The organism is Nostoc sp., from assembly GCF_036917635.1.
Lineage (GTDB): Bacteria > Cyanobacteriota > Cyanobacteriia > Cyanobacteriales > Nostocaceae > Nostoc.
Window position 1 is genome coordinate 1 of the sequence record NZ_JBALCW010000067.1, and the last position, 57,671, is coordinate 57,671.

The 57,671-nt window shown below is 43.0% G+C and carries 32 protein-coding genes (1 of these 32 running past the window's edge); 14 read left to right on the forward strand and 18 right to left on the reverse strand.

Annotation, left to right across the window (positions count from 1 at the left end):
* Nucleotides 1-82 precede the first annotated feature (82 nt).
* Complete coding sequence (locus V7K32_RS16535) at nt 83-751, forward strand: alpha/beta fold hydrolase (protein WP_334994919.1); 669 nt, start codon at nt 83-85, stop codon at nt 749-751.
* Between the two features lie 224 nt (nt 752-975).
* Here V7K32_RS16535 and V7K32_RS16540 read toward each other — a convergent pair whose 3' ends face one another.
* Nucleotides 976-1,917, reverse strand: a complete 942-nt coding sequence (locus V7K32_RS16540; RefSeq protein ID WP_334994920.1) for an N-acetylmuramoyl-L-alanine amidase — start codon at nt 1,915-1,917, stop codon at nt 976-978.
* Nucleotides 1,918-2,588: 671 nt separating this feature from the next.
* Here V7K32_RS16540 and bchH point away from each other — a divergent pair.
* Nucleotides 2,589-6,320 (forward strand): magnesium chelatase subunit H, encoded by a 3,732-nt coding sequence (gene bchH / locus V7K32_RS16545; RefSeq protein ID WP_334994921.1) that lies wholly within the window; start codon nt 2,589-2,591, stop codon nt 6,318-6,320.
* A 163-nt stretch (nt 6,321-6,483) separates the two neighbouring features.
* Here bchH and V7K32_RS16550 read toward each other — a convergent pair whose 3' ends face one another.
* Nucleotides 6,484-7,995, reverse strand: coding sequence for a glycosyltransferase family 39 protein (locus tag V7K32_RS16550; protein ID WP_334994922.1), 1,512 nt, complete (start codon nt 7,993-7,995; stop codon nt 6,484-6,486).
* A 746-nt stretch (nt 7,996-8,741) separates the two neighbouring features.
* On the opposite strand from V7K32_RS16550, the gene V7K32_RS16555 reads away from it, so the two are divergent.
* From V7K32_RS16555 to V7K32_RS16565, 3 genes are all read left to right on the forward strand, one after another.
* Nucleotides 8,742-15,380 carry a hybrid sensor histidine kinase/response regulator gene (locus V7K32_RS16555; protein ID WP_334994923.1) on the forward strand — a complete coding sequence of 2,213 codons (6,639 nt, stop codon included), beginning with the start codon at nt 8,742-8,744 and terminating at the stop codon, nt 15,378-15,380.
* A 47-nt stretch (nt 15,381-15,427) separates the two neighbouring features.
* Nucleotides 15,428-16,405, forward strand: coding sequence for an SDR family NAD(P)-dependent oxidoreductase (locus V7K32_RS16560; RefSeq protein WP_334994924.1), 978 nt, complete (start codon nt 15,428-15,430; stop codon nt 16,403-16,405).
* A 581-nt stretch (nt 16,406-16,986) separates the two neighbouring features.
* Nucleotides 16,987-19,326 (forward strand): cation:proton antiporter domain-containing protein, encoded by a 2,340-nt coding sequence (locus tag V7K32_RS16565; RefSeq protein WP_334994925.1) that lies wholly within the window; start codon nt 16,987-16,989, stop codon nt 19,324-19,326.
* Nucleotides 19,327-19,369: 43 nt separating this feature from the next.
* On the opposite strand, the gene V7K32_RS16570 is transcribed toward V7K32_RS16565, so the two are convergent.
* A complete protein-coding gene (locus tag V7K32_RS16570) occupies nt 19,370-21,151 on the reverse strand; it encodes a diguanylate cyclase domain-containing protein (RefSeq protein WP_334994926.1) in 1,782 nt (593 codons plus the stop codon).
* Nucleotides 21,152-21,160: 9 nt separating this feature from the next.
* Nucleotides 21,161-22,141, reverse strand: a complete 981-nt coding sequence (locus V7K32_RS16575) for an ABC transporter substrate-binding protein (protein ID WP_334994927.1) — start codon at nt 22,139-22,141, stop codon at nt 21,161-21,163.
* A gap of 289 nt (nt 22,142-22,430) precedes the next feature.
* Between V7K32_RS16575 and V7K32_RS16580 the strand changes: the two genes are divergently transcribed.
* Nucleotides 22,431-22,616: a hypothetical protein gene (locus V7K32_RS16580; RefSeq protein WP_334994928.1), complete on the forward strand. Its 186-nt coding sequence runs from the start codon at nt 22,431-22,433 to the stop codon at nt 22,614-22,616.
* Between the two features lie 45 nt (nt 22,617-22,661).
* Here V7K32_RS16580 and V7K32_RS16585 read toward each other — a convergent pair whose 3' ends face one another.
* The gene (locus tag V7K32_RS16585; RefSeq protein WP_334882707.1) at nt 22,662-22,877 is read right to left on the reverse strand and encodes an Hfq-related RNA-binding protein; all 216 of its coding nucleotides are present in this window, start codon (nt 22,875-22,877) and stop codon (nt 22,662-22,664) included.
* Between the two features lie 69 nt (nt 22,878-22,946).
* Here V7K32_RS16585 and dapF point away from each other — a divergent pair, with 69 nt between their 5' ends.
* Nucleotides 22,947-23,786, forward strand: a complete 840-nt coding sequence (gene dapF / locus V7K32_RS16590) for a diaminopimelate epimerase (protein WP_334994929.1) — start codon at nt 22,947-22,949, stop codon at nt 23,784-23,786.
* A gap of 215 nt (nt 23,787-24,001) precedes the next feature.
* Here the strand turns inward: dapF and V7K32_RS16595 are convergent, their stop codons facing one another.
* From V7K32_RS16595 to V7K32_RS16605, 3 genes are all read right to left on the reverse strand, one after another.
* Nucleotides 24,002-24,634 (reverse strand): DNA-3-methyladenine glycosylase family protein, encoded by a 633-nt coding sequence (locus V7K32_RS16595; RefSeq protein ID WP_334994930.1) that lies wholly within the window; start codon nt 24,632-24,634, stop codon nt 24,002-24,004.
* A gap of 34 nt (nt 24,635-24,668) precedes the next feature.
* On the reverse strand, nt 24,669-25,745 hold the full coding sequence (gene ada, locus V7K32_RS16600) for a bifunctional DNA-binding transcriptional regulator/O6-methylguanine-DNA methyltransferase Ada (RefSeq protein WP_334994931.1): 1,077 nt from the start codon (nt 25,743-25,745) through the stop codon (nt 24,669-24,671).
* A 487-nt stretch (nt 25,746-26,232) separates the two neighbouring features.
* On the reverse strand, nt 26,233-26,886 hold the full coding sequence (locus V7K32_RS16605) for a Coq4 family protein (protein ID WP_334994932.1): 654 nt from the start codon (nt 26,884-26,886) through the stop codon (nt 26,233-26,235).
* A gap of 418 nt (nt 26,887-27,304) precedes the next feature.
* Between V7K32_RS16605 and V7K32_RS16610 the strand changes: the two genes are divergently transcribed.
* From V7K32_RS16610 to V7K32_RS16625, 4 genes are all read left to right on the forward strand, one after another.
* On the forward strand, nt 27,305-29,899 hold the full coding sequence (locus V7K32_RS16610) for a sensor histidine kinase (RefSeq protein ID WP_334994933.1): 2,595 nt from the start codon (nt 27,305-27,307) through the stop codon (nt 29,897-29,899).
* Nucleotides 29,900-29,962: 63 nt separating this feature from the next.
* Nucleotides 29,963-31,723 carry a PAS domain-containing sensor histidine kinase gene (locus V7K32_RS16615; protein WP_334994934.1) on the forward strand — a complete coding sequence of 587 codons (1,761 nt, stop codon included), beginning with the start codon at nt 29,963-29,965 and terminating at the stop codon, nt 31,721-31,723.
* 490 nt (nt 31,724-32,213) lie between these two features.
* Nucleotides 32,214-32,486, forward strand: a complete 273-nt coding sequence (locus tag V7K32_RS16620) for a hypothetical protein (protein WP_334994935.1) — start codon at nt 32,214-32,216, stop codon at nt 32,484-32,486.
* A 208-nt stretch (nt 32,487-32,694) separates the two neighbouring features.
* Nucleotides 32,695-32,889 (forward strand): hypothetical protein, encoded by a 195-nt coding sequence (locus tag V7K32_RS16625; protein ID WP_334994936.1) that lies wholly within the window; start codon nt 32,695-32,697, stop codon nt 32,887-32,889.
* Nucleotides 32,890-32,909: 20 nt separating this feature from the next.
* Here the strand turns inward: V7K32_RS16625 and V7K32_RS16630 are convergent, their stop codons facing one another.
* Nucleotides 32,910-33,974, reverse strand: a complete 1,065-nt coding sequence (locus V7K32_RS16630; RefSeq protein ID WP_334994937.1) for an AI-2E family transporter — start codon at nt 33,972-33,974, stop codon at nt 32,910-32,912.
* Between the two features lie 631 nt (nt 33,975-34,605).
* Here V7K32_RS16630 and V7K32_RS16635 point away from each other — a divergent pair.
* The 3 genes from V7K32_RS16635 to miaB all read left to right on the forward strand — a co-directional run bounded on the left by V7K32_RS16635 (nt 34,606) and on the right by miaB (nt 37,135).
* On the forward strand, nt 34,606-34,800 hold the full coding sequence (locus V7K32_RS16635; RefSeq protein ID WP_334994938.1) for a hypothetical protein: 195 nt from the start codon (nt 34,606-34,608) through the stop codon (nt 34,798-34,800).
* Nucleotides 34,801-35,038: 238 nt separating this feature from the next.
* Nucleotides 35,039-35,296, forward strand: a complete 258-nt coding sequence (locus tag V7K32_RS16640) for a hypothetical protein (protein ID WP_334994939.1) — start codon at nt 35,039-35,041, stop codon at nt 35,294-35,296.
* Nucleotides 35,297-35,770: 474 nt separating this feature from the next.
* A complete protein-coding gene (gene miaB / locus V7K32_RS16645) occupies nt 35,771-37,135 on the forward strand; it encodes a tRNA (N6-isopentenyl adenosine(37)-C2)-methylthiotransferase MiaB (RefSeq protein ID WP_334994940.1) in 1,365 nt (454 codons plus the stop codon).
* Nucleotides 37,136-37,345: 210 nt separating this feature from the next.
* Here the strand turns inward: miaB and V7K32_RS16650 are convergent, their stop codons facing one another.
* The 9 genes from V7K32_RS16650 to V7K32_RS16690 form a co-directional block, all read right to left on the reverse strand.
* Complete coding sequence (locus V7K32_RS16650; RefSeq protein ID WP_334994941.1) at nt 37,346-39,883, reverse strand: hypothetical protein; 2,538 nt, start codon at nt 39,881-39,883, stop codon at nt 37,346-37,348.
* Between the two features lie 99 nt (nt 39,884-39,982).
* The gene (locus V7K32_RS16655; RefSeq protein ID WP_334994942.1) at nt 39,983-42,118 is read right to left on the reverse strand and encodes a hypothetical protein; all 2,136 of its coding nucleotides are present in this window, start codon (nt 42,116-42,118) and stop codon (nt 39,983-39,985) included.
* Between the two features lie 100 nt (nt 42,119-42,218).
* Nucleotides 42,219-44,954: a beta strand repeat-containing protein gene (locus V7K32_RS16660; RefSeq protein WP_334994943.1), complete on the reverse strand. Its 2,736-nt coding sequence runs from the start codon at nt 44,952-44,954 to the stop codon at nt 42,219-42,221.
* A gap of 104 nt (nt 44,955-45,058) precedes the next feature.
* Nucleotides 45,059-49,801: a DUF4347 domain-containing protein gene (locus V7K32_RS16665; RefSeq protein WP_334994944.1), complete on the reverse strand. Its 4,743-nt coding sequence runs from the start codon at nt 49,799-49,801 to the stop codon at nt 45,059-45,061.
* Nucleotides 49,802-50,095: 294 nt separating this feature from the next.
* Nucleotides 50,096-50,428, reverse strand: a complete 333-nt coding sequence (locus tag V7K32_RS16670) for a hypothetical protein (protein ID WP_334994945.1) — start codon at nt 50,426-50,428, stop codon at nt 50,096-50,098.
* A gap of 145 nt (nt 50,429-50,573) precedes the next feature.
* Nucleotides 50,574-54,656 (reverse strand): TonB-dependent receptor, encoded by a 4,083-nt coding sequence (locus tag V7K32_RS16675; protein WP_334994946.1) that lies wholly within the window; start codon nt 54,654-54,656, stop codon nt 50,574-50,576.
* Nucleotides 54,653-56,206, reverse strand: a complete 1,554-nt coding sequence (locus tag V7K32_RS16680; protein ID WP_334994947.1) for a hypothetical protein — start codon at nt 56,204-56,206, stop codon at nt 54,653-54,655. The genes V7K32_RS16675 and V7K32_RS16680 overlap by 4 nt, the downstream gene beginning before the upstream one ends.
* Nucleotides 56,207-56,421: 215 nt before the next feature.
* Entirely contained in the window at nt 56,422-56,982 is a 561-nt protein-coding gene (locus V7K32_RS16685; RefSeq protein WP_334994948.1) for a hypothetical protein, read from the reverse strand.
* Nucleotides 56,983-57,196: 214 nt separating this feature from the next.
* Nucleotides 57,197-57,671, reverse strand: partial view of a beta strand repeat-containing protein gene (locus V7K32_RS16690; protein ID WP_334994949.1) — the 3' portion only. Its footprint extends 2,072 nt past the window's final position; the window shows 475 of its 2,547 coding nt (coding positions 2,073-2,547); its start codon lies beyond the right edge, outside the window; its stop codon occupies nt 57,197-57,199.

A 57,671-nucleotide genomic window follows, 5' to 3' on the forward strand; every position in this document is an offset into this window, starting at 1 on the left:
TTCAGGGTTACTTAGGAGTCCAAATTATAATTTGGAATTTTATTTAAATGTAGTTTATTAATACTACTGATTGAAGTGCGGAATGTGGGATATAAGCGTCGCCCAGTGGGAATACCAGCAAACCAAAGATGAAGCCAGTTCTATAGATCAAGCTGTAGAGTTGCTATATGACTTTTTAGAATGGCGCGGCCCCGTGCATTTAGCGGGACATGGGATGGGTGGTGCGATCGCCTTAAGCTATGCGCGGCGATTTCCCGAAAAAGTGCGATCGCTCACCTTGCTAGCTGTAGCAGCTCAACCTGCAAACAATTGGCAGGCTCACTATTACTTTCAACGACAGCTTTTTAGCATCAGCCGTGAGCTAGTTTTAGCAAGCAACGTTCGCAGTCTATTTGGAAATCAACCGCCTCATACCACTAAAAAGTTAGTAGCTGCCTTAGATAAAGATTTAGAACAATCTCCCTCATCACACTCTTTATTTAAGTTGGTTTATTTACCCAAGGGTGGAGTTTCTATGCCAATGATGGTATGTGGTAGCAAGAGCGATCCAGTAGTCAACTCAACTGTATTGCATGATTGGTTGAATTGGTTGAAGCCAGAAGATAAACTTTGGGAATGCCCAGAAGGATATCATTTTTTTCACTACTTCTATCCTCAACAGGTTGGTGAAGAGATTTTGAGTTTTTGGCAACGCCACCATCCGCATCTTGTAGAAGCATCTGCACTATCTTTTAGCAGTTCTACAAATTAGTAATAACCCAAGTTGCGTGTAACTAAGTTGGCGCAATTAAAATTGCTAATTTAGTTTCCGGGTCAAAAAAGTGAATTCTTTTGAGTTAGCGAGTACTAATAATGAAAGAGGTTCTGGAAGTGCGTAGCCCTAGACTCATTTTTTTGATAATAGCCAGTTGGATAAGTTTGTAGTTGGTGCTTTCGCGCTAAAGCGCCAACTACGAACCATGCCTACCCCTGAATCTAACCAATTAATTTCTGCCAACTAGCAGGGCCGACAATCGCATCGGCATTTAAACCATTTTGCTTTTGAAAGTTCTTAACTACAATCTCTGTTTGCGACCCGTAAACGCCATCATTCTCAACACCTAAACGGTATTGCAAGTATCTAACAACTGCACCACCGGCATGGTTGGGTCTGAGAATTCGTTTTGCCAAAATTAGATTTATGGCATTCCATGTAGTTTCGTCAGCAATTCCAGTCGCTTGAAGCCCGACAATAGTCTGAAATTTTTCTACCGCAGATTTGGTGTTAGCCCCGGTGAAGCCATCTTCTCCTAATGCGTTACCATTTTTATCGGTTATTTTTAGTCGATTTAAAGATTTTTGCAGTCTGAGAATACTGGCATCTACATTATCTTCTTCATCTTGTACAGGTTTAACAGAAACACTTGGCACTTTACCAGTTAAGCCTTTAACGATCGCATTAGCCATTGCTTCAGGATTAAAAAGATTCATGTCTTTTTGCGAATCGACGAAGCAACATTCTACCAGAATCGCAGGCATATCTGTATTTTTCAGAACAAATAAGTGGGAACCACTCTTAATGCCGCGATTAAAAAATCCTAACTTGACGATTTCATCTAATACAGGTTTAGCAATTTTTATACCTGTATCGCTAGTTGCAAATACTTCTGTACCGTTAGCTTGTGCGTTAAAGCAGTTAAAATGAATCGAGACGTAAATATCTACTTTACTGGCATTAGCTGTAGCACATCTTTTTGAGAGGGAGTCGCGGACTGTACTAGCACTACTTGGTTTACATACTACGACTTCATTTCCTAAAGCTCTTAATTTGGCAATAACTCTATTACCTACATCTAAAGTTAAATTATCCTCAAATTTAATCCCTCTAGCTCCTGTGTCTGGTGGACAATTATGCCCGCTATCAATTCCAAATTTCATGATTTAATCCTCTTACTTACTTTTTAGACTAATTCAAAACTATTCTAATTTTATAGACAAAGTTTTGTTAATAAATTAGTTTAATTACTTGTTGGCAATATCAGCATTATTACGCTGGTAGACAAAATAATTTATTGTCCGAAATTGAACAGCAAATCTTATGTGGCTAAATCCACTAATTTAAATTTATATCGGAAGAAAAACACAACCCTCATAATTTATCAAAATCGGAAAGAACCAGGTGATTGTTGCAATAAATTGAAATGCAGCAATTAACCCCATTATCCAGATAATAGCGCTTCGTAAAAGTAGAAAGCTATGACAAATGTACTTATTCTGATGCCAAGCCAAAAGCACTGCTTGATGTAAAGTGCGCTTATAAAGCCGTAAACCCTATCCAGGCTTGCTTCTTGGCATTCCTGTTAACCTTGAGCGGCTGAAGACATAAGTGATACAAGACTTACCCTTTCAAGGCAGTGAAAGCCCTAATTTACCGTAGGGGGCAATTCATGAATTGCCCCTACATTTCGTACCTGATGCGTAAGTCCTATGATAGTCAAGTCCTAACTCCTTCAAGGAATTACTAAGCGGAATCTGTGGGTAGATATTTAACAATCAGCCTGTCAGGCAGTCTAAAATTTAAGTAAAGAAATATTTCGTGGCTTACAGGGATGAAACGCATCGTCTTGGTTGCTGGGTTTGAATCGTTTAACGCAAACTTATATAGAAAAGCAGCTTTTTTGGCTAACTCTCGCACTCCTGAGTTGGATATTCGGGTATTTAGCGATCGCGATCTTACCAGCATTCGCACTGAGGTAGAAGCAGCCCTTGATGGCGCTGATGTGTTTTTTGGTAGCCTACTATTTGATTATGACCAGGTTGTGTGGTTGCGCGATCGCATTTCTCAAATTCCCATCCGTCTGGTGTTTGAGTCAGCCTTGGAATTGATGAGTTTAACCAAGCTGGGTGACTTTGCTATTGGTGACAAACCCAAAGGAATGCCCAAACCAATTAAATTCATCCTTGACAAATTTAGCAACGGACGAGAAGAAGACAAACTCGCTGGTTACATCAGCTTCTTAAAAATTGGCCCCAAATTACTCAAATATGTGCCAGTGCAAAAAGTCCAAGACTTACGCAATTGGTTAATTATCTATGGTTATTGGAATGCTGGCGGGCCAGAAAACGTAGCTTCATTATTCTGGACACTAGCAGAAAAATACTTAGGTTTAAAAGTTGGCGACATTCCTCTATTAATTGAAACCCCCAACATCGGATTACTCCATCCTGATTATCAAGGATTTTTTGAATCGCCAAAGGCATACCTAGAATGGTATAAAAACTGTAGAGACGCGAAATTTAGCGTCTCTACAAAACCCGTTGTGGGAATTCTCCTTTACCGAAAACACGTCATCACCAAACAACCTTATATTCCCCAACTAATTCGCAGTTTTGAAAAAGCTGGTTTAATTCCTTTACCTATTTTCATCAACGGCGTAGAAGGACATGTGGCGGTACGAGATTTAATGACAACGGACTATGAAATTCAGCAACGACAACTAGGTAATATCGAGACTCCCTCACTATCAAGTGAAGCAGTAAAAGTAGATGCGATCGTTTCGACAATTGGCTTTCCTCTGGTGGGTGGGCCGGCTGGTTCAATGGAAGCTGGGCGTCAGGTGGAAGTAGCAAAGCGTATTCTCACTGCTAAGAATGTACCTTATATTGTTGCTGCACCATTATTAATTCAAGATATTTCGTCGTGGACGCGCCAAGGTGTGGGCGGATTGCAAAGTGTGGTTTTGTACGCTTTACCAGAATTGGATGGGGCTATTGATACTGTTCCCCTGGGTGGTTTGGTGGGCGAAAATATTTATCTGGTTCCCGAACGGGTGCAGCGATTAATTGGTAGGGTAAAAAGTTGGGTGGCTTTGCGGCAAAAACCTGCTTCGGAACGTAAGATTGCAATTATTTTATATGGGTTTCCGCCTGGTTATGGTGCTGTGGGGACAGCTGCATTATTAAATGTGCCGCGTAGTCTTTTAAAGTTTCTTCATGCACTTAAAGAACAAGGTTACACTGTCGGGGATTTACCAGAAGATGGGGAAGAATTAATCCGTTGGGTGAAAGAAGCGGATGAAGCTAATCCTCTTGTGGGGTGGGCATCTTGCCCGCCATTGTCCGAGGGCGGGCAAGATGCCCACCCCACAAGTAGTGTCAATGTTCGCACTTTAGAAAAATGGTTGGGATATCTGCAAACCTCCCGCATTGAAAAACAATGGAAATCTCTTACAGGGACTGGTATTAAAACTTATGGTGACGATTTTCAGATTGGTGGTGTGCAATTAGGAAATGTTTGGATAGGTGTACAACCACCTTTGGGGATACAAGGCGACCCGATGCGTTTAATGTTTGAACGCGATTTAACGCCACATCCACAATATGCTGCTTATTATAAATGGTTACAAAATGAGTTTGAAGCTGATGCTTTAGTTCACTTTGGAATGCATGGGACGGTGGAATGGTTGCCTGGTTCTCCGTTGGGTAATACGGGTTATTCTTGGTCGGATATTCTGTTAGGAAATTTGCCTAATCTATATATATATGCGGCGAATAATCCGTCTGAATCGATGTTGGCGAAACGTCGCGGTTATGGTGTGTTGATTTCTCATAATGTCCCACCTTATGGTCGCGCAGGTTTGTATAAGGAGTTGGTGGCGTTACGTGATTTAATTTCGGAGTATCGGGAAGACCCACAAAAGAATTATGTTTTGAAGGAAGGGATTTGTAAAAAAATTGTGGACTCTGGGTTGGATGCAGATTGCCCGTTTGAGGATGCGAAAAGGTTGGGGATTGCGTTTAGCCCTGAAAATGTGCGGATGTTTAGCGGTCATGCTTTTGATGTTTATTTGGTGGAGTTGTATGAATATTTGCAGGTTTTAGAAAATCGGTTGTTTTCTTCGGGGTTGCATGTTTTGGGGGAAGCACCGAATGAGGAGGAGTTGGGGTCGTATTTGCAGGCTTATTTTGGGGGAGAGGAGGAAGAAAACGAACCGCAGAGGCGCGAAGGACGCAGAGAGGGGAGAGAGGAGGAGGAAAGGGTAATTAGGGATTTGTTGATGCAATCTACGGATGAGTTAACGAATTTGTTAAGGGGCTTGAATGGGGAGTATATTCCGCCTGCGCCTGGTGGGGATTTGTTGCGGGATGGGGCTGGTGTTTTGCCTACGGGGAGGAATATTCATGCTTTAGATCCTTATCGGATGCCTTCGCCTGCGGCGTATGAACGAGGGCGAGAAATTGCAGGGAAAATTATCGCCCAGCATTTGGATGAATATGGTAAGTATCCTGAAACGGTGGCGGTGATGCTTTGGGGATTGGATGCGATTAAAACTAAGGGTGAATCTTTGGGGATTCTTTTGGAGTTGGTGGGGGCTGAACCTGTTAAGGAAGGAACTGGTAGAGTTGTTCGTTATGAATTAAAGTCGTTGGCGGAGGTTGGACATCCTCGTATTGATGTGTTGGCTAATTTGTCGGGGATTTTTCGGGATAGTTTTGTCAATATTATCGAATTATTAGATGATTTATTTCAACGGGCGGCTGATGCTGATGAACCGGATGATCAGAATTTTATTAGAAGACATGCTTTAGCTTTAAAGGCCGAAGGTGTGCAAAATGTATCGGCGAGATTGTTTTCTAATCCGGCGGGTGATTTTGGTTCTTTGGTGAATGATAGGGTGGTTGATGGAAATTGGGAATCTGGCGAGGAGTTGGGCAATACTTGGCAAAGTCGCAATGTGTTTAGCTATGGGAGAGAAGATAAAGGTCAAGCTAGACCGGAAGTGTTGAATACTTTGTTAAAAACTAGCGATCGCATTGTTCAAGAAATCGATTCTGTAGAATATGGTTTAACTGATATTCAAGAATATTACGCCAATACTGGGGGTTTGAAAAGGGCAGCTGAAAAACAAGGCGGTAAGAAGGTTACAACCAGCTTTGTGGAAAGTTTCTCGAAGGATACTACACCCCGCAATTTAGATGATTTGCTCAGAATGGAGTATCGCACTAAGTTGCTAAATCCCAAATGGGCGCAAGCGATGGCGAATCAAGGTTCTGGTGGTGCTTTTGAAATTTCCCAACGGATGACGGCATTGATTGGTTGGGGTGGTACTGCCGATTTTACCGATGATTGGGTTTACGATCAAGCGGCTGATACTTATGCGTTAGACGCAAAAATGGCGGATAAATTACGCAAGGCAAATCCTGAAGCTTTCCGCAATATCTTAGGGAGAATGTTGGAAGCGCATGGGCGCGGTTTCTGGGACGCTGATGGTGAGAAGTTAGATAAGTTACGTCAGTTGTATGAGTTGACAGATGAAGAGTTGGAGGGGGTGACGGTTTAGAAATGTAAAAGAATCAATTACGAAAAATATAGACAATATATTTTGAGAGGCAAAAATAAATGGATACTTAAGCTATACTATAAATTTTTAGTATAGCTTCTTGCAAAGGAAAGTTTGTTCTGGGATTTATATCTAAGCAACTTAAGAAGGTAACTCTCATGTTCTAGCTTGAGATATACCAAGTACCATAATTAGTTTTAGATAAAATATGATATCTTTTTTCAATCAATTCTATAATTTTGGGAAAACTTTCTTGAATTAAAGTCTTATATTGATTAGTAATAAATATATAAGGAGGCTTGGATGAATCTAACTCTTTTAAAAGTTGTGGCCATTGCTCAGATAAAAATAATTCAAGCGACCATGCATTTAGTGATGTTGCTTGAGTCCGACCAGATAAATAATAAATAGACGGGTCACCAGCAACAAAAATTGCACCAGATAAACTTCCTGGTTGAGACAGAAAGCCAATCTCTGAACGAAGTGATGCATAATCGTCTCTAAATACAGTCTGATATTTAAATCGTGTATCTTCAGTTAAAGCAAAATTATTTTTAACTAGAGCGATAGTCTTAATTTGGAAATTCCATAAAAATGGTGATAAAAACAACAATAACACCAGAATTTTAATTATTGGTGAACTTAATTCTTTGAAACGCTCCCATAATATATCTAAACCTTTAGTTGCTAAAATACCTGTAGGGACAAATAACAGTAAATAATGATAGAGCCAAAGTGACCTAATTTGTATAAAAATAACACCCAGCCCAAAAACAAACCAAACAACTAATAACAAGGTCAATAAGTTTTTATTGTTACGCAATGAGACATTTACTGCAACAAGAGCCATTACAACTAAACTGATAAAATTCTTTAAGAACCATAAGACTCCAGAAAGTAACTTAGATTTATTGAATCTGCCATTAGCAACCACCTGACTTGGATATACAAAAAATGTCTGATATACAATTGATAAACTATCGACCGAGGCAAAGTAGCTGAAAATAATTATAATAGGAAAGATAATTCCTATAAATATTGGCAAGCAAATTTCTAGAATAATTTTTTTAGTTCTTTGATGTTTTGTCAATATAGAATGAAGCAAAACAGTGAGCCAAAAACAAAGTATTATCGGTAAAAATATTAATTTAAATATCAGGACGATTCCACCCATGAAGCCTGAGAGGACAAGTTGAATAAATCTCTGCTTTCCTTCATAGTTAAAAGATTCATAAGTTAGCCAAAGACATAAAAATAAAGGAAACCCAACCAGTCCCTCTACTTGAGTAAATTGCCGATGATCTGAAACAACATAGTAAACCCCAACCGTTAATAAAGGTACTAAACTTGCTACTATCTGATGCCGAAAATAAGTTTTTAAAGTTAGCTGTAATATTATAGAGAAAAGCATCATGTAAATAAGTTCAAAAATATGGATGCCAATCTCATTAAAACCAAATAAAGTTCCTGCTAAGAAATAAAAATAATAAATTCCAGGTTGCTTTAGATCCCAAAAATCCCGATAGAGTACCTTTCCTTGTTGCATCTCCAAAGCACCTATTGTAAATAGTGCTTGATCTCCTGCAAATGGAAAAGGTAAATTTATCAAACCAATTATCAGAACACAAATCAAAACTAAAAAGTCAATTTTAGTTAATTTAGGAAGATTAATCATGAAAATTTCCTCTTATTGAATAAATATAATAAGTAAGTCGGTGAGAATAATTCAAACTATATTAACTAATGTAAAAAATCTTGAGTAGGACTTACGCAAAAACCCTCTCAAACTCTCATTCCTCCGTGACCTCTGCGCCCTCTGCGGTTCGTTTTCCTTTACCCGTGCGTAAGTCCTAAGATTAGTTTGTAGTGAGGACTTTAGTTCTCAAATGATAGCTGGAGCCGCTCACCCAACGGGTTCGTTAGTCGCTCATGGGGGAAACCCCCAAGACCGCGCTAACTCATTACAAACCTTGAATTATTCACGCCCTAGTTACTTGTCAAACCAATTCTATATTCTTGTATCTCACCAGACTGGAAAAGGCTATAAACGCTATATCAGTTAGGATTTCTTGATTTGCTGCTTTCCTCTAATTCCAAAAATCATAAAACGTAATGTTAATTGTCATTGTGTGTGCTACTGTGCGATGCTGTACTCGCCCAGGGTAGACATCGCTGACAATTGATGCTGCATAATAGAGGTCAACTAGCTATCATTAGCTAAATTGAATGCCAGATACATCGACGGCAATACCATTTAGTTAGTAGTCTTTGTGAACTGCTTACACTTGCACCCATAAAAATTAGTTTGATCCACTTTCTATTCCCTGCTCTGTATTATGATACGCATTAGCTAAAAGTACTCTAAGTAAGTACGGGGTGCAAAAAATACAAAAAACCGAAAATACACGTAAGGATGAGGCTATGGCAACCGAACAGTTAACTAGAGACAGTGATAATCTAGATTTAAATCAGCTACTAAGAACGGTGAATGCTGTTAAACAGGGTGACTTCTCGGCTCGGATGCCCATAGACCATACTGGTGTAGCAGGTAAAATAGCTGATACGCTTAATGATATTATTGATCAAAATGAGCGGATGGCGGCCGAACTACAGCGAATTGGTAATGTTGTCGGCAAAGAAGGCAAAATTGCCGATCGCGCCTCTCTCGGAGATGTTCGTGGTTCTTGGTCAGATTGTGTTAATTCTGTCAATACTCTAATTACAGATTTAGTTCAACCAACAGCTGAAACTACGCGGGTAATTCGGTCAGTAGCTAATGGTGACTTATCGCAAACGATCGCTACAGAAATTGATGGCAGACCCCTACAAGGTGAGTTTCTCCAAACTGCTAATATCGTTAACACGATGGTAGATCGGCTTGGTTCTTTTGCATCGGAAGTAACGCGGGTTGCTCGTGAAGTAGGAACCGAAGGTAAGTTGGGTGTCCAAGCCGAAGTGCAAGGTGTTGCTGGCACTTGGAAAAATTTGACTGATAACGTTAACTTGATGGCGGGTAATCTCACCGGACAAGTTCGCAACATTGCCGAAGTTGCCACTGCGATCGCAAATGGTGACTTATCGAAAAAAATCACTGTAAATGTGAAAGGCGAAATTCTAGAGTTGAAAAACACCGTTAACACGATGGTGGATCAACTGAATTCTTTTGCATCGGAAGTAACAAGAGTTGCGCGGGAGGTGGGAACTGAAGGGAAGTTGGGCGTTCAAGCCGAAGTTAAGGGTGTAGCAGGTACTTGGAAAGATTTAACCGACAACGTTAACTTAATGGCAGGGAATTTAACAGCCCAAGTCCGTAATATTGCGGAAGTGACAACGGCAGTTGCGAATGGCGACTTATCGAAAAAAATTACTGTTGATGTCAAAGGCGAAATTTTAGAGTTGAAAAACACCGTCAACATCATGGTGGATCAACTCAATTCCTTTGCATCGGAAGTAACAAGAGTTGCGCGTGAGGTGGGTGCAGAAGGAAAATTAGGTGGTCAAGCAGAAGTTCGCGGGGTAGCGGGTACATGGAAAGACCTTACCGATAGTGTGAATTTCATGGCGGGAAGTTTAACGGCACAGGTGCGGAATATTGCCGAAGTGACAACGGCGGTAGCCAATGGCGACTTATCCAAAAAAATCACTGTCGATGTCAAAGGCGAAATTTTGGAGTTGAAAAATACTATTAACACAATGGTGGATCAATTGAATTCCTTTGCATCAGAAGTGACAAGGGTGGCGCGGGAAGTGGGAACTGAAGGGAAGTTAGGCGTACAAGCGCAAGTACAGGGAGTTGCGGGAACTTGGAAAGATTTAACAGACAACGTTAACTTAATGGCGGGTAATCTCACCGGACAGGTGCGAAATATTGCCGAAGTTGCCACTGCGATCGCAAATGGCGATCTATCTAAAAAAATTACTGTCGATGTTCGAGGCGAAATTCTCGAACTCAAGAATACGATTAATATCATGGTGGATCAACTCAGTTCCTTTGCATCGGAAGTAACGCGGGTGGCGCGGGAAGTGGGGAGTGAAGGTAAACTGGGAGTCCAAGCCGATGTGCGCGGTGTAGCTGGAACTTGGAAAGATTTAACTGATAGTGTAAACTTCATGGCGGGAAGTTTAACGGCACAGGTGCGGAATATTGCCGAGGTAACTACCGCCGTTGCAACAGGCGATTTATCGAAAAAAATCACCGTCGATGTCAAAGGTGAAATTCTGGAACTGAAAAACACTATTAATACAATGGTGGATCAACTTAATTCCTTTGCATCAGAAGTAACGCGGGTTGCGCGTGAGGTGGGAAGTGAGGGTAAATTGGGTGTGCAAGCAGAAGTACGCGGGGTGGCTGGAACTTGGAAAGATTTAACCGATAGCGTAAATTTCATGGCGGGAAGTTTAACGGCACAGGTGCGGAATATTGCCGAAGTCACTACAGCGGTTGCAACAGGCGACTTATCCAAGAAAATCACCGTTGATGTCAAAGGTGAAATTCTGGAACTGAAAAATACTATAAATACAATGGTGGATCAACTCAGTTCCTTTGCAAGTGAAGTGACGCGAGTGGCGCGGGAGGTGGGAACTGAGGGTAAATTGGGTGTACAAGCCGAAGTTAAAGACGTTGCTGGAACTTGGAAGGATTTAACCGACAGCGTGAACTTCATGGCGGGAAGCTTGACGGCACAGGTGCGGAACATTGCCGAAGTGACAACTGCGATCGCAAATGGTGATTTATCCAAAAAAATTACTGTTGCTGTCAAAGGCGAAATCTTAGAACTCAAGAATACTATCAATATAATGGTAGATCAACTCAACTCCTTTGCAAGTGAAGTGACGCGGGTGGCTCGTGAGGTGGGAAGCGAGGGGAAACTGGGTGTACAAGCAGATGTGCGCGGCGTAGCTGGAACTTGGAAAGATTTAACCGATAGCGTAAACTTCATGGCGGGAAGCTTAACGGCACAGGTGCGAAACATTGCCGCCGTCACCACAGCTGTAGCTAATGGCGACTTATCTAAAAAAATCTCCGTTGATGTCAAAGGGGAAATTTTAGAGTTGAAAAACACCGTTAATACAATGGTAGATCAACTCAATTCCTTTGCAAGTGAAGTTACAAGAGTTGCGCGTGAGGTGGGAACTGAAGGTAAACTTGGCGTACAAGCAGAAGTTAAAGGTGTAGCAGGTACTTGGAAAGACTTAACCGACAGCGTGAACTTCATGGCGGGAAGTTTGACAGCACAGGTACGCAATATTGCCGAAGTTACCACAGCTGTAGCTAACGGCGATTTATCGAAAAAAATCACCGTCGATGTCAAAGGGGAAATTCAAGAGCTGAAAAACACTATTAACACAATGGTGGATCAGCTAAATTCTTTTGCATCAGAAGTTACCAGGGTTGCCCGTGAGGTGGGAACGGAAGGTAAATTGGGCGTGCAAGCTTACGTCAGAGGAGTTGCTGGAACTTGGAAAGATTTAACAGATAACGTAAACTCGATGGCGGAGAACCTTACCGGACAAGTTCGCAACATCGCCGAAGTCACAAAAGCGGTAGCGAATGGCGACTTATCTAAAAAAATTACCGTCGATGCCAGAGGGGAAATTTTAGATTTGAAGAACACTACCAATACAATGGTAGATCAACTCAGTTCCTTTGCATCAGAAGTAACGCGGGTGGCGCGAGAAGTCGGAACTGAAGGGAAGTTAGGCGGACAAGCGCAAGTCCAAGGTGTGGCGGGTACTTGGAAAGATTTAACAGATAACGTAAACTCGATGGCGGGGAATTTAACGGCACAAGTGCGCGGTATCGCTAGAGTTGTCACAGCAGTTGCTAACGGTGACTTGAAACGAAAACTGATGTTAGATGCTAAGGGAGAAATTGAAACCTTGGCAGAGACAATCAACGAGATGATTGATACTCTAGCGACATTTGCCAATCAAGTAACCACAGTGGCGCGAGAAGTGGGAATCGAAGGCAAATTGGGCGGACAAGCTAGAGTTCCGGGGGCGGCTGGAACTTGGAAAGATTTGACGGATAATGTAAATGAACTTGCTGCGACACTGACAACTCAATTAAGAGCGATCGCAGAAGTTGCTACAGCTGTAACTAAGGGTGATTTAACTCGTTCAATTGCCGTCGAAGCACTAGGCGAAGTAGCAATACTTAAAGACAACATTAACCAGATGATTGCTAATCTGCGGGAGACAACGCAGAAAAACACCGAACAAGATTGGCTGAAAACAAACCTAGCCAAATTTACCCGAATGTTGCAAGGACAAAGAGACTTAGAAACCGTATCTAAACTAATTCTCTCAGAACTAGCACCCTTAGTCGGAGCGCAACACGGCGTATTCTTCATGATGGACTCTGGGGAAAATACCCCGTGTTTGAAACTAATTAGTAGCTACGCTTACCGCGAACGTAGACATTTGGCTAACCGTTTCCACTTGGGTGAAGGTTTGGTAGGACAATGCGCTTTAGAAAAAGAGCGAATACTGCTAACGGATGTACCAAGTGATTATGTCAGAATTACCTCTGGTTTAGGAGAATCAACTCCACTTAATGCCGTGGTGTTACCTGTACTCTTTGAAGGACAAGTGACAGCAGTCATAGAATTAGCATCCTTCCGCCGCTTTAGCGAAATTCATCTGACATTCTTCGACCAGCTTACCGAAAGTATAGCGATCGTCCTCAACACGATCGCAGCATCCATGCGAACTGAAGAATTACTCAAGCAGTCGCAATCTTTAGCTGAAGAACTCCAAACCCAGCAAAATGAACTCCGGGAAACCAACAAGCGCTTAGAACAACAAGCCCAATCACTCAAAACCTCTGAAGATTTACTCAAAGGACAACAAGAGGAATTGCAACAAACTAATGCCGAATTAGAAGAAAAGGCAGAGTTGTTGGCGATGCAGAAAAAAGAAGTTGAGCGCAAAAATCGGGAAATTGAACAAGCAAGACTCTCTTTGGAAGATAAGGCTGAACAACTCGCCCTTTCTTCAAAATACAAATCAGAATTTCTCGCCAACATGTCCCATGAACTGCGGACACCGTTAAACAGCTTGTTGATTTTGGCGAAGTTGTTGTCAGATAACATCGATAGCAACCTCACCAACAAGCAAGTCGAATACAGCCAGACAATTTACTCAGCAGGTAATGATTTGTTGACGTTAATCAATGACATTCTCGATCTTGCCAAAATTGAATCTGGAACTATGTCGATTGACATAACCCAAATGGCATTGACAGAATTGGGCGATCAGATTGAGCGCACCTTCCGACAAATCGCTCAGAGTAAAGGACTTGGTTTCATAATTGAATTGACTCCCGAATTGCCCACAACCATCTATACAGATGTCAAACGCTTACAACAGGTGTTGAAAAATCTCCTCTCCAACGCTTTTAAATTTACAGAAAAAGGGGAGGTACGCTTACAGATTGCGGTGGCGAAGCAGGGATGGAGCAAAGACCAGGAAACTTTAAATCGCGCCTCAAATGTCATCGCCTTCTCAGTCAGGGATACAGGTATTGGTATTGCCCCCGACAAGCAAAAAGTGATTTTCGAGGCATTTCAGCAAGCCGATGGCTCTACGAGTCGCAGATACGGCGGTACCGGATTGGGCTTATCAATTAGCCGCGAAATCGCCCGTCTCTTTGGCGGCGAAATTAAACTAATCAGTCAACCCGGTCAAGGCAGTACCTTTACATTCTACTTCCCCGAATTGAGTCCTGAGTTCCAATTGCTGAGTACTGAGTCAAAACTAACACAAATTAGCTCTCCCGACTCCTCACTCCTAACTCCTAACTCCTTACTCCTTACTCCTAACTCCCCACTCCTAACTCCCCACTTAGCACTGATTAACGACGATCGCACTACTATTGAAACAGGCGATCGCGTGTTACTAATTGTTGAGGATGACGTTAATTTTGCGCGTATCCTGATAAATATGGCGCAACAGCATGGATTCAAGGCGATCGCTGCCCAAACAGGCACTACAGGTTTGATGCTAGCGCAGCAATTCCAACCTTCAGCCATTTTGCTAGATATCAGGTTGCCAGAAATGGATGGTTGGACTGTATTAGATCGTCTCAAGCATGACCCAAATACGCGTCACATTCCTGTACATATTATGACCGTTGAGGAAGGGAGACAGCGCGGTTTGCAACTAGGAGCGATCGCATATATGCAAAAGCCTTTAACTAGCGACACAATATCTGAAGCGTTGACCAAAATTAAAGGTTTTGTTGAGCGCCAGGTCAAAAATTTGTTAGTAGTCGAAGACGACGAGACTCAACGGCATAGCATTGTCGAGTTGATTGGCAACAGCGATGTTTCTACCACTGCTGTAGGCACTGGTGCAGCAGCTTTAGAAGCTATTCGCGCCCAGCATTTTGATTGCCTGGTTCTCGATTTAGGGCTACCCGACATGACCGGGTTTGAACTGATCGAGCAGATAAAGCTTCTACCTCACGGTAAAACTTTACCAATTATTGTCTACACAGGTAGAGAAATTAGCAAAGCTCAAGAAACAGAACTCAGACGAATTGCCGAAACAATCATCATTAAAGATGTGCGATCGCCCGAACGTCTCCTTGATGAAACAGCATTATTTTTACACCGAGTCCAAGCAAATTTACCAGCACCCAAACGACAGATACTTGAAGAACTGCATTCCATAGACTACTTACTCGTTGGCAAAAAAGCGCTAATTGTAGACGACGATGTACGTAATATCTTCGCGCTGACAAGTATGCTGGAGCGTTATCAAATCCAGGTTTTATATGCCGAAAACGGCAGGGAGGGGATTAGCCTATTGGAAACTACAGCAGACATTGATGTGGTTTTGATGGACGTAATGATGCCAGAAATGGATGGTTACGAAACAACACGCTTAATCCGCCAAAAGGAGCAATTTAAATCTTTGCCGATTATTGCACTGACCGCTAAAGCCATGCAAGGCGATCGCGAGAAGTGTATTGAAGCCGGTGCGTCAGATTACATCACTAAACCCGTAGATACTGAGCAACTGCTTTCACTATTGCGCGTTTGGCTATACCGTTGATGAGAGCAGGGGGAGCAGAGGGAGTAAAGGAGGAGAGAAAAGCGATTATGAAACACCTTGAGGGTAGAGTGGCATTGGTCACAGGTGCTACGCGGGGAATTGGTAGGGGAATTGCTATAGGCTTGGGTGAGGCTGGTGCAACTGTATACGTCACGGGGCGCAGCCTCAACAAATCTTCCAGTGATGGGGTTTTTGGGAGTCTTAGCGAAACCCAATCAGCCATAGAAGAAGCTGGTGGTGTGAGCATTCCTGTGCAAGTAGACCACAGCGACGATGAGCAGGTGCGTTTACTGTTTGAACGCATCCAAGATGAGCAGGATGGACAACTCGACCTAGTGGTGAATAATGCTTACTCAGGAGTTCAGGCATTAAAAGACGCTTATGGGCAACCCTTTTGGGATTGTGAACCAAGTCTTTGGGATGCTAGCAACAACGTTGGTCTTCGTAGCCACTATGTTGCGAGTGTTTTTGCTGCTCGAATGATGACCAAGCGTAACTCTGGACTAATTTGCACCATTTCCTCATGGGGTAGTATGTCTTATATCTTTAATACAGCTTATGGTGCTGGTAAAGCAGCTTGCGATCGCCTAGCAGCTGATATGGCTGTTGAACTCAAACCCCATAATGTCGCTTCTGTTTCAATTTGGCCAGGTATTGTTGGTACTGAGCTTTTTTCCAGTTTTGCTTCTGAAATGAATCAAACCGATGTTACCCAAAAGAATAACTCATTTATGGGCGATCGCTACAACTGGGAGACTCCCTTATTAACCGGACGGGCGATCGCTGCACTTGCTGGTGAGCCAAATCTCATCCGCCGTACAGGACGTGTGCAGATTGTAGCCGAACTAGCCAAGCAATATGGAATTGTCGATGAAAATGGCGAGTGTCCCCCATCGCTACGCTCTTTACGTTTTGTGCTACCGGCTGCATTACCTGTACTGAGAAAGTATTTATGGCTCATACCCGATATTAAAGTGCCGTGGTCACTGCTATTATTGAATGCCCTTAGCTCGCCTAAGATTTGATGGGGATTGGGCAGAAGTTAGAAAACTCGGTTCATCCACCTTTGATACTCGTGAACGAGTCTTTGAACTGGATGAATCCACCTTTGATAAGTAGAGCGGCGTGAATAATTCAAGGTTCGTAGTGAGGGCTTCAGCCCTCAAATGAGGACTAAAGTCCTCACTACGAACTAGTCTCAATATTTTTTACATTACTTAATGTACTTTGATTTATTCTCGCCGACTTACTTACTCGTGAATGATATCATGTCCGCCTGTAATAAAAGAACCCCACCCCCAACCCCTCCCCGCACGCGGGGAGGGGAGCTAAAGCATAGCTTTGGCGGGGTGGGGTTCCGGGTTATTTAACGAACTTTGGGGGTTTAAGTCAAGAGTCTCTAGAGGCAGCGCGAATTGAACGCCTAAATCTAAATCCCCGCTCCCAAAACGTAATTACGAATTACGAATTACGAATTACGAATTATTTTAATTGCCCAATCCCCAATATGCAAATTTTGTCGCCCCTTCACTAAACAAGCTGTTTGAGATCGTAAAACTTTGTATGCTGAATTAATAGGTCTTAATTAATAGTTCTTTTAAAACTGGTGCAAGAAGATTTTAGGCTAATTGTTGATTTAGTGTTAGTTCTAGGCGTTGCCGCCTGTGGTGGACTGTTGGCAGCACTTTTGCGACAACCCGTGTTGCTAGGATATCTCATTGGCGGGATGATCGTTGGCCCGGCCGGACTGGGACTGATTAAAGAACTTATTCAAGTAGAAACTCTGGCACAGTTCGGTGTCGCCTTTTTGTTATTCGCCTTGGGTGTGGAATTTTCCTTGGCGGAACTTAAGAAGGTAAAAGCGATCGCTCTTGGCGGAGGTGGACTCCAGATTGCTCTGACGATTTTGGTCACAGTTGCAGTATGCGGATTAACCGGAGCCTGGGGAACCTTACCTGCTAAGGGCATGTTCTTGGGGTGTATTCTATCCTTGTCTTCCACAGCAGTTGTTCTCAAATGCTTGATGGAGGGGAACGAAACAGAAACGCCTCACGGACAAGTAATGCTAGGAATTTTGGTAGTACAGGACTTGGCACTGGGACTGATGTTAGCAGTCTTACCAGCCCTGAACCAACCAGCAGAAACCATTGGTATCGCCGTGCTGACAGCGCTAGCTTTGATTGCTTTATTCGCTGCTGGGGCAATAGCTGCGGGGATTTGGTTGATACCGCCTTTGTTGCGACTGTTAGCCCGTACCGAAAGCAAAGAACTATTTTTATTAGGCGTTGTAGCTCTATGTTTGGGCATTGCTTTGTTGACAGAGCATTTGGGGCTGTCGATTGAGATGGGGGCATTTGTCGCGGGTTTGATGATTTCTGAGGTGGAATACGCCGATCAAACCCTGACTTATGTCGAACCACTGAGAGATATCTTTGCCAGTTTATTTTTTGCCGCCATTGGGATGTTAATTGACCCAGTGTTTTTGTGGAACAACTTAGAATTGATTTTGGGGTTGGTGGCACTAGTTTTCGTAGGTAAATTTTTGATTATCACGCCTTTAGTAAAGCTGTTTGGCTACCCTTTGAAAACAGCGATAATCGCCGGTTTGGGACTAGCGCAAATTGGGGAATTTTCCTTTGTTCTCGCTAGTGAAGGGCAGTCTTTGGGGCTGGTATCCCGACAGATATACTTATTAATTTTGGGAACCACCGCAGTTACTCTCATGCTTACTCCCTTTGTGCTGCGGTTAGTGCCATTTTTATTTAACTTTGCCGAATCAATGCCTTGGTTGAAACCGTATTTAGAAGAAGATGAGGCGCGGGATGTGTCGGAAGATTTGCCCTTCAAAGACCATCTGGTAGTCTGCGGTTATGGGCGAGTCGGCAAAAATTTAGTGAAGTTGTTGCTGCAACACGACATACCTGTGGTAGTAATCGACCAATCAGAGAGTAGAATTCAGCAGTTGCGTGAGGCTGGGGTATCTTATGTCTATGGCAATTGCGTGAGTTTACATGTTCTAGAAACCGCCGGGGTGAATCATGCCAAAGGAATGGCGATCGCACTTCCAGACCCCATGAGTACCCGTCTTTGCTTGAAACGCGCTTTGGAATTGCGCCCAGAATTAGATTTAGTTGTCCGTGCTACCCAGGATAAAAATATTGAAGTGCTGTATCAATTGGGAGCGAAAGAAGTTGTGCAACCAGAGTTTGAAGCTAGCTTAGAAATGGCAACTCATTTATTAACTAGCTTAGGCTTGTTGTCGCCACCTGTCGTCCAACGCCAAATGCAACAAATTCGCAACGATCATTATTTAGATTTTCGCCCACAGCTTTCTGCTACTGAAGTTGCTCGTGATTTGCGCCAAGCAACTCGCGATCTAAATCAGCGCTGGTATCCTCTACCATCTGATTCGCCTTTAATTGGCATGAGCATAGAAGAAGCAGATATGCGCTACTTAACAGGAGCGAGTTTGATGGCAATTCGCCGCGCTAACGGCGATGAAATCGATTATCCTAATAATCAAACCAAATTGGCAGAAGGCGATCGCTTGCTGATAGTGGGAGCAGATGAAGAATTGGCAGCTTTGGCAGAATTCGCTAAAGGACAAGCTGCTGTTCCTGGAGAAAATAGTGCTTGCCAGTGGATTACAGTTAATGCAGATGCGCCAACGCTTGGTAAAACTCTTGCAGATTTAGATATCGGCAAGCAATATGCAGTACAGGTACAGGCGATTCGGCGCGATGGCAAGTTTATCCGTTATCCTGATGGCGGCATGGACTTGCGAGTTGGCGACCAAGTATTATTATGTGGTAACTTAACAGGTCTAAGTCAACTACAACAGTTATTTGCGATCGCTACTTCAGTACCCCTTTCTATCCCAATGGTGAAAGCTGCCTCAGCAGAAGCGCTCAAAGAGTTTCTCCCTGCCGATAGTGTAACTGATTAACTAATTCGTAATTCGTAATGACGCTCGTTTTGAACCTATATATCTAATAAATACAATAGCGATCGCGCCCTTTTTGTTTGGCCTTGTACAGCGCTTTATCGGCTGAAGCGATTAGTGTATCTGGCTTGATGTCGGAACTGGGTATGACACAAGTAATACCCAAACTAAGGGTAACGATATCCTTGACATCAGACTTTGCATGGGGAATAGCTTGATCGTGGATTGCTTGTTGAATATTTTCTGCGACTTTGATTGATCCGGCTAAGTCAGTATTGGGGAGGAGTACCGAAAATTCTTCTCCACCGTAACGCGCCACGAGATCGGCAGGACGATAAACTGACTGTTGCACTGTTTGCGCTATTCTGATTAGACAATCATCGCCTCCAAGATGGCCATAGTAGTCATTGTAAGATTTGAATTTATCAACATCTAATAAAATTAGTGACAGGGGTTGTTGCTCTCGTGCAAGGCGTTTCCATTCTAGTTGCAGTCGTCCATCGAAGCAGCGACGGTTAGCCACCTGAGTCAAACCATCTAGATTTACCAGTTTTTCTAGTTTCTGATTTGCATCTTCTACTTTTTGTTTAGCAATTACTAACTCTGCTGTTCTCTCCTGTACCCTTTCTTCCAAAGTTTCAAAAGATGTTTGTAACTGAAGTGCCATGTTGTTAAACGATTTTGCCAGTTGACCTATTTCGTCTTTTAAGCTAATTTTGGCGCGGATATCTAAGTTACCCGCGCTAAACTGAAAAACTATATTGGTAAGGTAAATTATTGGCTTTGTTAGCAGTTGCCCAATAGCAAAAGCGATGATTGTCACTACTGCACCGATAAATGTAAATATAAATATTGTGTGATGAATTTGCTTTTCTACAGGTACTAGGGCAAGAGTAAGGGGCTGTGCGAACAACACAGACCAAGGTTTATATTTTAAACGAGCGATCGCAATCAGATTAACCTGATTATCGGTTGCTGGCAAATATGCAATTAAATAGGGATCTTTATTATCCAATGCTTGCTTAAGTTTTGACTCATTAGTTGTCAATGCTTGGACAGGAGCATTAGACAAACGCCCTTCCCGTTGCAGTTGATTTACAACATCGTCAGGCAGAGACACAATTGATTTAAAAAGTAGTTCTGGTGCAGTTCTATGTGCCAAATAAATATAATTTTCATCTAAAAGAATAGCAAATTTTGCCCCAGTCCGTTCAGTTTGTCGAGTTACTAACTGCTGAACAACAGTAGCATTGTATGAAACACGCAATACACCCAATATATCTCCGTTGGCATTGCGAACCGGACTGCTAAAAAAAAGGATAATAAGGTCAGGATTTGTTGGCGATCGCTTCATGCTAGAAACAAAGGATAACCCAGTTTTTAGCGGTTTTTTAAAATAATCTTCACCTGATTCATCTTTGCCAATGTTCGCTGTATTGGTATCCAATACATTTTTCCCGTTTAAGTCGAGCAAAGCGTATGAGAGAATATTCAGCATATCTTTGCGACTAAGACGGATTAATGTTTCTGTTGCCAATTGCATTTCGGGGCTGTCATCTCGCTGTTTTGGAGTGAGACTGAGGTAGCGGGACAAACCTGGTAAAATCGCCTCTACGCGCACGGCATTGAGATTTCCATCAATAAAGGCATCTATTCTGTTAGCGGTTTCGTTAGCCGCCGCAGATAGGGCTTGTTTTGCGTTGGTAGTTAGTGCTTTTTCAGTTATCTGTTTGTTGATAAATGCCAATAACAGCAACGGAACCAAAGCAACAATGAGAAACGAAGCGATCAACTTTGTACGGATGCTGTCCAAAACATAGTGCTGCATGGCTTTAAACTAGGAGGGAGGGTTCAAAAAGGAAGAATTGAACAAACTTTTTACATCAGGAATGCGCGTCACGTTTCCAGAGCGAATAAAAAAGTCTGCATATATCTTGGCAGTTTTGTAGATACAGTTAGGGTTGCTAGATTGAAAGAATTTTTTATTTTCACCTAAATCAGTTAGGTTTACTCCTTCCAAAGAGAGTGTATTGCGAGGAATTTTTAACGCTTTGCTGATGATAGCGTTTCCTTCCTGAATATTTGCTTCCCAGTAGGTCGCGCCTTGCACCCATCCTCGCACAAATGCTCGAATGTCTTCGGGGCGATCGCGGATTGTATCACCGCGAAAGACAATCAAATCTAAAATCAAGCCAGGGGTTTGTTTGCTGGTAAATAGGATATGTCCCCCTAATTTAATCGCTTCAGAAAGATGAGGTTCCCAAGTGTGTCCGGCTTGAATAGCATTATTTTTCAGGCGTTGAGGAATTTCTAAAGCATCTAATTTAACCAAATTTACATTATCGCTGGTTAATTTGGCAGTTTTTAACATCTCAGTCACGAAAACTTCGCTAAAACCGCCTAGATTTGCACCCAGCTTTTTCCCTTTCAAGTCAGCGACGGTTTTAATTTGTGATTGAGTAACTACCGCATCTGCTCCTGTTGATTCATCTATAATGAGTACGCTTTGTATATCTGGATTTGTGGCACTCAAGGTTATAAAACTTCCCAAGGACGATGTTATACCATCATACTTACCCGCACTAAAATTTGCTAGTTCCAATTGGGCATATTCTTTATAAATTAGTTCCACATCTACGCCTAGTGCTTTAAAAAATCCTTTTTCTTTAGCAATTATGCCTGAATGTTCCCCAATAAAAGATGTAAATTCTACTTTCAAGGGAGGACGTTTTAATTTAGTCGGTATCCAAGCATGACAAGCAAATAGCAAACAGGCAATAATCAGAAAAATACTAATGTATCTGATGACTTTAAACATAGAATATTTGATTGATATTTTTTACTCATTTACGATCAAATATTCAACTAAATCAACTATTTGTTCAAATTAAAATTGAAAAGCAGATTTTGTGAAATATTTAATTAAAAAAGGCTCAATTTTTGAAATTTATCTAAGAAATTCTCTAGCAAGATTAGTATTTGCTTCTAAAGCAGCCTCATAGAATTGATTAATCTTTTACTGAAACATTCAAATTAGCTTATCAGATGTTAAAGAATTTTCTTCTGTATATTCAAAATTTGAAGAATTATTTTCAGCAAAAATATATTTGACACTTAGACATTTCAGTGTATTAGATACTATATTATATAAAAAATCACGTAGAAATTCATCACACCCAGATGAAAGAACGATCGCTTTCTGTTCTTCTAAAAAACTCGCCGTTAAAGCGATCGCAGCCTTTGCATTGCCCTTGGTAGTAATTTTATTGGTGAGGATGGAGCTAGATTGCTGAGAGCGATATTAGCGCTACCCAGCAATAAAAGGCAACTTTCATCTGCTAACTTATTTTCGGCTTGATGTAGGCGATCGCTTGTTTCCAAACGGTGTGCTGGCTATTTTCATCAGCAATACAAATACACTGGGGATCTTGCCATAAAACCTTTCCTGCCAGCACATCACCAGTCAGCAGCTTTAACTCTACTGGCGTTGTTTGTTTAATTAGGTTTTGGACAAGTCTAATACTGGGTAAAGTGGTGTCAAATTCGGTAAGCATTTTTAGTAAAGATGAACCAACAAGGCAAAATAAAGAGTAACTAATCCTTGATAATTCATCCTTGAAGAAATGGCAATCGAATTTACTAAGTATCATGGTCTAGGCAACGACTTTATTCTGATTGACAACCGCTCCTCATCTGAGCCTGTAGTGACTCCAGAGCAAGCCATCAAGTTGTGCGATCGCCATTTTGGTATCGGTGCTGATGGTGTAATTTTTGCCCTCCCTGGAGAAAACGGCACTGACTACACCATGCGGATTTTTAATTCTGATGGTTCAGAACCAGAAATGTGTGGTAACGGCATTCGCTGTTTAGCTGGCTTTTTGGCAGATTTAGAAGGGGAATCCCGAAATCAAGACTCATATCGCATTCATACTTTGGGTGGTGTAATGACTCCCCAACTCTTATCTGATGGTCAAGTTAAAGTAGATATGGGTTTACCCAGGTTACTCGCTAGCGAAATTCCGACTAATCTTGCACCCAATGAAGAAAAAGTAATATCTGTGCCATTAGAGGTGGCGGGGCAAACTTGGTTACTCACCTGTGTAAATATGGGAAATCCCCACTGCATTACCTTTGTGGAAGATGTCGTAGCAATTGAATTAGAAACCATTGGCCCGAAATTTGAGCATCACCCAGCTTTTCCGCAACGCATAAATACCGAATTTATTCAAGTGGTACGCCGTGACTATTTGAAAATGCGGGTGTGGGAACGAGGGGCTGGAATTACATTAGCTTGCGGGACTGGCGCTTGTGCTTCTTTGGTAGCTGGAGTGTTAACTGGGAAATGCGATCGCGCCGCCACTATAGAATTACCTGGTGGCCCGTTACAAATTGAATGGTCAGAAGTAGACCAACGAGTTTACATGACAGGCCCGGCTGAACGAGTATTCACGGGTAAACTGTAACGGGAGCATCCCAATTTTGGCTTAAATCTTTTCCCTCACCCTCAATCCCTCTCGGAACTCACGGAGAGGGAAGCCGGAGGCAGGGTGAGGTTTTATATTTAATTATGCACTTTAGGGACTGACAAATAAAAAAATGTTCCAAAACTGACGCAAAAACTCTCTCTATTTCTTCTCTCTGCGTTCTCTGTGGCTTTGTGGTTCGTTTATTGTATGACTTACGCACTTAGGTAATAGTGCCATAGAAGTCTTGCCGCAACTGCTCGCCACGGTTGCCAAATCTGGGCGATCGCTTCTACTTGAACTGGTGTTGGACGCGTCGCCAAGTTTTTGAGTTTTTGTAGAGCGATCGCGATCGCTAAATCGCCTTTGGGAAAGACATTAGGACGTTGCAGCGCCATGAGCAGATAAATATCAACTGTCCAGTCTCCTATCCCTTTGAGGCGCTTTAACTCAGTTCTGATAATAGTTTCGTCCATTGTTTCCAACTTGGTTAGGTCAAGCTGACCAGTTGCGATTGCATTCGCCAATCCACGACAGTATAGAATCTTTTGCCGACTGAATCCAATCGCTCTTAATTGAACATCATCCAATATCAGAAAATTTTCTGGCGTTAAAGTTACAACAACCCCACATAGACGGTTAAATACAGCCCTTGCAGCCGCTACGGAAACTTGCTGTTCCAGAATGATGCACAGAAGCGTTGTAAAACCTGGTTCTCTTTTCCACATCGGTGGAGGCCCCAGTGTTTCTAAAATTCGAGCCAAATCGCTATCAAGATTGGCAAGCACCATTAAACCACGGGTAAGACTTTCTGGAGTCAGCGATTCTAGTTCAGGTGTTTGAGTCATCTTGGAAAAAGTGAGTGGGGAAGAATTCTTTTAATCAATCTTGCACGGTGCGTTCTGATTCTTGTGTAAGCAGTTTTTGTTTGCGCTCAATTCCCCAGCGATAACCACTAAGACTGCCATCACTTTGCAGCACTCGGTGACATGGTACAATCAGCGCGATCGGATTAGCTCCACAAGCATTACCTACAGCACGGACTGCCTGGGGTTTGCCAATATTACGGGCAATATCAGTGTAAGTGCGGGTTTCGCCATAAGGAATTTTTTGTAATGCTTGCCAGACTTGTTTCTGAAATGCTGTCCCACGGATATCAAGTGGTAAATCGAGATGTGCCTCGCTTCCCCCAATAAAGTCAAGAATTGCTTGTATCCATTCCTTGTGTGTGTGGTCATCACGGATGATATGCGCTTGGTGAAATTCCTGGTTCAAAATGTGTTCAAGCTTGTCTGCTTCATTACCTAGTTTAACGGCACAGATACCCTTCTCTGTTGTTGCCACAAGCAAATATCCTAGTAAACATGGAGCGATCGCATAAACAATGCTGATTGTCTTTCCAGCTTGTTGGTAAGTCTTTGGTGTCATTCCTAGTTGTTTGGGTGCTTTCTCGTATAGTTGGCTACTTGAACCATACCCCGTGTCGTAAACTGCATGAGCAATTTCTTCGCCTTTCTGGAGACGCTGTTTTAATCGTTGGCTACGTAGCGCATCTGCATATTGAAAAGGGGATACACCAATTATTTGCTTGAATACCTTTTGCAGATAACTGGGACTCATTTCAACTTCAGAGCATAATTCTGAGAGGGTTGGGATGCGATCGCCTTGTGCTTCAATATATCGACATACTGCTAAAACTTTCGTCTGAGCCGGATTTGGAACTGTTTCAAATTTTGGCTGACAGCGCTTGCAAGCTCGAAAACCTGCGCTTTCAGCCTCTTGTGGCGATTGGAAGAAACAAACTTGATTGCGATTTGGTCTGCGACTAGGGCAAATAGGTCGGCAATAAACCCTTGTAGAGCGAACACCATAGAAAAACTTGCCGTCAATTGTAGCATCTCGACTGAGAACTGCTTCCCAAAGAGTTTCTTCTAAAACTGATACCTGTTGCAATTGCATTTATATCTCCTTGGATGTATTACAAAGTATCCCTACTTTGGAATGTCCATTATTCCTTTCTGCTTTTAGGTAAAACTAGATTAAATGTATTGATCAAGTACTTTCTATCTGATTGTTGCGATCAAAGTTGATTATCCAGGGTAAGCGTAGCTCAAATTTTTGTGTATTTAGCTTTCGCCCCGATGTCGTCATAGGTGGATGCCTAAGCCAGAAAGTCACCCCCCTGATTTAGGCATCCAACTAGTTTTATTAACCACCACGGGTAATACGGTTCGGTTAAGCCGAAAAAATAAAAATGTGTAGGTTGAGTTGAGGAACGAAACCTAACATATTGCAGGGTTTGTTGGGTTTTACTTCCCTGCGGGAAGCTACGCAAACGTTCAACCTAACCTTGTATCTTAGAAATAATAGTAGACCGTCCCAAGACGATTAAGTTTTTAAACAAGTGGCAAACGATGCAACGGATTTCTTGGCGCAGCGAACACACTTAAATTGGTGCAATGTTCAAAGATGTCTGCACATCTTTTAAGGGTGTTTCCCATAATCTGTTCCATTCGATGCCAAACAAAGGTTTTGCCCGTTTTCCCATCATCCAGCCTTGCGTCAATCCATCCATAATCTGCTCACAGAGTTCGACTTCGTACATTGCGGTTTTGAGCAAATTCTTAGCAAGCAGGGCTAGAAATAAACGGTCTGGTACTAGCTGTACGGTATAAAAAGCTTCTAGTTTAACCTCACCTGGTTTATCAGTATCACACCCTGTAACGACGTGCCAGATGTCATGAGTTTCACCAATGTGAACACCCAAAAACGTAAACGGATCATTTGCAATTTCGTTAACAGGCATTGGAGTTAATCCTTTGGTGATCATGTGATCTGCATAAAGATAGCCCAGTGTATGGTTAGGTAATTGATGCAGTTGCTGTAAATCGATTTTTCCCAGCAAGGGGCGGTCTACAAAAGCTTGTTTGCCTTGGGGGGTCAGTCTGAGAAATGCCACAATTTTTTGGAGCGTAACTGGCTCGTTCAGAACATGGGAAAGCTTATTAATGGTAGCGAAATCTCCATAAGGAGATTTCACCAATTCCACAAAACTCTCCAGAATTGCCGTTTCTTGAGACTGATTGATGGTTTCTATCATGGGTTATTAATTAATTATTGAAAAATTAATGATAGCTAAATTTTGGTTACTTCCGCAGCGAGTAAAGCAGTTTTTGGAACTACTTGTCTGGGCTATTCGTGAAATTAAATTATCATAATCTTGTAACATAATTATTCTCCTCAAAATACGTACTTATTTTAATCTCCCCATTCCGCCCTCTTGGTAACTCAGCACTGGCTCAACCATAGCTATCGGCTAACAGCAATCCGGAAATGATTTTACCCCTGACAAATGGTTCACCCGATTGGGGGAATGCGATCGCCTCATCAGGAACTACTCTGAAAGAAGGTGCAGTTTGAATTGTGTTAGCAATTATGCCTACAGAATGAAAACTCTTAAATTAGTTATTCTGGCTTTTAATTGTACATCAATAGCTTGTGTATCAAAGGGTTAAAGAGTGGATGAAACCGTTGTAAAATCGCTGTATACACCAAATTGCCAGCAAGACGCTATTAACTTGCTCTCAAAACTTACTGTCAATTTACCAGGAATGATTTTCCAAGTTCTGCAACAGCAGGATGGTTCTGTGTTAGTGCTTTATGTTAGTTCTGGTTGTGAATATTTGTATGAATTAGAACCAGAAGCTATACAGAAAGACTTTCGGGTGCTATATAAACTGATTCATCCACAGGATATAAAAGCTTTTACAGAATCTATAGCTTTTTGTACTACAAATATTACACCTTGGCATTGGGAAGGTCGGATCATTACGCCTAGTGGGATTAAATGGATTCAAGCTACTTCGCAACCGGAACGACAAGAATCAGGTGATTTGCTTTGGAATGGCTTGGTCATGGATATTACAGACCGAAAACAAGCCCAAGAAAAATTACTTGAGAGTGAGGCGCGGTATCAAGCAGTTTTGGATGCTATCCCCGATTTAATGTTTCGCATCAGCCGTGATAGCGAGTATCTAGATTTGAAAAGTGAGGGAGCAAATGTCAGTCTTTCGAGAGAAGAAATAGTGGGTAAACATGTGCAGGAGTTATTGCCTAGTGATGTTGCTGCAATTAGCCTAGAAGCGATGCCGAAGGCGGGCTACGCCTACGCTAAAACTTTAGATTCTGGAACATTACAAACTTGCGAATATCAACTACCAACGCCTTTGGGAGTCAGAGATTATGAGGCGCGGTTGGTGGTGAGTGGTCAAGATGAGGTAGTAGCAATTGTCCGAGATATCACAGAACGCAAACAAGCAGAAGTAGCTTTACAAAATCTTGCCCAAAAATTTGCTAAAGCTTTTAGTTGCAGCCCCGATTCAATTACCATCAGCACACTCCAAGAAGGACGCTTCATCGAAGTTAACGATAGTTTTGTGAAACTCTCAGGTTATGAGCGGAGTGAGGCGATTGGTAAAACTTCTTTTGAATTAAATCTTTGGGTACACGATCGCGATCGCCTGAATTTATTACAGGAGTTGCAAGCCACAGGAGTTGTTCGCAACTTAGAAGTTGAATTTCGGCAACAGTCTGGCAAAATAATTACAACGCTGCTTTCAGCCGAAATCATTGATTTAGATGGTCTGCCTTCGCTTTTAGCAGTCCATCACGACATTACAGAACGCAAACAGGTAGAAGCACAATTACGTCTATCAGCAGAACGCGATCGCTTGTTGGCAAAAACCTTAGTACGAATTCGGTCTTCGCTTAACTTAGAGGAAGTTCTTCAAACCACCGTGACGGAAGTCAGACAATTTCTGCAAGCAGATCGGGTTTTTATTGGTTTAAATAATCCCAAATTAGGAGCCAGAACTCTCGCAGAATCAGTAGATTCTAAATATCCATCAGTCACAGGATGGTCTACTAATGATGAAGCTTATCTACAAGAATTGAGAAACTTACTCAAAGATAATGTTGTGGGTATCGTTGAAGATATGGCACAAGTAGCATTATCTCCCAAAGTCAAAGCGCACTTTAAAAAATTCCAAACGAAGGCGACATTGGCTGTACCAATTATGCTAGGTAATGAATTATTTGGGGCGTTAATTGCCAACCAATGTTCAGGGCCGCGTCATTGGCAACCAATAGAAATTGATTTGTTACAGCAGATGTCAGAACAAGTAGCGATCGCCATTCACCAAAGCCAAATTTACCAAAAACTTGCAGAACTTAACACTAATTTAGAACACCAGGTACAAGAACGGACAGCACAATTGCAGCAGAAAATGCAAGAAGTTGAAGAATTGCATCGGGTAAAAGATGTTGTTTTGCACACAGTTGCCCACGATTTACGAACTTCGGTGATGGGTAACTTGATGGTGTTAAAAAATTTGTTAAATCAAAAAGTGGGGTGTGGGGGAGAAGCAGGGGAGCAGGGGGCAGGGAGCAAGGGGGAGAATAAAAAATTACCTCTTTCCCCTCTGCCGCCCGCACCCTGCCCCTCTGCCTCCTCCCAATCCCCAATTCTAGTATCTCGCAGGGTAATTGAGCGGATGATTCAAGGCAACGATCGCCAACTGACGATGATTAACTCATTGCTAGAAATTAATTCCAGTGAAAAACAGGGTATGGACATCAAACCCGAACCTGTGGATTTTAACAGCCTACTAAGAGCGGTTTTCGCCCATTTGGAACCCACTCTGGCACAAAATCAAGCAACTCTGAAGAACTTGGTTCCCGCCGATTTACCATTAGTAATGGCAGATGCAACTCGATTGCAGAAAGTTTTGGCACATTTGGTAACACATAGTTTGCAAAACAATCCACCAGGATTAAATTTTATTCTAAGTGCCAGCGTTGAGGGCAAAATGATTCGCACTCAGATTGAAGATGATGGTGTGACAATGAGTAAAGTAGAGTGCGATCGCCTTTTCGATCTGCATGTCCGCGATCCCCAAGACTGTTGTTCCACAAGCATTGGCTTAAAAACATATCTTTGTCGGAAAGTTATTAAAGCACATGGCGGCGAAATTGGTATTATAAGTAACCGCAAGCGCGGGTTAACTTTTTGGTTTACACTACCTTTAGCAACATCCGTAACAAATCGCCCATAAATCACCAAAAAATGAGAGGGTGTTATTTATGGCAATGTTGAGTTAGGGAAACACCCTCAAGGTATGGGCAAAGTTGCTCGGATGCTAATGGCTACTCCGTTTACAACAGTGCAAAGATGGTGCAGACAAAGCTTTTCTGCACCAATAAGAGATGAAACCACTACTCTTTACAGAGATTGGCGTAACCGTTTTTTGTGGCAGAGATTGCGTTTATGGTTATTGCTGGCGCTGATGTGTCTGTTGTCTTTTACTTTGCGAGACATTTACGGGTTGTTTTTTCCTGTTGCAGAGTTGCAGCATCTGCCAGAAGTACTTAGAACTCAGCGCCTTGTAATTAATATTACAATGTTGCTGTGTATATTAATCTGCTTTGCCTTACATAAAACTAAGTTAGGTCGTCGTCATCCAGATTTATTATTTTTGGGGTCTTCTTGGTCAATTAGTCTAGCATCGCAGTTGTTTGCAACCATCACAGGTTTTGCACTACCCGATACCATCGGTTGGTCGCTGCTATTCTTAAGCCAAGCTGTGTTGCTACCCGTCTGCTGGATTCTTCACTTGCTGACTCAAGTAAGTGTACTGATTTACTATTTTGGTGTGAATACAGCACTTGGACTAAAAACACCAATCCCCGGCCACCCAGAAATATATAATGTAACGTTCATTTTATATATTTTTTGGTTTTGTACTATCTGCGACATTGGTGTTTATCTGTACGATCGCTTGCAACGTTCTGAATTTTACGCCCATCAAGAACTGGAATCTGCCTACCAAAAACTCAAGGTTGCAGAAGCTAAATATCGCAGCATTTTTGAGAACGCCGTTGAAGGGATTTTCCAGAGCAGTCCCGATGGACGTTACATTACAGCAAATCCGGCTTTAGCACGCATTTATGGCTACTCCTTAGCGGAGGAAGTGACAGCAAATTCCACTATTATTGAACAATTGTACGTTGATCCAAACCGCCGCGCCGAATTTGTCCGCCTGATGGAATATGGCAGCATTTCCGAGTTTGAATCCCAAATTTATCGCCGAGACGGGACTATTGTCTGGATTTCGGAAAAAGCCTACGCAGTGCGTGACGAACATCTTAAACTGCTTTACTACGAAGGTTTAATTGAAGACATTACCCAGCGTAAACAAGCTGAAGAAGAACTACGAGTATTTTTCCATGCAGTTTCTCACGACTTACGTAATCCAGTGCTGGGTACTTTAATGGTACTGAAAAATTTGCTTGCACGTCCCGAAGAGAATATTTCGATTTCCCGCTCAATTTTAGAGCGGATGATTCAAAGTAGCGATCGCCAACTTAATTTAATTAATTCCTTGATGGAAGCTCATATCAGCGAGGTGCAAGGTGTTGTTTTGCAGCGTCAAACCGTACAATTACTGACAGTTGTCGAAGCTGCGATCGCAGATTTAGAGCCATTGCTAGAGCAAAATCAAGCCAAACTGACAAATTTGGTATCCGCAGATTTGCCATTAGTGAATGCAGATCCCACGCAACTATGGCGAGTCTTTTCTAACTTAATTGTCAATGCTCTGAAACATAATCCCCCTGGTTTGCTCTTGACAATTCACGCTACCCGTGCAGGTAAAATGATTTATTGTACTGTTAGTGATAACGGCATGGGCATTAGTCAACAACAAAGCGATCGGCTTTTTGACCTTTACTTTCGGGGTGCAAATATCCGCAATTCTGTAAGTTTGGGATTGGGGTTGTATTTGTGTAAACAAATCATCAATGCTCACGGCGGCGAAATTGGTGTGAACAGTGCATTGGATGCAGGGGCAACTTTCTGGTTTACATTACCTATTAGCTGACCTTTATAGGCAGGGGTCAGCTCCAGAAGAACAACGTTGTTCAGAAATATTATGCCCTGAATAATTCGGGCTACTTATCCACGCTTGCGACCACCGGATTTTGGTTCTAGAATCATGTCATATCATGTCCGCTTGATTGCTTATTAAACCGGAAGAACCCCACCCCCGCCAAAGCTACGCTTTGTCTCCCCTCTCGAAAAGCGGGGAGGGGATTAAGGGGAGCCAGTGCGGTCTTGGGGTCTCCCCAAGTGGAGCATCTGGCGTGTGGGGTGCAATGACTGTGGTTAGCATAACTAATTATGCGGACATGATATCACTGAGAAATTCATATTAAACATGGGTATGCTTTACTCATCATCTCTGCGACTTTTCAAACAGGTATTAGTGACAAAAGTAACTATTTAAAAGTGACTTTAGATACAGGCGTGTGCCAGATTATTCCGATTATATTGAGAGTATACAAATCAATGCAACGGAGATTAAAGGATATATGAACCGCTTTAAATCTATTCTTCTTGGAGGCTTATTAGCAGCTGTTTCAATTGCTGCTCTTTCTCAAAATGCTAATGCTGCTGAATTTAAATCTGAGCAGGATCATTTTAATCGTGATAGTGTAGCTTTTAATAACAATAGAGTCCAACGCGAACATCAAATCCGTGAACAACGCGCTCGTGAATTGCGTGAACGTCAAGCCCGTGAACAACGCGCTCGTGAATTGCGTGAACGTCAAGCCCGTGAACGACATACTCATTTTCATCGCTAAACTGAAAATTTTCCCTTATATCATGTTAGGAGAGCAGCAATACTCTCCTTTTTTTGTTTACATAACAACATTAGATTAACTGACCTGTATTAAAGCATAGGGTAGGCGTGGCGAGGCGGCTTGTGGCAATCCATCGCTAGTTAACCCACAAATTAGTTTTATGTTTTAAAGTAGAAAGTAGCTTGATTGAAAGTGTTTGTTACTAGCAATGAAAATTTTAGGGTTAGTCCTGCCAGTCCTATTGCTGCTAGGCACGCCTGCGATCGCAGTTGAGTACAAAGGGCAAAATATTGATGGTAAAAAGCTGCCTGCTAGGGCTTGTTTCATAGATAGAAGAATCCCCGTGCGTTCACGCCGGGGAATGTCAAATCACAGAAAAGTGCATCGAATAATTGCTAGATAGTTGCTTATTTAATCGTTTGATTAAACATCTATTTTACTTTCAATTCCTACTGGCTCTATCAGCTTTTCTTCAGGGGTAAACTCATCAATAAGCGTAATTATCACTGCGGCCGCAGGTACTGCAAGCAGCAGACCAATAAATCCAAATAGCTTACCCATTACTAAAAATGTCACAATCACCATCACTGGATGGATATTAACTTGCTGACCCATCACCAAAGGCTGAACAACATGGGCATCTATTTGATTCATTACAAAGAAAACGATCAACACAAATACTAATTTTAGTGGTGAAATACTCAATGCTACTAATGCTGGTAAAAAGGCACCAATGATCGAACCAAAGTAAGGAATTATTTCAAATAAACCTGCAATAATCCCAAATGGTAGGGCTGACGGAATCCCCAAAATCAAAAGTCCAAACGTTGCTCCTACCCCCAGAAATATCATCGCTATTCCTGTCCCAAAAATCCAGCCTCGCAATCTTGTTTCGCAAGCTTTAAGGATTCGTTTAGAGCGTTGATGATGTCGCATTGGAACTAATCTTAAAATCCCTTTCACTAAAGAATTAGGATCGTAAGCCATATAAAGCGCTAAGATTAACGTCGCTACCAACTCAACGGTTAAACTTAAAGCTTCACCTAAGAAAACTGGTACTCCCCCTAGCAACTGGTCGGTCAAATTCCGTAATTGTATTAGTGCTTGGGAAATGTCAGGAATAAAAGTAAATTTCTGACGCAGTTGTTCAACATCTCCTGTCAATCTATTGAGATAAGTTGGTAATGTTTTGATTAATTTTTGAGATTCAAATGTCACACTAGGTAGAACTACAGTGGCTAATACCACAACAAATCCGACGATTAATCCAATTAGTAGCAAAACAGCAACATCCTGTGATTTTACTAACTTTTGCAAAAACCGTAATAGCGTTCTCAAAATTAAAGCAATCAATGCTGCTATAACTAAAAGTTCTAATACGGGCAAAAGTTGGTATAAAATGTAGAGTACCGCCGCTACTATTACTGCCAATGGCGCACCACGACTTAACTGCGACCATCCATTATCTGTATCTCTGGAATTCGCCATTACTATCACTTATTCTTCTGTTTTAATTTGACAAATTTAGTGCCTGGGATGGCGCAGAATTTTTCTTTTTAAGAGTAGCTGTAAGCCTGATTACCACAAGTCTAGTTTTTTTCTCCTGTTTGTACGCATATAGTCAAGTCAGTTTTAATTTGTTCAGATATTTTACTCCCTAGCTAAAACTTTATTCTATTTACCCTCAGAAAGGTCTAGACATTTAAATCTTCTTTCTTGAGAAATAAGTTTAACTATTTTGTGCGTCTGCATGAAAAATATGATTTCCTAATTTAAGTAAGTCGGCCTAAATAATCATCACTGGCTCGTAGTTGCGCTTTAGCGCTAAAGCCCAACTACGAGCCAAATACAGAGATTTGACTTTTGGTTACATAGTTTGGTTTTTTCTCGCCGACCTACTTACCCAATTGTAGTTTTCTCCTTTGCCGAACCCAAACGGGCGCTACTCAATCACCACGGTCAATTAATACACGTATAATCAAGTCAAGCCCTTGCTGTGAGCCATCAACAATAATGATTTGATCTGGCTGACGTTAACTGCTCTAAAACGTGACAGATAGTCAGCGATCGCCTCTGGCAGAGCTTGATATCCCATAGATTGATAAGTATAGTCCAGAACATGTCTACGTTAATCGGCAATGGCGAGACAATAGCTTATATCAAATCCGTTTGTATAAAAATTATTGCTCTTTCCTCTGCCTCTGCGCCCTCTCTGTCTGGATTTGATATTACGGCACAAGTCTATGGGGAATTTGTCTGTAAAACAAGCGATGCGCTTGCTGCGCCACAAAAAAGCTTAACTTCCAGAGAATAATTTTACTGCGATCGCTACCATTTATGCAACAGATTGTGCTATATAATCTGCATTTTAAAAGAAATTTGTACTCAATTGATAAATTCCTCAGCAAGGGACTCGTATTTTCCATAGATTTGCTGTATCTTGTTTATTCCGTGCAATTATTAACACCCAACTTTTCCCAACTTTGCTGTCATCCAGATTTTCAGCCAATGCCCTTGGGGAAGCAGTAAACGAAAACATTAACAAGATAGATATGAAGATCATCAAAAAATCTGACAAGCTGACTCTCAAGAAAATGATGGAAATCCAACACGCTGAAGACCAAAATCTTCTCTTCTGTAGTGTCAATTCTTCAACCCCTGTGATTGATGAGCAACCAGCAACGATTCCAGAGGCTATTCCTGACTATATTCCCTTCCTTGACAATCCTCCAGTCCAGTCTGTTGGCAACTCTGGCTGGCAGATTTCTGACATCTGGCGAGATATTCGAGTTGATGATTTTTGTAGGTGATACTCTTTTGAAGGAGGAATCATTGCTTATATCATGTCCGGCTAATTAGTTACAGTTACCCTAGTGCAACAATCAAAAACCCGTCTTTTCCCCAGCAAGAACTGCGGTCTTGATGATAAGGGACTTCCAAGAAATAAATTATCCAATCTTGTGGGGTGGGCAACATGAGCGCCTTTGACTATGGGCTCTCGTGTCGCCCACCCCACAATAAATAGTTGTATATTTTTTTATTTGGAAGTCCCTAAGTCTTTAACCGGACATGATATTAGAGTTCAATTATTGTATATATAGCAAAAACCTTGCGATCGCTAATTCATTGATGGACTTTCAATTATGATGTAACCTTGCCGTTCTGAGATATCTGGCAGTTCAAAATGATATTTGCAATCAAAACGACTGCGTTAGCCGCTTTAAGAGCATTATAGAATAGGAAATAAACCTTATATACATTACGCTAATTAAGCAGAATTGCTCATGACCAGTTCTAAACGCCACTATCACATCACTACTTTCGGTTGTCAGATGAATAAAGCTGACTCAGAGCGCATGGCTGGCGTTTTGGAAGACATGGGCTTTGAATGGTCAGAAGATCCGAATAATGCAGATGTAATTCTCTACAATACCTGCACAATTCGGGATAATGCCGAGCAAAAGGTATATTCCTACCTTGGTAGACAAGCGAAGCGTAAACATGAGCAGCCTGATTTAACCCTCATCGTTGCAGGTTGTGTTGCCCAACAAGAAGGTGAAGCGCTATTGCGGCGAGTCCCAGAATTAGATTTGGTAATGGGGCCACAACACGCCAACCGGCTTAAAGATTTGTTGGAGTCGGTGTTTGAAGGCAATCAAGTTGTCGCAACCGAATCGGTTCATATTATTGAAGATATCACCCGGCCGCGACGGGATAGTAAAGTTACAGCTTGGGTTAATGTAATTTACGGCTGCAACGAACGCTGCACCTATTGCGTAGTTCCCAATGTGCGCGGTGTCGAACAATCTCGCACACCAGAAGCAATCCGGGCGGAAATGGTAGAATTAGGACGACAAGGTTACAAAGAAATTACTCTCCTCGGTCAAAATATTGACGCTTACGGCAGAGATTTGCCAGGAACAACAGCAGAAGGTAGGCATCTGCACAACTTCACAGATTTACTTTATTATGTCCATGACGTGCCGGGGATTGAAAGGCTAAGATTTGCTACTAGCCATCCCCGTTATTTTACTGAAAGATTAATTAAAGCTTGTGCCGAGTTGCCCAAAGTCTGCAAACACTTTCATATTCCCTTTCAATCTGGGGATAATGAACTTTTAAAGGCGATGTCGCGGGGTTATACCCATGAAAAATATCGGCGGATTATCGATACTATTCGGCGGTATATGCCAGATGCTTCCATTAGTGCTGATGCGATTGTCGGTTTTCCTGGGGAGACAGAAGCACAGTTTGAAAATACCCTGAAACTGGTGGAAGATATTGGCTTTGATATGTTGAACACAGCCGCATATTCACCGCGTCCGGGGACACCTGCGGCGTTGTGGGGCAATCAGCTAAGTGAAGAAATAAAAAGCGATCGCCTGCAACGTCTCAATCATCTGGGAAACTTGAAAGTAGCCGAGCGATCGCAACGTTATTTTGGACGCATCGAATCCGTTTTAGTGGAAGACCAAAACCCCAAAGATCAAACTCAGGTGATGGGACGCACTGACGGTAATCGTTTGACATTCTTCAATGGTGACATCAAAGAATTGAAAGGCGAATTAGTGAAGGTAAAAATTATCGAAGTTCGCCCTTTTAGTTTGACAGGTGAACCAATTGAAGTCAAACAAGCCTTATCTGTCTAAGAATTGGACATCTGCAAAAATTAGATGTGGGTATCCAAAACCCTTAGACATCTCAGACAATGAATGTAGAGACGTAGCACTGCTACGTCTCTACAAGGGTTTCAGGTTACGCATATTTAATTTCACCAGAGACGCGAAATTTTGCGTCTCTACATCTTTTTTTCAAAGACGCGAAATTGCACTTCGTGTCACTACGCTAACGTGTTTATACTACTTCACCTTAACCCCGAAACGGACAAACCCGTAGGAATTAATTGGTGTACCTGGTGCAGTTGCACTTGGCACATTTCCTAAATTCACAATCACTACACCGTTATTATTACTACCATCACATTTGATATCCGGGTACTTAATATTGGGATCAACACCTGGGGCTAAATATTCTCCTTTATCGCCATCAGCCGCATTAGTTAAGGATTCAGTTACACCATTATATTGCCAGATGATCCCCCGATCGCCACTTGCAAGACCACTGCTGTTTTTAGCTGGAAAACTATTAAATGCAGTTGGTAAAAAAGTAACATTATCGGGAATGCGATCGCAAATCAAAACATTATTTGCTGTTGTCTTATTTGCCGAAAGGAAATAGATAGTGTACTCTATTTCATCACCCGGCTTGACTTTACCGCCATTGATACCGCCAAGCATGAAGCTATTTAAGGATGGCCACTTGTCTGTATCTAGGGGCGGATCTGTTGGTGTAGGCTGGGTGGAAATCGTGATGTTATTATCATCGTAGGGATTAGTTGGGGAATCAATATAACTGGCCAAAGAATCTCCCCCAACTGTGGTAGTACCGCCATTAATCGCTGTAATCCGTTTCACCAAGAGAACATTTGGCTTAGTACAAACTTGAATACTGGTAGCTTGAACGCCCAAAAAGAAACCAACTCGATCAGGGCTAGAATCGACGATAACTTCAATAGTGTTCACCCCAGCTTGCCAACCGTTGGTGATGTTAACGGTTTTCAATGTGCCATAATCAGCAGCTCTAGGATTTGCCGCCGGAGTTGGCACAAGATTTTCCACTCCATTCACCTTAATGCTGACAAATTGATTATCAATCGCCACGCCAACGGGTAAAGAAATTGAGAGCGTATTGGCATTACTGGGCAAAGTCAGTGTGGAGGTGAATTTCAGTCGCACATCATCAGAGGTGCCAGGTCCAGAGAAGCTACCGTTACCTTCCCCTTTAATGCCATCTAAATCAGCATCATTATGCTTTCCATCGCCGTTTACGGATAAGCGGAACGGATAGCTAATCCAGCGAGCATTGGCTGGTTCATTCACCCAAGCACCAGGCGCGAGGTTGCCAACAACTACCGCCGGCATTGTCCCGACCGGGCGCGGTGGGGCATAGGGTGTTCCAATGCCGCTAGCCGGGCCTGCAATCCATTCAGCAGTCCAGTTTAAGTCATTTACTCCGACTGCTAATTGCCCACCACCAGTAGTAATCCCGGTGTTCAAGGCAGTTCTGTAGTCTGGGTTACAGGTGGTTGGGGCAGCATCAGCCGCAATAGTATAGGCTTGACGAATGCCAAAGTTTTCATTGGTAAGATTGCTTGTAGTCGTGGTCAGGGCAATATCACCCAATGTAGAAATTACTGGATCGATTGTGCCGTTGAGGTTTTCGCCCGTATTGTACCAGCCACTTGGTATACTAGGGGTTGTGGGTGCGGTTGAGCCGATCGCTACACTATTATCATTAGAAAGCCGCAGTGTCACAGGGGCATTTGGCGGAATGTTAGTCAAACTGTAGGTTCCATTAGCTGCGACACTGGCTTTATCTACTACTTTACCAGCAGTATCAATGGCATAAATTGTCAGGAAACCTGACCCCGCATCTGTTCCGGTATCGCTGCCGTTGATGGTAACATCTGCATCAGCATCGCTAAACACTGTCCCGGAAATACTGACAGCATTAACTGTCACAGTCAGGATTGCACTGGCTTCTTGGCGGTGATTTATCGCATCTCCATTAATCGGTACACCTGCTGATTCATTAGAAACACCATCAGCGTTGTCAACAGTATATAAATCTTTACTTCCAGTTCCATTTGCTCCCACAATATAGGGGGTGTTGCTATTGCTGGGTTGTCCACCAGTATTACCTAGTGTGACACTTACAGGTTGTCCACTAACTGCTGTGACTGTGACTGGAACCCGCACCACAATCGTCGCGCCTGCGGGAATCGAACCGTTATTAGCTGAAGCGATCGCACTTAACAATGTCCCCGTATTAGCACCATTCGCAGGAACGGTAATATTATTACCAGTAAGGTCAACTGCTGCTGCTGATCCACTACCATCAGGGTCATAAGCAACAATTTTTAGTGTCCCAGCTGTACCCCCAGTAATCGCCGAAGGTGCATCAGGAATAAAGAACTGTGTCGGATCGTTGCCGACGTTAGTAATTGTAAAGTCAAAGTTGACAGTACTACCAGTTATTGCAGTGGGTGTATTCGCTGGTGAAATTGTAATCCCTGCAATTTCTGCTACAGTTACTTTAACTATATTTGATTCAACTTGTTTTTCAGTATTATCTGTAGAATCAATAAAACTACCAGTTCCTTGGTTATCAATTACAGTACCAGCTGTCGGACTAGCAGCCAATGCTGGTAAGACTTGTAGTAAAGTACCGCTTAAAAATAAATATATCAGTATAACTGCGCGGCAGTATAATTTACCCTTTCGGTCTTTTTGGCGTTGATGACTAGACTTTTTCTGGATTAATTGATGTTTTAACATAAGTAGTTTTGGTTTTTCAATACTGAAAAAATTTAAATTCTTTCCTAAATTGTAGAGACGCGATATATCGCGTCTCTACAATTTAGGGGTTAGTTAAAGTTAGGGCTTCACCTTCGTCACAAAGCGAAAGAAACCATAGGAATCATTAGGTGTACCTTGCCCTGTTGACCCTGGCATAGTAGTTAAAGTCGGTGCTCCAGTATTACCAGTCACATCAATAACTAAAGTGCCATTACTATTAGCTGTCTTCAGATAACAATTAGCGGGAACACTACCAGCACCACTAATCAATTGAGCGCGATCGCCTGCGTCATTAGCACTAGTTAAATCAACTACTGTACTCGTTCCTAGCTGCAATTGCATATCTTTGCTAGTACCATAAGCGCCGACTTTAAAATCTTGGGTGTCACTAATGCGATCGCACAATCTCACAGTATTGGCATTACTACTACCCGCATTCAGGAAATAGATTGTATATTCAATCTCGTCCCCTGGCTTAATTTTGCCAGCATCAATTGCCCCTAACAGATAGTTAGACTTCCAATTGGGGCTGTTATCGTCGGCTTGATGAGTCGAGGTGGTATCGTCAACGAAGGCATTTAACGGTGTGTTGTCATTGGGGTTTTTGGTGCGATCGCCATTAATTGCTGTAATCCGTTTGACTAATAAAACATTGCCACGAGTGACAAAGGGTATCGTCGCTGTGGCAGGAGTCGGATCTTCTTTGCCCGCAGCATCGATCGCCGCATAGGTAAAACTAACGGTAATTGCTCCATCTTGAGGGTCAAGCTTTAATAACGTTGGGTCATAGCTACTAATGATCTGCCCCGCAGTTACGGCTACGTTATTGTAAGTCAGCGTTCCATTGGTCGGTAAGGTGACAATTTTGAATTTATTACCACTGCCCAATGCGCCATCTTCAGGGTCAGTCCCCGCTAATGTCGGCACTTGAATCGTTACCGTCCCACCCGGATTGGTTTGAGGCGCTGGATTTAAGTTGGTCGTATCCGGGAGTTGCTCAATCCCAAAATCTTGATTGATGATGTTGATCCTCGCCGTAGTGATGGCAATATCACCAGGCGTAATGGTTTCAGTGGTGCCATTTTTGTTCTCACCAGTATTCACCCAGTTAGTCGGCAAACTAGGCGTTGTGGGAGCCGTTGCCCCAATTACTACAGTGGAGTCGTTAGACAGCCGCAGCGTCACACTGGAACTTACTGGGACATTCGGCAGACTGTAAGTTCCATTAGACGCGACTGTGGCTTTATCGACTACTTTGCCAGTAGTATCGATAGCATAAATAGTGAGGTTAGTTGATCCGGCATTGGTTCCCACATCGCTGCCATTGATGGTAATACTACCATCAGCATCCCTAAACACAGTTCCAGTCACTGTGACAACACTATTGACTACGGTCACCGTCTGGATCGCACTCGCTTCTTGGCGATGATTTGTCGCGTCGCCATTTATCGGTGGCCCTGCTGATTCACCGGAAGTACCATCGGGGTTATCAACAGTGTATAAATCGTTGGTTCCACTTCCATTCGCACCCACAATATATGGAGTGTTGCTATTGCTGGGTTGTCCACTCGTATTACCTAGTGTCACACTCACAGTCTGTCCGTCCGCTGCCGTGACGGTCACTGGAACCCGCACCACAATCGTCGCACCGGCGGGAATCGAACCGTTGTTAGCAGCAGCGATCGCACTTAACAATGTTCCTGTACTGCGACCCCCACTCGGCACAGTAATGTTGTTGGAGGTCAAGTCAACTGGGGCTGCCGGTCCACTGCCGTCTGGGTCATAAGCAACAATTTTCAGTGTCCCTGCTGTACCGCCGCTAATCAGCGATGGAGCGTCGGGAATAAAGAACTGGGTTGGGTCATTCCCAACGTTAGTGATTGTAAAGTCGAAGTTGCTAGTACCACCAGTTATTGCACTGGGTGTATTCGCGGATATTATCGTAATCCCTGTAACTTCTGCCACAGTTACTTTAACTGTATTAGATTCAATCTGCTTTTCAGTATTATCCGTAGAATCAATAAAACTACCAGTTGCTTGGTTATCAATTACAGTACCAGGTGTCGGACTAGCCGCTAATGCTGGTAAGACTTGTAGTAAAGTACTGTTTAAAAATAGATATAACAGTATAATTACAGGGGAGTAGGATTTACCCTTTTGGTCTTTTTGGCGTTGATTATTAGACTTTTTCTCGATGAATTGATGTTTGAACATAAGTAGTTTTGGTTTTGTAATAGTGGAAAATTTGAAATTCTTCCCTAGGTTGTAGAGACGTAGCACTGCTACGTCTTTACAACGCGGAGGTTAGTTAAAGTTACGGCTTCACCTTCGTCACAAAGCGGATATTCCCATAGGAATCATTGGGTGAACCCTGCCCTGTTGACCCTGGCATAGTAGTTAAATTCGGTAGTCCAGTATTACCAGTAACGTCAATAACTAAAGTGCCGTTATCATTAGCCGCCTTGAGATAACAATTAGTAGGAACGGTACCACCAGCACTAATCAATTGAGTGCGATCGCCTGCATCATTAGCACTGGTTAAGTCAACTACTGTACTCGTTCCTAGCTGCAATTGCACATCTTTGTTAGTACCATAAGCACCGACTTTAAAATTTTGGTTAGCACTAATGCGATCGCACACTTTCACAGTATTGGCATTAGTACTACCCGCATTCAGGAAATAAATTGTATATTCAATTTCGTCTCCTGGTTTGACTTTGCCAGCATCAATTGCCCCTAACAGATAATTAGGCTTCCAATTGGGGCTATTATCGTCGGCTTGACGAGGCGAGGTGGTATCATCAACGAAGGCATTTAACGGTGTGTTGTCATTAGGGTTTTTGGTGCGATCGCCATTAATTGCTGTGATTCGTTTCACAAGCAAGACATTAGGTATTGTCGCGATCGGTACAGCATAATCTTCAACTTCTCCAGCATCCCCAGAACCAGTTGGGCTGGGTGTTGCAACTGCACTAGCCGTAAACCGGAAACGAGCAAAGCTACCACCAACGGTTGCATTACTGGGTACGGTAAAGGTTAAAGTATTGTTTCCGGCATTGAGGGGAACATTATTAACCGTTGCAGCCGTACCTTTAGTAACGTTGGTTATATTGAGTTGTTCGCCACTATCAAAAACCCCATTTTGATTAAAATCAATCCAACTATTGAGAAAACCTGCGGTTGAAGCGTTAACAATAATTGTTGCAGTTGTTCCTGGAGTTAGGTTTGAAGGCAAGGTAACACCATCATCCCCAGCATCGCCACTTGCATTTGCACTATAGGTTTGACTACTTTCTCCAGTTACAGTTGCGCCAAGGTGGGGATTACTACAACTCGGTGCTTGAGAAACTTCACCATAACTGCTTGGTGCATCACCGAACTCATAGGCAAAATCAGTACTGACGACAAACCCACCAACATTGTCATAGTTCGATAAGCGAATCTCAACGATATCGCCAGCATTGACCGAAACCGTAGATACTTTGTTTGCTGGTAAGCTAGTATTATAAGTTAGAATTGGATTTGCAACCCGCACTCCATTAATATAAATTTCCATAGCATCATCAATGTAAGCCCCTGCTTGCCCCAAGGTAACTCGACCTTTGGCGATCGCTTGCCGCTTAAACACGATTACCCAACTGGGTTGGCCAAAATTAGTCTGTGTTGAGATATAGTCTCCGTTAATGGGAACGTAGCCTGAAGAAACAAAACTGCCATTGATAATTGTTCTTAACGGATGGGCAGTTTGGCTAATGGATTGATCGTTAAAAGTAAATGTAGACTTTTCCGCTCCAAATTTTGCAGTGCCACGGAGCGTTGGTAATCCACCTGTACCAAATAGACCAACAGATTGCGTATCTTTTGCATAAGCTGCACCGGGAATAGGGTAATGACCACTGTAGATTTGAGCTTCCCATTCACAGGTTAAAGCTGGATAAAAGCCAAAATCTTTTCCGGTGATACTGGTAGTATTAACCGTGACTGGCAAATTATCAGTAGTACCAAGCGTGTATCCCACAGGCACATCTGGATCAGCAATGTCTACTTTGATTTTGTAAGTTCCAGCAGGTACGTTAGTGAATTGATAACTCCCGTCAGCGAGAGTTGTTACTTGCTGGATGATTTCACTGGGACTAAGTTCACGATTATTGTCATTATCTTGGTAGAGAATGACAGTGATATTACCAATCCCAGGCTCACTATTGTTCGTACTACTGCGATCGTTATCCCGGTAAATTGTCCCGGAAATATTGATTGGATTGACAGCTGTCACAGTCTGGATTGCACTGGCTTCTTGGCGGTGATTTGTCGCATCTCCATTAATCGGTACACCTGCTGATTCACCAGAAACACCATCAGCGTTGTCAACAGTATATAAATCTTTACTTCCAGTTCCATTTGCTCCCAGAATATAGGGAGTATTACTATTGCTGGGTTGTCCGCTAGTATTACCTAGTGTGACACTTACAGTTTGTCCACCAGTTGCTGTAACTGTTACCGGAACCCGGACAACAATCGTCGCACCTGCGGGAATCGAACCGTTATTCGCAGAAGCGATCGCACTTAACAATGTCCCCGTATTAGCACCATTCGCAGGAACAGTAATATTATTACCAGTAAGGTCAACTGCTGCTGCTGGTCCACTACCATCTGAGTCATAAGCAACAATTTTTAGTGTGCCAGCTGTACCCCCAGTAATCGCCGAAGGTGCATCAGGAATAAAGAACTGTGTCGGATCGTTGCCGACGTTAGTAATTGTAAAGTCAAAATTGACGACAACACCACTTATTGCACTAGGTGTATTCGCTGGTGTAACTGTAATCCCTGTGACTTCACCGACGGTTACGGTCACTTTGTCAGATACTAATGTTTGGGTGGAATTATCCGATTCATCGATATACGAACCGGTGGCTTGGTTTTCAATGACAGTCCCAGGCGTGGGGCTAGCAGCAAAAACAGATAAACCAGCTAAAGAACTCCCGCCTAATAAAAGGGCACCAATTAGTAGCGATCGATAAGTGTGTTTCCCGGTAAAGTTATGGCGAGGCATAGGTTTAAGTAGCAGTAAATATAAGTGTGTCGAGACTAATCAATGAAAATACCTAAAAACCATAAAATCCTCAAAATCAAGGTTGATGTTTGGGTAATCAAAGATTAGGGATTGACAATGGTTTTAAAGCGGATAAACCCGTAGGAAGTAGTCGGTGTACCGGGTGCAGTTGCACTCGGCATCGTTGTAAAGTCGGGCTGTGCCGAACTACCCGTACCCGTAACATCTACTGCCCAAGTACCGTTATCGGCTACACCAGCAGCAGGAGTAATTAAATTACAAGCAGCCGGAGCAGAAGCACTACTAGGGTAAAATTGACCTCGATCAGTTGCAGGATCTGCGGCATCTGAGAGTGAGATACTACTAGTGGCATTCCCCAAGCGGATTTCTAGGGAAGCAGTTTTATAAGTTTGGCTGCCAATAATGCGATCGCATATTTTCACCGTATTGGCATTAGCACCTTTAGCATTGAGAAAATATACTGTGTACTCCAACACATCACCTGGCTTGATTTTGCCAGCATTGAAAGCCCCAACTAAATAACCAGATGGCCAGTTCACACCCGGATCATCATTTGGAGTAGCGGGATTATCGAGAACTTGGTCAAGATGGGTAGTGTTATCGCTAGGATTAATTGTGTTAACCCCATTAATTGCGGTAATGCGTTTCACTAAGACAACATTCGACTTGCCACAAACTTGAGTACTGCTAGCTTGAACGCCCAGAAAGAAACCAGCCAGGTTTGGTCCCGAATCCATGACGATTTCAATGGTGTTCACCCCAGCCTGCCAACCCTTGGTCATGTTAACGTTTTGGAGTGATTTATAGTCCTGAGCTTGTGAGTTTGGCGATGGAGTTGGGACAAGGTTTTCGACCCCATTCACCTTTACGCTGAGAAATTGGTTGTCCATTGAGACGCCAATGGGCAAGGAAATTGCGATCGTATTGGCATTGCTGGGTAAAGTCAGATTCGATGTGAACTTCAGTCGCACCGCGTCAGAAGTGCCAACGATCGCAATAGCACTACCATCTTCCCCAATCTTTCCATCTAAATCAGCATCACGATGATCTCCATTATTATTCGCTGATAAACGGAACGGATAGCTAATCCACCGAGCATTGGCTGGTTCATTTATCCAAGCACCAGGGGCGAGGTTGCCAACCACTACCGCAGGCATTACCCCCACTGGGCGCGGCGGGGCATAAGGTGTTCCAATGCCGCTAGCAGGGCCAGCAATCCACTCAGCAGTCCAGTTTAAGTCATTTGCTCCCACCGCTACCTGCCCGCCCGCTGCAGTAACACCTGTGTTCAACGCAGTTCTGTAGTCTGGGTTACAGGTGGTTGGGGCGGCGTCTGCTGCAATGGTATAAGCTTGACGAATACCAAAGTTTTCATTGGTAAGATTGCTTGTAGTCGTGGTCAGGGCAATGTTACCGAGGGTAGCGATCGTCCCATCGACTGTGCCATTTTTGTTTTCGCCCGTATAATACCAACCACTGGGAATGGTAGAGGCTGTGGGTGCGGTTGCCCCAATTGCCACACTATTATCATTTGATAACCGTAGTGTCACACTGGAATTTGCCGGGATGTTGGTCAAACTGTAGGTTCCATTAGCCGCAACAGTGGCTTTAGATAGTACTTTGCCAGCAGTATCGAGGGCATAAATGGTCAGGTTTGCTGACCCCGCATTTGTTCCCGCATCGCTGCCGTTGATGGTCACGTCTGCATCAGCATCGCTAAACACCGTTCCAGAAATAGTGACAGGATTGGCGATCTTAATAGTGCTAATAGCGGTGTTGCTGCTCGCTTTGTCACTATCAATTACTTGCACATTAATAATGCGATCGCTCATCGTCGGCGATGCTTTGGTATTACTATACTTGAGTGTTGCAAGCACTTTTTGGTAATCAGCGAGGGTTGCACTACCCTTGAGGGTTAGACGACCTGTTGTAGATATGCCTACTGTCGAATCATAAGGTAAGTCTACTGTAACCCCTGTAACAGTCCCCCCTGCCGTCGGGTCAATGGTTAAACTTTCATTTGTCCCATCGGGTGTGGTGGTAAGCTGAATAATCGCGCGAGTTATATTAGTTTTGTCGTCAGTAATCACCACATCGGTATCGGCTGCTGCCACCGCCGCCCCACCCACAGTAAAAGTATTTTGATAGTTGTTGCCCGTTGCAGTGCTGTTATTACCATCCAAATCGATCGTCGGTGGCGAGATGGAGGGGACACAACCGTTTACCGAAAAATTTACATCATCCACAAAATTGCCAACGCTAGGAGACCCACTACCAGAGGAGATAGAGTTAAACTCAAACCGAGTAATATATTGATTTGCGGGTACTTGATAAGTACCCCGATAGACAACCCAATCTGTGGAGTCTGTATTGTAGATGCCCTGTTGCACAGTTGCCGCGGGCGCACCAATCTTGACACTAGTGGTGTCAACAACATGGGGCCCGGTTGTTGGGAGTCGTCGCGCCCGGTGTGCAAATTGAAACGTTAATGTCGAGCCTGGAACCGTCGCTATGTCTTGATAGAGGCTAGCTACTTGGGTTGCATTAATTTCCGCAAATTGATTACCTAAGTAGGCAGTTACGCCTTGAAAAGGTGTACTCCAGATTTCAATTTTCTGATCTGTTGCGTTTGTATTCCATCCAGGAACAAAGTCTTTAGCCAACTGATTAAATGAATTTGCGCCCTGAGTTGGGTTCTCAAAACCGCCATTCAAAAGTCCTGTTGTGGCACAAGCGGCTCCATCCGGGACAGGTGCAGCAACATAAACTTGGTAGTCTTCGACCTCTCCACCCGATATCAATCCCACGGGAGAGGGGGACCCAATCGAAGTCGGACTCAGCCGAAAACGTGCAAAAGTAGAACCGTGTAATTGTCTATTGTCTGGTGTGAAGGTGAGGGTATTCGTGCCTGCCACCACCGCCTGATTGGTGAGAATTTGTTCTCCAGCATCAAATACACCATTATGGTTATAATCTATCCAGGCATTTACATAGCCGGAACCAGAAGATACTACCTTAACCTGATTGCTAACACCTGCTTGTACCAAAGTGCTGTAATTTGCACCCAAAGTTGGGCTAAAAGTAACCCCATCATCATTGGTATCACCTGTTGCGGTGGCGTTTGGTTGCCCATCGCTATCAGCACTCACCCCAGCCCCCAGGTAAAGTCCAGTGATTGTATGCCTTGCGCCGTTACTCGCTAACAGCGTGCCATAGGAGTCAGGGGCATCACCATAGTCAACGGCAGCGAATGGCATTGTTACTGTTGCCGCACTGGATTCCGCTGTCAATGAATCGATCGCGGTATAAGTAAAGTTGACCGTATCTGCGCCCGTGGCTGTAGGGTCGAGGGTCAACAGGGTGGGATCGTAGCCGGAGATGACTTGATTGGCTGTCACCGCCACATTGTTGTACTTCAGAGTTCCATTCGTCGGCAACGTCACAATTCGGAACGATGCCCCCGTTCCTAATGTGACATCTTCCACGTCAGTGCCATTCAGTGCCGGCACCTGCACTGCGTTCGTGCCACCTGGATTAGCTTGTGAAGTCGCAGTGACATTATTGGCAGTGGGAGATTCATTGAGTTGTGTGTCGAAGGCTGGGTTATCGATGTAGCAAGTATTTGCTCCGCAATTCCACAAGTAGAATTTGATCCGATAGGTGCGATTGGGCAGTAGCTGGGGGTCGGAACTTAGAGGGATAGCGACCCCATTTGTTGTCCCTTGGATAAGTAAACCACTACTATTGTAGACCGTCTCTGTGCCAGTAACCGTGTCTACGATGGCGAATCCCACCCGAGCCGTGGACGAAGTGTTATAAGCACTTCTGACCTGATTGATTCGGAGCCCAGAAACCCGCAGACCTGTGCTGCCAACAGTTAGATCCGAGTAAATATAGTCATTGTTGGTTACGGCTTGGGCAAAGGTCGTGGCTGTAACATTTTGCAGTTTTTGCACTGAAGCATTTGGGGACGTAGTTGCAACCATGCTGAAGGTATGACCGGTTGCGCCGATGTTTGGTCCGGCACTGCTAAAGCGGCCTGAAGTCAATATCGTGGCATTGGGGGTCAGGGCCGGAGTATCACCAAACCAACCAACTGTTGAATCCGGAGTAGCCGGTGTCCACAGCAAGCCCTGCCACTGTGGAACGGCGATCGCAGCCGTTTCAATAGCACCCGTAGCTACTTCCAGCCGCCAGTCACCACCCTGTGCAGTGTCGCCCGTCGGGTTATTGGAAGCTGCAATGTCTGCTCCGGTCAATTGCGCGAGGGTGGCGATCAGTCTAGGCGTTTTACCAATGTTGCAACCATAGATCAAAATATCCCCGCCTGGTCGCAAGGCTTGACCAATTACCTTGAGTTCCGACTGATAGTTTTTTAACGTGGCCGCATCGTAGTGATGCCCTGCTAAGATCAATTGCCCCGTTTGCCCGTGGGAAATGATATGGATTGCCTTGACATTATGATAGCTCCGCAATACCTGCGCCATTTCTGCCAATGGGTTCTTGCTGTGCAACTCATACACAACCCGATTACTTGATCGCTTAGGAAGATAAGCTTCGATATCCCGGACAACGGGATCAACAAAGATAATTTCTAGCCCTGACTTCTGTTGAGCCTTTATTCTGCTCTTTGTTGGCTTGAGCATTGAAGTTTGCTTCACATTAGACTCACGTTTAACAGAGGTAGCGATCGCTGGGGAAACAAGTGACCAGGGGATAGAGGTGCCAGTAATAATTCCAGTTAACAGTAGCGAACTCAATAACTTATGTTGTTTACGAAAAGTCGGGCGTTCGAGTTGGTTGAAATAATGAATAAAGGATTTCATAAATATAATATTTAGTTAAATAGGTCGGCGTTGAAAATCATAATTACGTTTAGGTAGTAAGTATTAGCTAGTTGGGATAAGGCTTTGAAGCAATTTTAGATTTAGTCTAATGGCTATGAGTTTGAGCCAATGGTATTACCTAGAATATAGTTGTGCCGGATAAAGTTTTAAGATTGACTAAATGATTATTCCCATTTAATCCAATAATTTCTTACGTAAAAATACTGAAAATTTATCTATTTTTTATATTTGTAAAAATGCTATAAACGGACATAGACGCGATATATCGCGTCTCTACATCCATAAATTTGCAGAATTATTTTTTTCATGTTCCCATTTGGGGGGATTATTAATGATGTATTCTCGAATCGTGTTTAAAGAACCATCAGCACGAATGATGCGATCGTAAAACCGGGATCGCCATGCAAAATCTTCAAAACCGTTTTTCCGACACCAACGGGTTACAGCAGATTTGTACGCATGAATGATTGCTTGTAATGAACCTGATTTTAAGGGTCCAAATTTATTTGATTCATCCACCGGTTGTTGTAGAGACGCGAAATTTCGCGTCTCTAGGGACTTCCAAATAAAAAAATACTCAACTACTTCTTGTGGGGTGGGCAACATGAGCGCCCATATACAAAGGCGGGCAAGATGCCCACCCCACAAGATTGGGTAATTTATTTGTTGGAAGTCCCCTACATTATTTCGCGTCTCTACAAATAACCCCAATGTAGAGACGCGAAATTTCGCGTCTCTACAAATAACCGTTTTATATTTCAAGCTTTTTTACCTCCTTCATTGCAGCCTTGAGTTTATTAACCAAAGTTTGCGCTGTAGACTTCTGGTGTTGAGGTGGAGCAATTTTTTGCTGTCCAAAACCATCAAACAATTCGTTGAGTTTGACGCTGATACCCAAATATGCACCTCCCGCAGAACGTGTACCTGAAAAATCTCGGTCATCGACTTTACCAAAGACGTAACCAGCAGCAACGCGCAGGTTAGGTGTGAGATAATAACCCGTTTCCACAACAAAGCCTGTTTCGGTGTAGCTAGACTGACTAATTACACGAGCTTCACCCACCAAATCCCAGCTATATCCCAAGCGATATGTTGCCCGGAATTGGGCTAAATTCACCATGCTAGTACCAGCTAAATCACTGGCTATATAAGAAGTGCTGTTACGTAGTGCATACTTACCGTAGAATTCCCATTGCCAGTTAGGGGCATAAATCGCTTCTAAAGCAAAGGTATGGTCTTCGGAACCTGTACCACTACCTAAAAGAATCGTGTCAGGAATAGTTGATGGATTTTTGCGATATTCATAACGTAATAAGGCATTAAATTTATCGCTATTGGGGTCGCGGTAAGCTAAACCCAATTTCAGATTAGTTGTATCTCCCAATCCTGAAAGCTTTTGATTAGAAGAACCGGCTTGTTGATAACGTGCTAAGGCTGTGAGGGAGGGAGAAATTTTACCCGTAACCCCGGCGCTAATTACTGTATTAGTACCACCAGAAGAGGAACGATGTTCGTAACGAGCGCTGGCTTGAAACTGCGGATTATCAGAGTATTCCAACCCAGCGCTGTAGTTATCACCACTATCAGTACCGATGGATGATGCCGATTGACCAAAGGCGTAAGGTTGGGCATATTGTTGACCCGCCGCAGTTCGTCCAAAGAAGTTGCCGAATATGTGTTCGTAGGCGAGGTTTAGCCGCAATCCTGAAGCAATAGTCCAATGATTATTTAAACCTATCGCTCCTTGGGTAGTCATTTCATTTGCACCACCCAAAATTGAGTAACGACCGGTCAAGGTAGTATCCGCTCCGAGTTTGCGTTCACCGTTGACACTCAAGCTGGTGATAGAATTACCCGCATTTTGACCGCCATTGTAAAACTGTTGGGCGAGACTGATATTGACACCAGGAATTGCAGCCCAATTCAACCCTAAAATAGTCCTATCTGGGTAAACCGTATCTTTTTGGGAAGATAAACTTAGTTCATTTTGGGCTTGGAAAGTCAGGTTTTTAGCAATGGGAACTGTAAAACGCGATCGCAATTGATCGGAATTACTACTCAAGGCGCTGTCGGGGATGCGGTCTTCCCGATTCCGATGAATCCAATCCACACCCAAAGTAGCGCTACCTAAGCGTTGTTCAATCCCGGCGGAAATCGTTGTCAGAGAGTTATCAACTTTACTCCCAGGTACTGCTTCAGAACGCGGTGAAAATAGTTCTTCAAAGGTATCTAGGGGTTGGGGAGCAATGCCAAAATTATCTTCATGGTCATATTGCACTCTGACGTTAGTGTTTGCGGCAACTTTAGCTGTAACCTGCGCTCCATAACGACTTTGGCCGGGGACAAAGCTGATGGTGGCATTATTAGCAAAACCAGTATCTGCAAAGTTATAGTAGGCGCGGCCTTGAATCCCGTTAGCAATTTGTCCGTCAGCTTCCAACCGATAGGCTTGACCGCGAACCTTCCCCACCACATCAGAGTTGTTACTAGAATGGGCATATTCTGCGATTAATTTAGCTTGAGCGCCCAAAGAAATCAGCGCATCTGCACCGTAGAGTTGAAAGTCACGCACTCCCTGATTTTCTTGAACGAAAGTTGTACCTATCCAACTTTCGGAGTTAAGTTTACGGGAAAGGTTATATTGCAAACGAGCCGCATAGATATTGCTATCAGATTTTTGGTCGTCATATTGATAGGTAACAACAATCCGTCGTACCAATACTTGTCCGGCTTCATCAATATCGGTGCGAAGAATGGGTTCGTGGAATAATAAAGTACCGCGATCGTAATCAATATCGTAATCTGAGCCGAGGTTAAGCTGTTTGCGTTGTAATACAGTTCCAGGGCGATTGAGTTCTTCTAACTCGATAAAGACATTTTCGCTACCTGGTTGTAGTATTCTGCGAGAGAGGAAATAATAACCGCTAGTGCCATCGGGAGGAATGGTATCCCGTTGAAACCCTTCTAAATGGTTGCCATATAAACCTGTAATTTGCAGGTTTCCGAAGTTGTAGTTAGCTTTAAAGCCGTGGAGTTGACGGGTGATAGAAGTAAATTGCTGCGATCGCCGCGCAAATTCTTCGGTGTTGTAGTCACCCCACATGGCATAATCAGGATCAGCGCCAGGGATACCAGTTGACCGCTCAAACCGCAGAAATACGCTGTCAATGGAAGGAGTAATGACATCAACTCTTGAACTATCGCCATAGACAGGATAGTTTTTCTCATTAAATTGGTAAGTTCTAAACAGACGATTATCACAGTTGCAATCTTCATTGAGGCTGCGAGAACTGTTATATGCACCTGTAAACAACCACTCCCCGATCGCACCAGTGGCAAATACTGCTGAATGGAAATCTAATTGTGTTCCGTTGTCTTTATTCGTGGGGAGGAAATCACGGAAACTGCCGTAATAATCTGTACCTCTAGCGCCTAAACGTAAATCCACTACACCAGTTACCAAACTCGGACGTAGTGCAGTTTCAAATTGTAGTTGGGTAAAGCCTTCTAAGTCATTAGCGATCGCTCGAATTGTGACAGTTTCGGCTTTTAGTTGCGATCGTAAAATCGCCGTAAATTCTCCCCCCTTCGCCTCCACCTGAAATCCGGGTTCATCTGGCTTGAAATCTTTGCCAACAAACTCCCCAGCACTTGGTATCAAAGTGACAACAGCATCACGATTAGAGCGATTACCACCTGCATCAAGCAGTTTACCCCTAATTGTCGCCGTAGAACGTCCATCCGCCGGGATACGAGACTCAACTGTTTCTAAAGTTAGTCGCTCCGGCGCTCCCCGGACTGCAACTTGCACTGTTACAGGCGCTTGTGTTCCCCCCGTTGCTTGGGCAGAGATGGTATTATTACCTTCTTTTAAGGAGACACCATACCACGTCTGCGTTACTAAGTTGGTAGCGCTATCAGTTTCTGTCCGTCCAACTAAAGAACGGTCTACCAACACGCCATTAACCCGCAATTCCACCTGAGTACCAGAAGGAAATTGCACAATCACTGAAGTGGCTGGCACATCTACAACACTGTTAGGTGTCGGACCCAGAATTTTAATTGCTGTGGAAACGGGGAGAGTGGGGGACACGGGAGGATTTTCATTTACCACTTGTCCCTGTATCTTGTTGTTCCCAGGTTCTGGCTTTTTTACATCCTCAGCCACTCCGGCTATTTTGCGTAAGCCTCTAGGCAAATCAACAGAAGTTGCTGGTTGAAACGCTTGTATTTCTGTTGGAGAAGCTTGTAGGTCCGTTTCGGTGTATTTAGGCTCGTCGTTGTTGATGCCGACTATTTTGCGTAAGCCTCTGGGTAAATCAACAGAAGTTGCTGGTTGAAATGCTTTTATTTCTGTCTTTTCCTCGATTCCGGCTATTTTGCGTAAGCCTCTAGGTAAACCTACAGAAGTTGCTGGTTGAAATGGTTGTATTTCCCTTTCGGTTGGTTGAACATTTAGGCTTGAAGTATCAGTGCTAGGTACTAGAGAGGTTGAGGAAAATTCTGCCGAATTTGAATCGATACTTTTTTCAAGTGTTTTATTCTGATCCGCTTGAACAGCTAAACCTAATCCCCCAGCCGCCTTCCCTTCTAGCGTTGGGGGATAATTCAAAGCCTCTCCCCTAAAAGGTGAGATGTTTTTCAGATCCTGTGAAAAATTAATGTTTTCAACACCCTTGTTTGTTTGTGAAGGGGAATCGGAGAAGAAGAGGTTTTCACTTGTAGGTTCTGCCTTAACTATGGCAGGATACAAAATGAGGCTTAGAGCTAATATCGGCATCGCCCCCATCATCTTTAGGTTGAAAATAATTGCATAGTGCAGTCTGGGTTTCATTTCTTGACTGGCTCCTGGAAGGCGGGGGTGACAGCGAAATTCATGCGTACTAAGCCACCAGGCTCTAAACGCACTAGACGCGATTGGCTATTCCGTTCGCGGAATTTTTTGTTGGGGGCTAAGGTGTAACCGGGGAGACTGCTGAGGTCTAGTACACCCGTGTGGTTTCCTGGTAAGACATTAGCTAAGGAGAACAAACCATTAGGATCTGTGGTGACGCGGTTCCCGTCTTCCATATAAATCACTGCATTGGGGACTCCAGGCTCACCCCGTTGTTGTTCACCGTCAAAGTTTTTATCAATAAAGACGCGGCCGATGATGGTGCCACAATCAGAAACAATTCCTGGGTTAATTTTTAACAGGTGTGTTGCTGGCCCATCCTTAGTACTAAAACCGTTGTCGGCTCGTTGGGCGTTAGCGATCGCACTATTACGTCCAGTACCGCGCACAGCATCGGCTGTTAATTGAGCGCCGTAAGCAATATTTAGGCTTTGTTCTGTAGGAACTGTTACATCAGTACGGAATGTCACCGTGTTTCCATTCCGTTGTGAGGTGATAGCAACTGAATTACCATTCAATTCTCCCCGCACAGATTTAGCTAAGAACTGGAACCCTAAAGGTAAGTTGTCGGTGACAAATATATTATTCAAACCAACATCAGCGAGATTTTTTACTGAAATCCGGTAGATTACTGTATCTCCAGGTTCAGCAGCAGCGCGATCGCCTGTTTTGACAATCTGCACCTGATTTGGTTGACACATATTTGTCGTGAATTGAAAAGCTAATAAGTCCAGCCCTTGTAGTTCTGCATTGGCAACTAAAACAACTGTGCTTTCTACCCTAGTCTCACCTGTTAAGCTGATTGGTTGACCATCTAAGGAAGAAGCGATATAGCGCACTACGCCGTTACCTTGAGTACCTGTGCTACCAACAATTTCAATCTTGACCCGCCGTTGTCTGTAAATATTATTCGGCGGTGGATTGACTACAAAAATATAAGTCTTACCTGGATCTAATTGTCCTTTTTCTGGATCTAATAAAAAGTTATAAGTACCTTGTGGGTTGCTATTTTTTATAAAATAGGGATTACTATTCTCGATATTTGGTGCTTTACCACCAGGAACTTGATTATTAGGAATATCAGGTAATTCTGTGCGAGTTAGAGGAACTAACTTACCTAATTCTGTTCCCGTTGGATCGCTAGGATTCGGTTCATATAAGCCTACCGAATAACCAGTGTAATCAGATAAAATTTGGCCGCCGCAACCTAATATCCGGCCTAATGGATCAACTAATGGTTTAGGACTCAGGGTAATCGGATTAGATAGTCCTTGATATTTATTACTATTAGCAGGATCTGTATAACTATATGCAGCTTGATTTATTATTGGGATAGATTGAACCGAATCGTTAGCTTGTTGCGCTCTTACTGATATAGGGATAGGAGTATGCAAAACACTTGCTAAGAGAACAGTAGCCGTTAACCGTCGATACCAGCTAGTCCTAAAAGGGATTTGTGTTTTTTTATTGGGAAGGATCACTGAACACATCTCCTTTGAAATGCCACATATTTGTTAATTTAGATACTTGTCGTATTTATGAAAATCTAAAAGTTTTAATAGGATTTTTATCAATTAATTTTTAGCAGCTTAAAATAGACCAATTTGTTATTGTTGGACTAACGTAATTCGTAATTCGTAATTCGTAATTAAAAACCCGATTACGAATTACGAATTGGCAAAACTTTTAGATGTGTGTATCTAAATCAGCGCACTTGGGTTTGATAAGTTGCTTTGACTAGAGTTTTTGCTGCAAGTGAGGGAAGCTGTAAACGGATATTGGTGTAAGCAGTTGCTGGTGCTGGTTTAGTTTCTACTTTGCCGTCAGGAAGAGTAACTTTAATAGTGGGATTTTCCACAAAAGTTTTTCCGCCATCGATGCTATAGGTTATTTTGGCATTAGTGGTGATGGTGGTTGATTTCAGCACATACATCATTTTTTGCGGAATTGGTTGATTGAGAATCAGATTTTTTACGGCGCGATCGCTCTTATTTTCACCAGTTAAGGTGTAACGCAACACATCACCTGGTTGCACCACGGCTTGACCTTTCAAAGGCTGCCATGTTTTGCTTTGCTTACCATGCTGATCCTGTGCTACTACCTGCTTGTCAGCATCCAAGTGTAACTGTACTTGCCCTTGATTGGCATTTTGAGCAATCGCACTTGTAGAATGCCATAGAGAAGCGGCTCCTGGCACTTGACTCACAAATGGCACTGTAGCAATAAGTGCGATCGCTCCTAAACTTGCAAAAGAAAGACGTTTCATGTTGATAACCTCAAAAAATTTTCACAATGTCGATTACTGACTTATCTTTCCCTGTTTTTGCTGGGAACAATCATTTTGTAGTTGGCACTTTCGGGTTAAAAAAATTCTCTTGTAGAGAGGCGTTAGCGTAGCCCAGTGCAATTTCGCGTTTGTCTAATGTAGAGACGCGAAATTTCGCGTCTCTACATTTTTGTTCAAGACATGTCTAAACTATCTAGTTAACCTTGCGTTGGAAGGTAAATGTTCTTTGAATACCTGGTGCTACTTGTCCAGTAGCGGTATTTACATACTTGCTGACATCTGTGCTAACCGTGGTTCCGGTTTGGTCGGTACCAGGGGTAGTAGCTGGCTTACCACTGAAGAATTGAATGGTTGAAGCTCCAGAATCTTTTGCTGAACCTACAATGTTGCTAGTATCAATTTGAGTGTTGTTATCGTTGTCTAGCGCCCAGTTGTTGCCGCCTGAACCTAATGTACCATCTTCAGTAATCACAACTTTGTCAGCATTCAAAATCACGTTACCGGTTCCAGCTTGAGCATCAGAAATATTTTTGTACCGAATTTGGTACTCAATAATGTTTCCTGGTGCAGGATTTCTAGCTACATCAGTAACTGCTGGATTTGGATCAACAACAGTGTTGGTAACAGGATTTGTGTAAGCCGGTGTAGACTCAAAATCACCTTGACCG

Excerpts from the sequence above, each read along its gene's own strand:
- V7K32_RS16535 (WP_334994919.1), top strand. The coding sequence starts at position 83 with ATGTGGGATATAAGCGTCGCCCAGTGGGAATACCAGCAAACCAAAGAT.
- V7K32_RS16540 (WP_334994920.1), bottom strand. The coding sequence starts at position 1,917 with ATGAAATTTGGAATTGATAGCGGGCATAATTGTCCACCAGACACAGGA.
- bchH (WP_334994921.1), top strand. The coding sequence starts at position 2,589 with ATGAAACGCATCGTCTTGGTTGCTGGGTTTGAATCGTTTAACGCAAAC.
- V7K32_RS16550 (WP_334994922.1), bottom strand. The coding sequence starts at position 7,995 with ATGATTAATCTTCCTAAATTAACTAAAATTGACTTTTTAGTTTTGATT.
- V7K32_RS16555 (WP_334994923.1), top strand. The coding sequence starts at position 8,742 with ATGGCAACCGAACAGTTAACTAGAGACAGTGATAATCTAGATTTAAAT.
- V7K32_RS16560 (WP_334994924.1), top strand. The coding sequence starts at position 15,428 with ATGAAACACCTTGAGGGTAGAGTGGCATTGGTCACAGGTGCTACGCGG.
- V7K32_RS16570 (WP_334994926.1), bottom strand. The coding sequence starts at position 21,151 with ATGCAGCACTATGTTTTGGACAGCATCCGTACAAAGTTGATCGCTTCG.
- V7K32_RS16575 (WP_334994927.1), bottom strand. The coding sequence starts at position 22,141 with ATGTTTAAAGTCATCAGATACATTAGTATTTTTCTGATTATTGCCTGT.
- V7K32_RS16585 (WP_334882707.1), bottom strand. The coding sequence starts at position 22,877 with ATGCTTACCGAATTTGACACCACTTTACCCAGTATTAGACTTGTCCAA.
- dapF (WP_334994929.1), top strand. The coding sequence starts at position 22,947 with ATGGCAATCGAATTTACTAAGTATCATGGTCTAGGCAACGACTTTATT.
- V7K32_RS16595 (WP_334994930.1), bottom strand. The coding sequence starts at position 24,634 with ATGACTCAAACACCTGAACTAGAATCGCTGACTCCAGAAAGTCTTACC.
- ada (WP_334994931.1), bottom strand. The coding sequence starts at position 25,745 with ATGCAATTGCAACAGGTATCAGTTTTAGAAGAAACTCTTTGGGAAGCA.
- V7K32_RS16605 (WP_334994932.1), bottom strand. The coding sequence starts at position 26,886 with ATGATAGAAACCATCAATCAGTCTCAAGAAACGGCAATTCTGGAGAGT.
- V7K32_RS16615 (WP_334994934.1), top strand. The coding sequence starts at position 29,963 with ATGGGCAAAGTTGCTCGGATGCTAATGGCTACTCCGTTTACAACAGTG.
- V7K32_RS16620 (WP_334994935.1), top strand. The coding sequence starts at position 32,214 with ATGAACCGCTTTAAATCTATTCTTCTTGGAGGCTTATTAGCAGCTGTT.
- V7K32_RS16625 (WP_334994936.1), top strand. The coding sequence starts at position 32,695 with ATGAAAATTTTAGGGTTAGTCCTGCCAGTCCTATTGCTGCTAGGCACG.
- V7K32_RS16630 (WP_334994937.1), bottom strand. The coding sequence starts at position 33,974 with ATGGCGAATTCCAGAGATACAGATAATGGATGGTCGCAGTTAAGTCGT.
- V7K32_RS16635 (WP_334994938.1), top strand. The coding sequence starts at position 34,606 with ATGTCTACGTTAATCGGCAATGGCGAGACAATAGCTTATATCAAATCC.
- V7K32_RS16640 (WP_334994939.1), top strand. The coding sequence starts at position 35,039 with ATGAAGATCATCAAAAAATCTGACAAGCTGACTCTCAAGAAAATGATG.
- miaB (WP_334994940.1), top strand. The coding sequence starts at position 35,771 with ATGACCAGTTCTAAACGCCACTATCACATCACTACTTTCGGTTGTCAG.
- V7K32_RS16650 (WP_334994941.1), bottom strand. The coding sequence starts at position 39,883 with ATGTTAAAACATCAATTAATCCAGAAAAAGTCTAGTCATCAACGCCAA.
- V7K32_RS16655 (WP_334994942.1), bottom strand. The coding sequence starts at position 42,118 with ATGTTCAAACATCAATTCATCGAGAAAAAGTCTAATAATCAACGCCAA.
- V7K32_RS16660 (WP_334994943.1), bottom strand. The coding sequence starts at position 44,954 with ATGCCTCGCCATAACTTTACCGGGAAACACACTTATCGATCGCTACTA.
- V7K32_RS16665 (WP_334994944.1), bottom strand. The coding sequence starts at position 49,801 with ATGAAATCCTTTATTCATTATTTCAACCAACTCGAACGCCCGACTTTT.
- V7K32_RS16670 (WP_334994945.1), bottom strand. The coding sequence starts at position 50,428 with ATGTTGCCCACCCCACAAGAAGTAGTTGAGTATTTTTTTATTTGGAAG.
- V7K32_RS16675 (WP_334994946.1), bottom strand. The coding sequence starts at position 54,656 with ATGAAACCCAGACTGCACTATGCAATTATTTTCAACCTAAAGATGATG.
- V7K32_RS16680 (WP_334994947.1), bottom strand. The coding sequence starts at position 56,206 with ATGTGTTCAGTGATCCTTCCCAATAAAAAAACACAAATCCCTTTTAGG.
- V7K32_RS16685 (WP_334994948.1), bottom strand. The coding sequence starts at position 56,982 with ATGAAACGTCTTTCTTTTGCAAGTTTAGGAGCGATCGCACTTATTGCT.